The sequence below is a fragment of the Cellulophaga lytica DSM 7489 genome (genome assembly GCF_000190595.1).
Classification (GTDB): Bacteria; Bacteroidota; Bacteroidia; order Flavobacteriales; family Flavobacteriaceae; genus Cellulophaga; species Cellulophaga lytica.
In genome coordinates this window covers 1,455,858-1,513,528 of the sequence record NC_015167.1, presented here as the reverse complement: position 1 = coordinate 1,513,528, position 57,671 = coordinate 1,455,858, and the positions used below count along the sequence as shown (strand labels likewise).

At 31.9% G+C, this 57,671-nt stretch carries 36 protein-coding genes and 1 tRNA gene (2 of these 37 cut by a window edge); 18 read left to right on the top strand and 19 right to left on the bottom strand.

What is annotated here, in order from left to right; all coding sequences use genetic code 11:
* On the bottom strand, nucleotides 1-214 hold the 5' portion of the coding sequence (ybeY, locus tag CELLY_RS06680; protein ID WP_013620900.1) for an rRNA maturation RNase YbeY. Its footprint begins 206 nt before the window's first position; the window shows 214 of its 420 coding nt (coding positions 1-214); the start codon lies at nucleotides 212-214; its stop codon lies beyond the left edge, outside the window.
* Nucleotides 207-3,581 (bottom strand): DUF4175 family protein, encoded by a 3,375-nt coding sequence (locus tag CELLY_RS06675; RefSeq protein ID WP_244847085.1) that lies wholly within the window; start codon nucleotides 3,579-3,581, stop codon nucleotides 207-209. The genes ybeY and CELLY_RS06675 overlap by 8 nt, the downstream gene beginning before the upstream one ends.
* A 231-nt stretch (nucleotides 3,582-3,812) precedes the next feature.
* Here CELLY_RS06675 and gltX point away from each other — a divergent pair, with 231 nt between their 5' ends.
* Nucleotides 3,813-5,324, top strand: coding sequence for a glutamate--tRNA ligase (gene gltX, locus CELLY_RS06670; protein ID WP_013620898.1), 1,512 nt, complete (start codon nucleotides 3,813-3,815; stop codon nucleotides 5,322-5,324).
* Between the two features lie 149 nt (nucleotides 5,325-5,473).
* Entirely contained in the window at nucleotides 5,474-6,433 is a 960-nt protein-coding gene (locus CELLY_RS06665; RefSeq protein WP_013620897.1) for an SPFH domain-containing protein, read from the top strand.
* A 279-nt stretch (nucleotides 6,434-6,712) separates the two neighbouring features.
* Here CELLY_RS06665 and CELLY_RS06660 read toward each other — a convergent pair whose 3' ends face one another.
* Nucleotides 6,713-8,398 (bottom strand): glutamine--tRNA ligase/YqeY domain fusion protein, encoded by a 1,686-nt coding sequence (locus CELLY_RS06660; protein ID WP_013620896.1) that lies wholly within the window; start codon nucleotides 8,396-8,398, stop codon nucleotides 6,713-6,715.
* Between the two features lie 253 nt (nucleotides 8,399-8,651).
* Between CELLY_RS06660 and CELLY_RS06655 the strand changes: the two genes are divergently transcribed.
* From CELLY_RS06655 to CELLY_RS06625, 6 genes are all read left to right on the top strand, one after another.
* Complete coding sequence (locus tag CELLY_RS06655) at nucleotides 8,652-10,907, top strand: T9SS type B sorting domain-containing protein (protein ID WP_013620895.1); 2,256 nt, start codon at nucleotides 8,652-8,654, stop codon at nucleotides 10,905-10,907.
* A 6-nt stretch (nucleotides 10,908-10,913) separates the two neighbouring features.
* Complete coding sequence (locus CELLY_RS06650) at nucleotides 10,914-13,046, top strand: PorP/SprF family type IX secretion system membrane protein (protein ID WP_081457532.1); 2,133 nt, start codon at nucleotides 10,914-10,916, stop codon at nucleotides 13,044-13,046.
* A 174-nt stretch (nucleotides 13,047-13,220) separates the two neighbouring features.
* Entirely contained in the window at nucleotides 13,221-27,569 is a 14,349-nt protein-coding gene (locus CELLY_RS06640) for a T9SS type B sorting domain-containing protein (RefSeq protein ID WP_013620892.1), read from the top strand.
* Between the two features lie 26 nt (nucleotides 27,570-27,595).
* The gene (locus CELLY_RS06635) at nucleotides 27,596-28,549 is read left to right on the top strand and encodes a PorP/SprF family type IX secretion system membrane protein (RefSeq protein ID WP_013620891.1); all 954 of its coding nucleotides are present in this window, start codon (nucleotides 27,596-27,598) and stop codon (nucleotides 28,547-28,549) included.
* A 48-nt stretch (nucleotides 28,550-28,597) separates the two neighbouring features.
* Entirely contained in the window at nucleotides 28,598-28,954 is a 357-nt protein-coding gene (gene folB, locus CELLY_RS06630; protein WP_013620890.1) for a dihydroneopterin aldolase, read from the top strand.
* Nucleotides 28,955-29,170: 216 nt separating this feature from the next.
* Nucleotides 29,171-29,241: transfer RNA gene (locus CELLY_RS06625), tRNA-Cys, on the top strand.
* Between the two features lie 371 nt (nucleotides 29,242-29,612).
* Here CELLY_RS06625 and CELLY_RS06620 read toward each other — a convergent pair.
* From CELLY_RS06620 to rnr, 4 genes are read right to left on the bottom strand one after another with little or no spacing between them, the layout of a single operon-like run.
* Nucleotides 29,613-30,098: a Clp protease N-terminal domain-containing protein gene (locus tag CELLY_RS06620; protein WP_013620889.1), complete on the bottom strand. Its 486-nt coding sequence runs from the start codon at nucleotides 30,096-30,098 to the stop codon at nucleotides 29,613-29,615.
* A 26-nt stretch (nucleotides 30,099-30,124) separates the two neighbouring features.
* Nucleotides 30,125-30,790, bottom strand: a complete 666-nt coding sequence (locus CELLY_RS06615; RefSeq protein ID WP_013620888.1) for a LysE family translocator — start codon at nucleotides 30,788-30,790, stop codon at nucleotides 30,125-30,127.
* A 12-nt stretch (nucleotides 30,791-30,802) separates the two neighbouring features.
* Nucleotides 30,803-31,483 carry a head GIN domain-containing protein gene (locus tag CELLY_RS06610; protein WP_013620887.1) on the bottom strand — a complete coding sequence of 227 codons (681 nt, stop codon included), beginning with the start codon at nucleotides 31,481-31,483 and terminating at the stop codon, nucleotides 30,803-30,805.
* A gap of 58 nt (nucleotides 31,484-31,541) precedes the next feature.
* Nucleotides 31,542-33,692 carry a ribonuclease R gene (gene rnr, locus CELLY_RS06605; protein WP_042256744.1) on the bottom strand — a complete coding sequence of 717 codons (2,151 nt, stop codon included), beginning with the start codon at nucleotides 33,690-33,692 and terminating at the stop codon, nucleotides 31,542-31,544.
* A 664-nt stretch (nucleotides 33,693-34,356) separates the two neighbouring features.
* Here rnr and rpiB point away from each other — a divergent pair.
* A complete protein-coding gene (gene rpiB / locus CELLY_RS06600; RefSeq protein WP_013620886.1) occupies nucleotides 34,357-34,788 on the top strand; it encodes a ribose 5-phosphate isomerase B in 432 nt (143 codons plus the stop codon).
* An 8-nt stretch (nucleotides 34,789-34,796) separates the two neighbouring features.
* Entirely contained in the window at nucleotides 34,797-35,237 is a 441-nt protein-coding gene (locus CELLY_RS06595) for a GNAT family N-acetyltransferase (RefSeq protein WP_013620885.1), read from the top strand.
* On the opposite strand, the gene CELLY_RS06590 is transcribed toward CELLY_RS06595, so the two are convergent.
* On the bottom strand, nucleotides 35,234-35,608 hold the full coding sequence (locus CELLY_RS06590; RefSeq protein ID WP_034644296.1) for a hypothetical protein: 375 nt from the start codon (nucleotides 35,606-35,608) through the stop codon (nucleotides 35,234-35,236). The two genes, CELLY_RS06595 and CELLY_RS06590, sit on opposite strands and share 4 nt — an antisense overlap.
* Nucleotides 35,609-35,758: 150 nt before the next feature.
* Here CELLY_RS06590 and CELLY_RS06585 point away from each other — a divergent pair, with 150 nt between their 5' ends.
* The gene (locus CELLY_RS06585) at nucleotides 35,759-36,964 is read left to right on the top strand and encodes a C40 family peptidase (RefSeq protein ID WP_013620883.1); all 1,206 of its coding nucleotides are present in this window, start codon (nucleotides 35,759-35,761) and stop codon (nucleotides 36,962-36,964) included.
* 77 nt (nucleotides 36,965-37,041) lie between these two features.
* Here CELLY_RS06585 and CELLY_RS06580 read toward each other — a convergent pair whose 3' ends face one another.
* From CELLY_RS06580 to CELLY_RS06540, 9 genes are all read right to left on the bottom strand, one after another.
* Complete coding sequence (locus CELLY_RS06580; protein WP_042256740.1) at nucleotides 37,042-37,575, bottom strand: DUF4442 domain-containing protein; 534 nt, start codon at nucleotides 37,573-37,575, stop codon at nucleotides 37,042-37,044.
* Nucleotides 37,576-37,577: 2 nt separating this feature from the next.
* Nucleotides 37,578-38,060, bottom strand: a complete 483-nt coding sequence (locus CELLY_RS06575; RefSeq protein ID WP_013620881.1) for a hypothetical protein — start codon at nucleotides 38,058-38,060, stop codon at nucleotides 37,578-37,580.
* Nucleotides 38,061-38,072: 12 nt separating this feature from the next.
* Nucleotides 38,073-39,701 carry a S41 family peptidase gene (locus CELLY_RS06570; RefSeq protein ID WP_013620880.1) on the bottom strand — a complete coding sequence of 543 codons (1,629 nt, stop codon included), beginning with the start codon at nucleotides 39,699-39,701 and terminating at the stop codon, nucleotides 38,073-38,075.
* Nucleotides 39,685-40,095, bottom strand: a complete 411-nt coding sequence (gene rnpA, locus CELLY_RS06565) for a ribonuclease P protein component (RefSeq protein WP_013620879.1) — start codon at nucleotides 40,093-40,095, stop codon at nucleotides 39,685-39,687. Before rnpA ends, CELLY_RS06570 begins: the two co-directional genes overlap by 17 nt.
* Before the next feature lie 193 nt (nucleotides 40,096-40,288).
* The gene (locus tag CELLY_RS06560; RefSeq protein WP_013620878.1) at nucleotides 40,289-42,148 is read right to left on the bottom strand and encodes a M1 family metallopeptidase; all 1,860 of its coding nucleotides are present in this window, start codon (nucleotides 42,146-42,148) and stop codon (nucleotides 40,289-40,291) included.
* 2 nt (nucleotides 42,149-42,150) lie between these two features.
* Entirely contained in the window at nucleotides 42,151-43,791 is a 1,641-nt protein-coding gene (locus tag CELLY_RS06555; RefSeq protein WP_013620877.1) for a S8 family peptidase, read from the bottom strand.
* 84 nt (nucleotides 43,792-43,875) lie between these two features.
* Nucleotides 43,876-44,736 (bottom strand): MBL fold metallo-hydrolase, encoded by an 861-nt coding sequence (locus CELLY_RS06550; protein WP_013620876.1) that lies wholly within the window; start codon nucleotides 44,734-44,736, stop codon nucleotides 43,876-43,878.
* A gap of 54 nt (nucleotides 44,737-44,790) precedes the next feature.
* On the bottom strand, nucleotides 44,791-47,001 hold the full coding sequence (locus CELLY_RS06545) for a SulP family inorganic anion transporter (protein WP_013620875.1): 2,211 nt from the start codon (nucleotides 46,999-47,001) through the stop codon (nucleotides 44,791-44,793).
* The gene (locus CELLY_RS06540; protein WP_013620874.1) at nucleotides 46,982-47,860 is read right to left on the bottom strand and encodes a universal stress protein; all 879 of its coding nucleotides are present in this window, start codon (nucleotides 47,858-47,860) and stop codon (nucleotides 46,982-46,984) included. The genes CELLY_RS06545 and CELLY_RS06540 overlap by 20 nt, the downstream gene beginning before the upstream one ends.
* 103 nt (nucleotides 47,861-47,963) lie before the next feature.
* Here CELLY_RS06540 and CELLY_RS06535 point away from each other — a divergent pair, with 103 nt between their 5' ends.
* The 4 genes from CELLY_RS06535 (at nucleotide 47,964) to CELLY_RS06520 (ending at nucleotide 53,831) form a co-directional block, all read left to right on the top strand.
* A complete protein-coding gene (locus tag CELLY_RS06535) occupies nucleotides 47,964-49,817 on the top strand; it encodes a cation:proton antiporter (protein ID WP_013620873.1) in 1,854 nt (617 codons plus the stop codon).
* 181 nt (nucleotides 49,818-49,998) lie between these two features.
* Entirely contained in the window at nucleotides 49,999-52,353 is a 2,355-nt protein-coding gene (locus CELLY_RS06530) for a TonB-dependent receptor (protein ID WP_013620872.1), read from the top strand.
* 15 nt (nucleotides 52,354-52,368) lie between these two features.
* Complete coding sequence (locus tag CELLY_RS06525; RefSeq protein ID WP_013620871.1) at nucleotides 52,369-53,379, top strand: sensor histidine kinase; 1,011 nt, start codon at nucleotides 52,369-52,371, stop codon at nucleotides 53,377-53,379.
* A 5-nt stretch (nucleotides 53,380-53,384) separates the two neighbouring features.
* On the top strand, nucleotides 53,385-53,831 hold the full coding sequence (locus CELLY_RS06520; RefSeq protein WP_052306519.1) for a LytR/AlgR family response regulator transcription factor: 447 nt from the start codon (nucleotides 53,385-53,387) through the stop codon (nucleotides 53,829-53,831).
* On the opposite strand, the gene CELLY_RS17285 is transcribed toward CELLY_RS06520, so the two are convergent.
* Complete coding sequence (locus CELLY_RS17285) at nucleotides 53,812-53,946, bottom strand: hypothetical protein (RefSeq protein WP_280505698.1); 135 nt, start codon at nucleotides 53,944-53,946, stop codon at nucleotides 53,812-53,814. The two genes, CELLY_RS06520 and CELLY_RS17285, sit on opposite strands and share 20 nt — an antisense overlap.
* Between CELLY_RS17285 and CELLY_RS16895 the strand changes: the two genes are divergently transcribed.
* Nucleotides 53,882-54,148, top strand: coding sequence for a LytTR family DNA-binding domain-containing protein (locus tag CELLY_RS16895; protein WP_244847104.1), 267 nt, complete (start codon nucleotides 53,882-53,884; stop codon nucleotides 54,146-54,148). The genes CELLY_RS17285 and CELLY_RS16895 overlap by 65 nt on opposite strands.
* 53 nt (nucleotides 54,149-54,201) lie before the next feature.
* On the opposite strand, the gene lepA is transcribed toward CELLY_RS16895, so the two are convergent.
* Nucleotides 54,202-55,998, bottom strand: a complete 1,797-nt coding sequence (gene lepA / locus CELLY_RS06515) for a translation elongation factor 4 (protein ID WP_013620870.1) — start codon at nucleotides 55,996-55,998, stop codon at nucleotides 54,202-54,204.
* Nucleotides 55,999-56,299: 301 nt separating this feature from the next.
* Between lepA and CELLY_RS06510 the strand changes: the two genes are divergently transcribed.
* Nucleotides 56,300-57,130: an OmpA/MotB family protein gene (locus CELLY_RS06510; protein WP_013620869.1), complete on the top strand. Its 831-nt coding sequence runs from the start codon at nucleotides 56,300-56,302 to the stop codon at nucleotides 57,128-57,130.
* A gap of 189 nt (nucleotides 57,131-57,319) precedes the next feature.
* On the top strand, nucleotides 57,320-57,671 hold the start of the coding sequence (gene dusB, locus CELLY_RS06505; protein ID WP_013620868.1) for a tRNA dihydrouridine synthase DusB. The gene runs 641 nt beyond the window's last position; only the first 352 of its 993 coding nucleotides appear in the window; its start codon is at nucleotides 57,320-57,322; its stop codon lies beyond the right edge, outside the window.

Below are 57,671 nucleotides of genomic sequence, written 5' to 3'. Positions count from 1 at the left end.
CCTTCCCATCTGTATAATCAAACGTAATAATATCTGTATACGTATCGTGATTTAAATACTGCTGATTGATGTTTAACAAGTATGAATCATCACAGAAAATGTAATTGATATCACCTGTTAAATGCTCTTCAGAAGCTATAATCCTATTAATCCAATCGATATACTTGGTATTATCAATTAAACTAAAATCTGTTTCATAATGAAAATCAATCATTTGTTTTAAAATAACGTTGCACTTTATTTTGAAAAATTTGCTGCAAAGGTAGTGCTTGTCTATTTAAAATTTCTATTTCGTTACGATAATTCTGTAAAGCCTCTGGCTTAGTCGTAATAGGATTGGTAAACTTATTTTTTGCTTTATTAGCTTCTCTTGCACTCTTTTCACCTTGTTTTAAAGTTGCATTTTCTAACTTCAAGAGTTGATGTTGAATATTATTTGCTTTGGTTTGAGTTCTATTTGTTATACCATTTTCAAGTAAATCGTTCTCAAAATCTTCCATTTGTTGCAACAGTTTCTTGGCTAAATTTTTATCTTCTTTTGCAATCATATCATTTAATTGCTGTTCTAAAGCCTGTCTAATTTGCTGTTGTTCTTTGTAAATTTCATAAATTTCTTTTAGTTCTTCCTCAGATAACCCTTGTCCTGCAGCACCATTTTCACCATTTTGGTTTCCGTTTTTGCCTTTAGAATTCTTATTTTCTCCATTGCCACTAGCTCCTTTTTTGCCATTTTCACCTTTCTTTCCGCCCTCGCCTTCGCTACCTTTTTCTCCAGTTTTACCTTTTTTACCATCAGATCCCGGCTTGCTCCCACCAGGTTTATGACCTTCACCAGGCTTTTTATCTTCAGAAGATTTTGAATTTCCCTGTTTACCTAACTTATCCTTTAAGCTATTTTGAGCTTTAATAATATCTGGTAATTGAAAACCTTGCCCCTTTCCTTGTCCTTTGCCAGCACCAGATTTCATACTCTGGTTCATATTATCTAGCAAATTAGCAAGAAAATCTGCCAAACTATTAGATGAGTTAAGAACATATTTTTGATTAGCGGTGGCTAAATAAGTCCTATTTTCTGCTAATTGTTCTAATGATTTATCAATATTATAAAACACTTCAGTAATGTCTTTATTTACCTTTTCTGAAATTTCTGCCTGACGCAAAGAGAGTGCAAACAGACTATCATCTACATGCTCAAACAATGTACGTAATTCTTTTTGGCGCTTAATTGTTGTAGAAAACTTAGCAACATCATCATCTTTTGAGCTAATATCATTATACAATTGCTCCTGTTTAAAAGAGAAAATAACAAGATTTTCTAGAATTTGACGAAGCATTTCAGCATCTTCAGTAATAGATGATCCACTAGAACCAGATGAAGATTGCTGCATTTGAGAACTCATTTGTCTCATTTTATCAGCTGCAGATTTTTGTTTTTTTGCAGCTTTATTACTGGCTTTACTTTCAGATTTAGAAGAATTATCACTCCCCTGTTCCTTATTTAGCTCTTCTAAAGCATCATTTTGATCCTGTTTAACGGCGTCTTCTTTTGCTTTATTAGCCTTAATATCTAATGGTTTTTGTAATTTTTGATTGTCCTTTTCAAGCTCATCAAGTTCTTTAGTTAAATCTTCAAAGGCTTTGTTTAATTTTTCCTGCTCCTCTTTTTCAAAATTTTGGTCCTGTTTAAGCTCTGATAGTACCTCTTGTTTCTCTGCAAGTTTCTCTAAATCTTGTGCCAATTGGGCCAATTTTTCTGTAACATAATATTTTTTTGTTAGCTCTAAAAGCTGTTCTAGGTTACGCTCACTATTTTTTTGGCTCTTACCAAGTTCTTCTAAACGCTTAGTTAACTGATCTTTATTTATTTTATCTGCTACTTTATTTAGTTCTTCAAGTAATTTTTGGTTCTTTTTTGCTTGTTGTTCGTGACGTTCTAAACGTTCTTGAAGTAATTTATTCTGTTTATCGTCTGTATTACTCTTTTGTAAATTCTCTTTTAATTGCTTGCTAAACTTCTCCATCATTTGCTCTTGCTGTTGTTGCTTTTGCAAATAATCTTTAACCTCAGACTGTTCGGTATAATTTAAAGAAGTTTTTTCCTTTTGTTTGTTATTTAATTCCTTTAAAACATCCTTTTGTTCTTTAAACTTATCTAAAGAATTATCTAAATTATTTAAAAGTTGTTGCTGTTGCTGTAGACTATTATTTTTAAGTGCGTTATCATCTAATAAGACTGTACTAAACACTTGACTTTTAGTGGTTTTACCATTATGTATAGCATCATTATCTGTGGCAATAAAGTAAAAATTATAGTCAACATTAGGTTCTAAATTTAAACCAGATGGAAATGTATAATAAAATTGTGCTACATTACTATTAGGTGATGAAATATTGATTATTTGCTTATTTTCTATAGAATTACTTGGATAACAAACTAGTTTTATACTAATCAGTTTATAATCATCAGATGCAGTACCAGAATAATATAACACATTAGGGTTTAAGCTATCTTTAACTTGGTTGACTTGCAATGCAGGGCTAGCATCTTTTACAACAGTAAACTTATATTCTAATTTTTCAAAATTTGAAACATTTTTGTTAGATGTGCTAATACTATAGTGGGTACTTTGGTATATATTTTTAGTGGTTGTAAAAATGTTTTCTTTTTTATTAAAGCCAATTTTTGAATCTTTCACCTTTAAAGAAATACTATCTATATGATTGCCTTTTATAGTCCACTGAACTTTGGTTCCTTCAGGAAAAGTAGCATTACCAGTACTTTGAAGAGTTTCTGGTTGCCTGTTAGTATATGAGGGATACATTAATTTCATATTAAAATTCTCTAGAAAAGGGATCTCTAAAACAGTAAGGCTATATTGTTTAGATGTAATACCATTAGCTAAAAAATAAAAAGAAGTGCTCTTATCTGGAGATACAAAAGTATGCTCATAAAAACCATTGTTTTCTTGTAAAAAAAACTCATTACCGTTAGCAATAATAGATATATTTTCTGGCTTAATATCACCTTCAGTTGTAACCTTAAGTGTAATATCTTCACCTTTTAAAACACGTAAATTATTGTTAATCAGTTTAAAAGAAAAAGGAGCAGGTTTTTCAAAAGCCATTTTATAGTTAACAACCCTATCATAGGATCCAAAAAAAGAACTTAAATTTCCAGATAACCAAACCAATATTATTACTACTAGTGGTACTAGCAAATATTTAGCGTATTTAAAATTTTCAGAAAAATTTATTGCTTTAACGAAAGGAACAGCATCTAACTTTTTAGAGCGTTGTTCTATACTGGCCAATAAAAGCTCAGATGTTTGTTGGTTATCTGCTAAATCTAACAAATTATACAACTTATCACCTACCTCAGGAAAATGTTTACCAATTAAAATTGCTGCATCCTTATTAGAAATTCCTTTTTTAAGCTGAAATAAGTAAAAAAGAGGTGTTAAAATATAAGCATATAAAAGGTAAAAAGTAATTGCTAAAAGTGTTAAAAGCAACAACAATCTACCTGTAGAATTAAACCATAATAGGTACTCAAGCCCTAATATTACTAATAAAGTCAGCAATCCAAAACTAATAAAAAGGAGTAATCCTTTAAGTAACTTTTGGGTATAAAACCTTCTAGTAAAGGCCCTTAATTTATGTAAAATATGGTCTAAACTATTCAAAATCTGTGATATTTAATACCAAGATACCCACAGTTTAAGAAAAACATAGAAAAAAATTGTTAAAAAGTGAGTATAACACTTTAATAGGACAAATAACTAACTGTATCTTTGTAGCAATAAATATATATTATGAGTTCTAAAGTAAGAGTACGTTTTGCTCCAAGTCCTACCGGACCGTTACATATTGGTGGTGTGCGCACTGCCCTATTTAACTACCTTTTTGCAAAAAAAAATGGTGGAGATTTTATTTTGAGAATAGAAGATACAGATCAAAATAGATATGTAGAAGGTGCTGAGCAATATATAATTGACAGTTTAAACTGGTGTGGAATTGCTTTTGATGAAGGACCTGGAAAAGAAGGAAAATTTGGTCCGTACAGACAAAGTGAACGTAAACATTTATACAAAGAATATGCAGATGAGCTAATTGCAAATGGTAAAGCATATTATGCTTTTGATACTGCAGAAAGTTTAGATGAACATAGAAAAAACCACGAAGCTAATGGTAAAACTTTTATTTACAACTGGCATAATCGTTTAAAATTAAACAACTCACTAGCACTAAGTAAGGAAGAAGTAGATACCAAATTAGCTAATAATGAGCCATTTGTAATACGTTTTAAAACTCCTGAAAACGAAAAATTAGAACTTAACGATATAATACGTGGTACTATGCATATAGATACTAATGTATTAGATGATAAAGTATTGTTTAAAAGTGATGGAATGCCAACGTATCATTTAGCAAATATTGTTGATGATCATTTAATGGAAATTACTCACGTAATACGTGGTGAAGAATGGTTACCATCTTTAGCCTTACACAAACAATTGTATGATGCTTTTGGCTGGCAAGCACCAGAATTTGCTCATTTACCATTAATTATGAAGCCTGTAGGTAAAGGTAAATTAAGCAAAAGAGATGGAGAAAAGCTTGGGTTTCCTGTGTTTCCGTTATCATGGAAAGAGTCTACTGGTTATAAAGAAGAAGGCTATTTCCCAGAAGCAGTTGTAAACTTTTTAGCTTTACTTGGCTGGAATCCAGGTACTGAGCAAGAATTGTTTAGTTTAGAACAATTAATAAGTGAATTTTCTTTAGAAAGAGTAAATAAATCTGGAGCTCGTTTTGATCCAGATAAAACCAAATGGTATAATACACAATACCTACAAGCAAAAGATAATGCAGAAATTGCAACATTATTAATGCCTACTATTTTAAGTCACGTACAAGAAACTCATCCGTTAGCAAAACAAGAAACTGTTGAGCGTTTGGTTGACTTATTAAAAGAGAGAGCAACTTTTGTAAAAGATATTTGGGATTTAGCAGACTATTTTTACGTTGCACCAAAAGAATATGCACCAAAAGCAGTAAAAAAACAATGGAAAGAAGGTACTCCAGACATATTAAACCAGTTGGTATCTGTTTTGGAATCAATAACAGACTTTAGCTCAATCAATACAGAAACAATTGTAAAAGAGTGGATTACAGATAAGGAATTGTCTTTTGGTAAAGTAATGCCTCCTTTTAGATTGGTATTAGTTGGCGATATGAAAGGACCACACGTTTTTGATATTGTTGAATTATTAGGAAAAGAAGAAACTATTAAAAGAATACAAACTGCTATAGATAAATTAGCGTAAACTATATACCTTATTAAGCAAAAGCTACAAATGAATATTATCATTTGTAGCTTTTTTTTTATAAAAATGTAACATATCCCCTATTTTAATTACATATATATGTACAGTATTTGTACATTTAAAACATAAACCTAAAAACCTTAAAAATTATGGGAAGTTATTTATTAATACCACTAATAGTATTTGTAGTATTTGTAATATTTTCAGCTGCATTTGTAGTTAAACAACAAACAGCTGCTATTATTGAAACATTTGGTAAATTTAGTAGCATTAGACAATCTGGTCTGCAATTTAAAATACCTTTTATGCAACGTATTGCTGGTAGATTAAGCTTAAAAATTCAGCAATTAGATGTAATTATTGAAACAAAAACTTTAGATGATGTATTTGTAAGATTAAAAGTTTCTGTTCAATATAAAGTAATAAAGGATAAAGTATATGATGCTTTTTATAAACTAGATTATCCGCATGATCAAATAACATCTTACGTTTTTGATGTAGTACGTGCAGAAGTACCAAAAATGAAATTGGACGATGTTTTTGTTAAAAAAGATGATATTGCACTTGCAGTAAAAGCAGAACTTAATGATGCAATGTTAGATTACGGTTTTGATATTATTAAAACATTAGTAACTGATATTGACCCAGATGCACAAGTAAAACAAGCTATGAACCGTATTAATGCTTCTGAAAGAGAGAAGATTGCAGCGCAATTTGAAGGAGATGCGGCACGTATTTTAATAGTAGAAAAAGCAAAAGCTGAAGCAGAAAGTAAGCGTTTACAAGGACAAGGTATTGCAGATCAACGTAGAGAAATTGCACGTGGATTAGAAGAATCTGTAGAAGTACTTAACAAAGTTGGTATAAATTCTCAAGAAGCTTCTGCCTTAATTGTTGTTACCCAACATTATGATACATTACAATCTATAGGTGAAGAAACAAATACTAATTTAATATTATTACCAAATTCACCACAAGCTGGTAGTGATATGTTAAATAATATGGTTGCATCATTTACAGCAAGTAATATGATTGGTGAGTCTATGAAAAAAACAAATACTCCTAAAAAAGGAGATCAAAAAAAATTAGACAAACCAAAAGATGAATAGAAAAAAGTAATCTAATAAAAATTAGAAAATCCGATAGAAATTTAAATTTCTATCGGATTTTTTTATACTTATAAAATTTTACAAAAATTAAAAAGCAAAACTTGCTAAAAAAGGAACTTTTAAGACAAAAAACTATTTAAATGAGCTTACAGAGCATTATACTAAACCACCCTTACAATGGCATTAAGTTTTTTAAAAAAACGTTTAAAACTCACTAAAAAAAGCCTTTTTTAATAAGAAATGTTAATGATTTTTACATTAGCATCAATAAAACTTATACTAGCTTTTTTGCTGAATTTTTGCCCAAGAATCTCGTAATCCCACAGTTTTATTAAAAACCAAATTTTCAGGTGTACTATCAGTATCAATATTAAAGTAACCCATTCTTTGAAACTGAAAACGATCTCCAATATTTGCATCTTTTAAACTTGGCTCAACAAAACCTTTAATTACTTGTAAAGAATCTGGATTTATAAATTCCATAAAATCTTTATCTTTATGAGTATCCGGGCTTTCATCTGTAAATAACCTATCATACAATCTAATTTCAGATTCAATTGCATGTTGTACAGATACCCAATGTAAAGTTCCTTTTACTTTTCGTAAACTTTCTTCGGTACCACTACCACTTTTACTTAAAGTATCATATGTACATTGAATTTCAGTAATATTCCCATCGGTATCTTTTGTGCAAGATTCTGCCTTAATAATATATGCACCTTTTAAACGAACCTCTTTACCTAATTTTAATCTAAAGAATTTTTTATTAGCCTCTTCTCTAAAATCAGCTTTTTCAATATAAATTTCTCTAGAAAATGGTATTTTTCTACTACCAGAATCAGGATCTTCAGGGTTATTTTCTACGTCTAACCACTCTTCTTGTCCCTCTGGATAATTGGTAATTACAACTTTTACAGGGTCTAAAACACCCATTACTCTAGGTGCAATTTTATTTAAATGTTCACGAACATGAAACTCTAATAATGATACATCTATAAGGTTCTCTCTTTTTGCAATACCTATTGTATCTGCAAAATTACGAATAGACTCTGGTGTGAAACCCCTTCTACGCATACCAGAAATAGTAGGCATTCTAGGGTCATCCCAAGATTTTACAACTCCTTCTTCTACCAATTTAAGCAACTTTCTTTTACTTACAACGGTATGGCTAAGATTACGTCTTGCAAACTCTCTTTGTTTTGGTCTTGTTTTAGATTCATCATATACTTGGTCTAAAAACCAGTCATACAATTCTCTATGCATAGCAAACTCTAACGTACAAAAAGAATGAGAAACTTGTTCTAAGTAATCACTTTCTCCATGAGTCCAATCATACATAGGATAAATACACCAATCGGTATTTGTTCTGTGGTGGGCTTTGTGTAATATACGGTACATAATAGGATCTCTCATAAGCATGTTAGAGGAGGTCATATCTATTTTAGCACGTAAAACGTGTTCGCCTTCTTTAAATTCACCATTTTTCATACGTTGAAAAAGGTCTAAATTTTCTTCTACAGACCTGTTTCTAAAGGGACTAGCAACACCTGGTGTTGTAGGCGTACCTTTTTGTTCTGCCATAGCATCAGAAGATTGACTATCTACATAGGCCTTATTTTGCTTTATAAGAAAAATTGCCCAATCATACAACTTCTGAAAATAATCTGAAGCAAAGCACTCATGCTCCCATTTATAGCCTAACCAAGAGACATCTTTCTTAATTGCATCTACGTACTCTTGTTCTTCTTTTGCCGGGTTTGTATCGTCAAAACGCAGATTAACAGGTGCATTGTAACGTAAACCTAACCCAAAATTTAAACAAATAGAACTAGCGTGTCCTATATGTAAATACCCGTTAGGTTCTGGTGGAAAACGAAAACGTAAATCCTCTTTTGAGAAACCATTTTTCAGGTCTTCCTCGATAATGTGCTCTATAAAATTTAATGATTTTTCGCCTTCATTCATAGGATAAAATTAAGCTGTAAAGGTACAAAATTAGATTAATTATAGGTGCTAAAAAATCGGTCACCATACAATAAAGCCATTTTCACAACATATTTAAATACTACTACAACAATAAATTTATGAACAAGTTATAAACAACCATATTTGTTAAAGCAAATTTCGCACACGCGTTAAAATGTTTGCAAAAATTTTAAACGTTTAATCTAACTAACTATGTCCCCAGACAATAAATAGTTACAAAAAAAATCATCTCATGAGAACAACACCTACTACAGCTCTTTTGGTACTTTTATTGTTATTTAGCTACTCGCTAACAACAACAGCCCAAATTTTAAATGCTCCAGAACCCATTGCCGACCCAAGTGGTGGTGGTACAAGCGGATGGACTGCCGCATGTGCATCATCTGGATTTAACTCTTACTGGGTAAACTTTACCTGGATTAATGCTCCTGCAGTTAACAGTGACAACAAATTTATTTTAGAATTATCTGACTCTAATGGCAACTTTGGTAGCCCTGTAGTATTAGCTACATTAGATGATAAAAACTCTAATTATGACTTTAACATACAGTTTGCATTGCCTACAGACACTAGAGGCGAAAATTACAAAATACGAGTAAAAAGTACTAGTCCAGAGAAAGTGAGTCCGACTGCGGGTCCTTACTCTATGTACTATGTAGACTTTAACTCGCCAATATTAATGAGTCAAGATGGTAACGGTAATATACCATCTGGCGGTACCATAGAAGTTTGTGATGGTACAGCAATAACAATGGCTCCACATAATGTACCTAATGCTAGTAGTTACAAGTATAACTGGTATAAAAGCGGTACATTATTATCAGAAAAAGGACCATCATTAACTACAACAGAAGCAGGTATGTATTCTGTACAGATAGATTATGGTTCTATATGTTCTGGATCTGCTAGCACAGATTCTAATATTATAGAAGTTACAACGGGGACAAGTTTAGGAGTTGCCTTAAATACACCTTCTAAAACAAGTTTATGTTCTACAGAAACAGAAACACTTACTGCAAACATATCTGGCCAAGGCTTAACGTATGTTTGGTATAAGGATGATGTTGCTATTACATCACCAACTGTAGATAACCATACATATACAGTAGATGGCTCTACACCAGGTTTTGAAGGTAACTATGCAGTAGAAATAAGTGGCCCAGGAGCTTGTTTAGAGCGTTCTGCAGCTATTTCTATAACAACTGCATCTAATGTTACATTAACAAGAGATAATGAAGCTAACCTTGTTATTTTACCAACTAAAACTAAAACATTACAAGTAACTAGTAGCAGTACAGCTGTAACTTATGCTTGGTACAAAGATGGAGTAGTACTTAGTGGAGAGACTACAAATACATTAGTTGTGAATAGTGCAGGAGAATATTTTGCGCGTATAACAGACAATGGTGGCAGTTGCCCATTTACAATAGATTCTGATAAAACAACAGTAGTAAGTCCGGCTTCTTTTAACATAGCAATAGATTATACAGCTGCTTATACAGACTGCCAAAACACAACAACAACATTAGATGTAAAAACAATTGAAGCTGTTGCTGCAGATGGTACAAAAACAGATGTTACAGCAGATCTTAAAAATGAATTTACATACCAATGGAAAAAAGATGGTGTGGCAATTTCTGGCGAAACTAACAATGCTATTGCACTATCAGATATTACTGCAAATGGAGATTATACATTAAATGCAAGCATAAGTGGCTACAGCGCTACAGATTCTAACACTTTAGGCGTAACATTATTAACATCAGAAACCGTAGCTATTACAGCAAGTAGTACTACTTTTTGTAACCCAAGCAATCCGGTAGTAATAAGTACAACAACAGCATTAGCAGGTGAAACCTTTACTTGGTACAAGAATGGTGTTAGTTATAATACTACAGATGAAACTTTAACTAGTACAGAAACAGGAACATTTGTTTTAGAGGTACTAAAAAATGGCTGTCCGTTACGTTCTAACGAAGTTGTTATTTCTCCTTTAAATGAAGATTTAATAACGTTAGACAGCTCAGATCCAGTTATTCTTATAGAAGGACAAACTAAAACAATATCTGCAAGCGGTGGTACAAGTTACCAGTGGTTAGATGCAGCTAATGTAGAATTAAGCACAAGTTCATCTGTAAGTTTAACAGCAGAAGGCACATACACGCTTATAGCAAAAATAGACGACTGTGAAGTTATAAAACAATTTACAGTTTCATACAAAGATACTTTTAACGTTCCTAACGTAGTAACACCTAATGGTGATGGTAAAAACGACCTTTGGGTATTACCAAACTCTTACTCTAACAACCCTAATGCTACTGTTATTATTTACAACAGTAATGGTGAGGAAATTTTAAATGAAAAAGGTTACAAAAACAATTGGCCAACTTCATCTATGAGTTTCCCTAAGCAAAATATGGTTTTTTACTATAAGATTATTGATGACAAAGGTGGTCAAAAACAAGGGACTATAACAATTATAAGATAATTTAAAATGTTTAAGTTTAAGTACATATACTTTCTATTATTAGTGATGGTGCTAACCAATGTTAGTGCCCAAGAGGTTAATCCATACCTATCATACGATGTTCCATCGCAGAACCTTTTAAAATATAATAGGTTCTTAATAAACCCTACGTTTTCTACGGTAAGGGAAGACAAGTCGTACATAAACTTATTACACAGAAACCAATCGGTAGAATTTACAGATAACAATCAAAACTACTTTTTAAGCTATAGTGGACGTATTAATGACCGTACAGGTTTAGGTTTAAGTATATACCAACAAACAGCTGGTACACTAACAAATTACGGTGTACTTGCTAACTATGCTTACGGTGTAAAACTAAACGACAAAAGTAACTTTACTTTTGGAGCCAATATGTCTTACTATGCCAGTGGTTTAGATAAAAGTAGAGTAAACGCTGCAGATCCAGACGATCCGTTTTTAAATGGCCAAAGAGACAATTTATTACAGTTTCAGCCTGGTGTTAACTTGTCTTATGGTAAGTTTGATATTGGTTTATATGCAGAAAACTTATTTGATTATAACCTAAAAACAAGCGAATCTATTACAGAATTTGCAGATAAAACTTTCTCTGGTCACTTACAATATACACATCAGTTTGATAAAACATCTGGTATTTTAGAACAAGGTAGATTAATGCCTTTGGCTAGAGTACGTAAAGGTGGGCAAGAAGATGTTGTGCTTGGTGGTAGCCTTATATTAGATTTACCTAAACTTGGATGGGCCCAAGTTGGTTATGATGACCACTATGGTGCCGCTGCAGGTTTAGGTTTTAATCTAAACAAACGATTATCATTAGGGTATACTATGGAAAAAGGTATATCTGGTGATTTAGATAATTTTGGTGTAACTCATGAAATCTCTGTTGCATACTCATTTACTCCAAACTTAACAGAAGACAGAGTAATGTTAGAAGATGATAGTGATAATGAACTTGCATTTAATGAAGAAGATACAAACTTAGACGAAGAATTAGAATCTGAAAAATTTGAAGAACTTAAAAAACGATTGGCTGAAAATGACCAAGTTTTGGCAGAGTTAATGTACAGACAAGATTCTTTAGAAATAAACAGACAAAGAGATTTAGAAAAAAGGTTTGAAAGAGTGTTACGTATGGTACGTAGTGAAACTCAAGGTAAAAGACCAGATTTAGAAGAGAGAGCTAAAAAAATGTATTTCATTAATAATGATGAAAATGCAGTTGCAGAAAACACTACTAATAAACCAAACGGTATAGAAAAAGATGTAACAACTGTTGTTACTCCAAAGACCTCAACTTCTAACTACCAAAATGCTACTAACAACACTGTTGAAAATGCAACTGTAGCAACAGATGCAACTAAAACAAATAATGCAGTAGCAAATAATAGTACAACAAAAAAAGTAACTAAAAACGCTTCTACAATAAAAAGAAGAAAATTTAAACACTTAAACGGTGTACAAGATGGCTACTATGTAATTGCTAATGTATACAAAGGGCAAGGGTATTTAAATAAATTTATTAAAGACCTTGAAGATAATGGCTTATCTGCTGATTATATAAGAGATCCAAAAACAGATTTAAAGTATGTGTATTTAGAAAGATATGATACTTGGAAAGAAGCAGAAGCAGCACATAACTCACAACTTAATGGCGCATACGATTATGATATGTGGATTATGAATGTAGACAATGGTACAAATACAGATAGCAGGTATAACAATACTGGCTATGCAGCTACTACTACAAAAGACAAAACAAAAACAAGAGATAAGTATAGTAATGACAATCCTAAATTTAGAAACCCTGTACAGAAAGACAATGTTGCAGGTACTTATCCAACACCCAAAATTGTAAAATTTAATGGTGTAGACTCTGGTTATTATATAATTGCAAATGTTTTTGCAAGTGCTAAAAATGCAAACAACTTTGTTAAGCTACTAAACAAGCAAGGCTTAAACGCTAGCTATTTTATAAACCCAGAAAATAATTATAGATATGTGTATTTAAAAAAGCATGGTACATGGAACAATGCTTTACTGTCATACTATTCTAATATTAACAGCTCTTACCAAGACCGTATGTGGATAATGAGAGTTACTCAAAACAACATAGCGTAATGGATAAGATTTTTTCTAAAATAATACTTTTTTGTGCTCTATTGCTGACCTGTATTGCATTAGCTAACACAAAAAATACCAATAAGTATACTGTAAAATTCAATGACAGTATAACAACTAACAACTCAACTCAAATTAATTACTCACCAACAAACACTAAAAACATTCAACCTAATGAATAAGTTTTTAAAATCGCTTTTAATTATTTTTTTCTTAACTATATCTCATTTAGGGTTTAGCCAAGTTAAAAATAATTTTGAACCTAGATATGACAACAGTATCCGTGGAGACTTAACTATTATAGCTAATAATATTGTAAACCGTGAAGGTAACGAAATTACTAGGGAAAGAAGATGGGTAAATACCCGTTGGGGAGGATATTGGCAATATTATAATGTCTCTACGCCCGTAGATGCAAACGATTCATACAACCAAACAGGAAATAGCTCTACAGCTAATGATAATTGGGATATGCAATACATAGATATAGATGGTGATGCATCTACATTTAGTTCTAGTAGTGCAGAGTTAACTGTACCAGATGCCAGTTGCTCTAGAGTTAGGTATGTTGGTTTATATTGGTCTGCTGTTTATGCAAATGAAACAGACCGTAGTAACATTGGAAATATTAAGTTTAAAACACCAGGTGGTTCATATGTAGATATCTCTGCAGATGAAGTACTTTTTGATGGTTTTGGTGATACAGATTTTGGCTATTACAGTCCATATGCTTGTTATAAAGATATAACATCATTAGTTACTGGCTTAGCAGACCCTAATGGAGAATACACAATTGCTAATGTAAGAGCAAGTGTAGGTGAAACTCCTTCGGGTGGTGTATCTGGTGGATGGACAATGGTTGTTGTTTATGAAAACCCAACATACCCAGGTAAATACATTACTACTTTTGATGGTTATGCAGGTATTAAATCTGGAGAATCTGTAGATATTCCTGTATCTGGTTTTACAACATTACCAGCTCCTTTCCCTGTAAATGCGAGGTTAGGGGTAAGTACATTAGAAGGTGATAACGGTATAACTGGTGACGGTTTATCTATTAAAGCAAGCGGTAGACCAACTTATACTCCTTTAGGTACAAATAGGTTTGGAGCTGACCCTAATAAAACAAACAACTTTTTTGACAGTAATGTCACTTTTGAAAATAATATCGTAACTACTCGTAACCCCAACAGTGTAAACACATTAGGATGGGATGCAGACCTTTTTACAATACCTAATACAGGTTGGTCTACCATCCCTAATGATGAAACAAGTGCTATTTTAAGAGCCACTTCTACACAAGACAAATACGATATTTTCTTTACATCTTTTGATGTAGAAATTATAGAACCACAAATGCACTTAGCCAAAAGGGTAGAGGACATTGGTGGTACAGATATTACCGGGCAAGGTGTAAACCTAGGTCAGGTTTTAGACTACGTTTTATCATTCCAAAATGTTGGTAATGATGATGCAGATAATTACACCATTAGAGATGTATTACCTGTAAATGTAACCTTAGATGAAACTAATATTACAATGCCTGCAGGAGTATCTTATACTTATAACCCTGCTACTAGAACAGTTTTATTTACAATACCAAATGACTTAGTAGTACAAGGCGGGCCTTTAGAAAGCATACGTATGCGTGTACGTGTAGCAGAAAATTGCTTTGATTTTATAGATGCATGTTCAGATCTTATTCAAAACTTAGCATACTCTACTTACAGAGGTGTAATTAACACAAATGAAATTACAGATGACCCTAGTGTTACAGATTTTGATACTTGTGGATTTACAACACCTGGTGCAACAAACTTTTTATTAGATGATTTAGAAAACTGTGACTATAACAGAAGTGTAGAAATTTGTGGTGCAGATGCAGTTCTAGATTCAGGTGATGGTTTTGATGACTATGTTTGGTATAAAGATGAAAACGGAAACGGTGTTATAGACAGCGGAGATACTGTTATTAATGACGGTAATCCAGATGGAGATTTAAGTACAATTGTTGTAGATGATATAGGAGTATATATAGTTGATAAAATAATTGCAGATCCTTGTAAAGGTTTTCAAGAAATTATAACTGTAACACGTTTTGGAACCACACAAACTAACCCAATAATAGATTTAATAAACGATACTTCTAACACAGTTGATGGTGAAGTAACTATTTGCCCTATTGATGGTGACCCATTACCAAAAATATTTTTATGTGGTTTAAATGATGTAGAACCAATAAGTATTAATATTCCTGATGCTACAAGCATACAATGGGAAAAATTAGACGAAGGTAGTTGTACAGCTTCAGTAGAAGATTGTGCTAATAAAAACGGAACCTGTACTTGGAGCCAAGTGGCAACAGGCCAAACATTTAATGCAGAAGACGAAGGACAATATAGAGTAGTAATTAACTATTTAAATGGTTGTTTTACAAGGTTCTACTTTAATGTATTTAAAAACGATTTAGACCCTAGAGCAACAGTAGAAGATATTATTTGTACTACAGATGGTAGCATTAGTGTTACTAACGTACCAGCTAATTATGATTTTCAGTTATTAGATGCAGCTACAGGTACTATTCTTGTTCCTTATAGTGCTAATAATGGTCCTGTTTTTCCAATAACAAATAACGGAGCCTACACAGTAGAAATGCGTCAGCAAGGTGTAGTAGACGGTTGTGTGTTTAGATTAGAAGATATAGGAGTACTAAGAAGAGACTATGTAGTTAATATTACAACTAAAGATACAGATTGTAATGGTTTAGGAGAAATTAGAATTTCTGCTGAAGATGTTGAGCCTCAATACTATTTTTCTATTTCTCAAGGAGGAGTAGAGGTAGATACTTTTGGACCTACAGATGATAATGACCATACTTTTTTAGGTTTAAACGATGGTGTTTATGATGTTACCGTAAGAACTGATGATGGTTGTACATTAACTAGAGAAGTGACCATTAATGATGTATCTGACTTAGCTGCTTCTGCGTTAACAACAAAATCTATAGACTGTACAGATGGTATTATATCTGTAACAGCTACTGGTGGTGTTGCTAACCCAACGTACACATATGCAATATGGAGTAAAGATGGTGTAGACTTATACCCAGCTCCTTTTACATTAAGTGATATTCCTGCAAGTGCATACCAAACAACAGAAGACTTTTACTTTAGTGATGCAGATGCTGGTACTTACGAATTTATAGTTGTAGGAAGTAATAATTGTTATGTTATTACTAATGAAGCTACAGTAGATATAGCACCTGCAATTACATATAATCCTAACATTACAGATGAAACCTGTTTTGGTGCAGAAGATGGTAGTTTTGATATTAATATTACAAATAGTAATGGTTATACTTTATCATACAGTTTATTGTATCCAGACGGCACAACAACTAGTGTAAACAACTCTGGTAATTTTTCATCATTACCACAAGGAGATTACATACTTACGATAACACAAACAATAGGTGGTACATCATGTGATTTTGATGAACCTTTTACTATTGGTGGTCCTACAGATGGTGTTACAGGTGATGCTGTTTTAGTTGATGATTATACATGTTTACAAGAAGCAACAATACAAGCTCAAAATGTAACTGGTGGTGCAGCTCCTTATGAATATAGTATAGATGGTGTTAATTTTAACTCAGGTGCAGGTGCAGACACATTTGCAAACCTAACTAACGGTAGTTATACTATTACAATTAGAGATGCTAATATGTGTACGTTTGTAACAAATGAAATTGTTATAGATGCATTAAATCCGCCAACAGATTTAGACTTTACAGCAACAGCTCCTAACTGCCCTACACAAACATCTAATGTTACAGTAACAGTTACCAATGGTACAGCTCCTTATGTTTTTGATATTATTGCTCCAACAGCAATAGCAGCTACAAGCACAACAGGAAACACAGCAACATTTAATGGTTTAGCTCCAGACACTTATACTTTTAGAGTAACAGACGCTAAAGGTTGTGAATATGAAGAGAGTTTTACAATTAGACCAGTAGATCCTATTTCTGTAGTTGGTAATTTAGTTAGTAATATTTCTTGTTTTGATGATATAGATGGAGAAGCAAATTTTGAAGTATCAGGTTTTAATTCTACATACAATTATGTAATAACAGGACCAACAACTATACCAGGAGGTACAGGAGTAAATCTTGCTACAATTTCTTTAACAAATTTAGATAATGGTACATACACAATAACTGTTACAGATACAGAAACAAACTGTACTGCAACTGCAGATGTTATTATAAATGCACCAACTGCTGCTTTAGCACTAAATGTTAACCCAACACAACCAACTTGTACAACAGATGGTAGTGTAGTTTTAACTGCTACTGGTGGTTGGGGTAGTAACGAATTTACAATTACGTATCCAGATGGTACAACTACATTTACTAATGGTACCGGTACGTTTAATAACTTAAACCAAACAGGAACTTTTAATGTTAGTGTAGAGGATGCTAATGGTTGTATTGTTACATCAAGCTTTGATTTAGATGCTTCAATAGCTCCTACTTTAGAAATTGTTCCAAATAACGATTGCTTTACGGCAGCTGCAGGACTAGAACTTACAGCTAATGTTACAGCTGGCGGAGATGGCACTTATCAATATAGAATAAATGGAGGCGCTTACAGCACAAATAACGTGTTCTCTGGCTTAAATCCGGGTACGTATACTATAGATGTTATAGATGGTAAAAACTGTACAGGAACAGCCTCTATTACAGTAAACCCAGAATTAACTGTTACGGCAACCGCAGATAATATTACAGCTTGTGATACAGATACAGAAGTAACTATTACTCCTGCTGGTGGTAGTGGCGTAAATTATGTATATGCAATTGTTGCTGATGGTACTACTCCGGCTGCAACAGATTTTACAAATGTTAATCCTAGAACGGTAACAACTGGTGCTGGTGATTATGATGTGTATGTGCGTGATAATAACGGTACAGGAACTTTTTGTGAGGCTATGTACGATTTAAACATTGCACAAGATCCTGCATTAACAGTAACTACAACAAGTACAGACATACTTTGTAGTGGCGAAGCACAATCTACCATAACAATAACTGCTGGTGGTGGAGAAGCGCCTTACCAATATAGTATAGATGGTGGTGCAACATTTGTACCAACAAACACATTTAATAATTTACCTGCAAATAGTTATAATATTGTAGTTAGAGACGCTAATTTATGTACTGTAACAGATACACATACTATAACAGAACCTTTTACTTTATCTGCTTCTGCAGCAGTAACAGCTTTATACGAGTGTAACCCAACAACTGGTGCTGAGGTTAGAATTACAAATGCACAAGGTGGTACACCTGCATATGAATATAGTTTTGATGGTGGTGTTAACTACAGTACAAACTCAATATCTAACTTATTACCTGGTACACATACATTGTATATTAGAGATGCAAATTTATGTACTTATGAAATGACAGTAACTGTAGATGCTGCTCCTGAGGCACCTACATTTGCTCCGTCAATTTCTTATGATTGTGAAGGTTTAGGTGAAATTACAGTTACACCTAGTAGTACAGATTTTGATTATGTATACTCTATAGATGGTTCATTTAACACGCCAGATAATACAAGTAATATCTTTACAGATGTAGCAGCAGGTACACATACAATTAGAGTAGATTATACTTCTAATGCAGCTCCTACACCAAGTAATTTATTATCAGAAGATTTTGGTTTTGGTGCAAATACATCAATAACACAAATAGATCCTTTATACTGTTATGAGCCACAAGATGGTACAGTAAGAACTTGTGATCCTGGTGTACATACCAGAATTAATGATGGTGAATACTCGGTTACACAAGCCATAGCTTTACCTTTTGGTACTTGGAGAAGTCCTAACGATCATACAGGTAACGCTAACGGAAGGTTTTTAGCAATGAATGTTGGTGGTGTTGCTGGTGTTGGTGGTATTGTATATGCTAAAAGAGGTATAGAGGTTATACCAAACAGAGATATTACAATATCTACATGGGCATACAACTTATTAAGAGCCGGTACAAGTGGAGGTGATCCTACAATAGAAATAGAATTAGTAGACGCTGGTGGTGTTGTAATTACTAGTGTTGCTACTGGTAATATTCCTAAAAATAATAATGCTGATGACTGGCATAATTATACTGTAACATTAAACCCTGGTGCTAATACAAACCTTGATATTGTTATACGCACAAATTCTGCGGTTGTTGATGGAAATGATATTGCAATAGATGATATACAAGCATTTCAACTACCAGAAGTTTGTTCTTCTTCTGTAACCTTTGACGTTGTAGTTGAAGCAGGTAAAGCTTTTACAGCAAACATTACAAACCCTGTAAACATTTCTTGTTTTGGTGGTAATGATGGTGAATTTGTTATTAATGCAGCAAATTTTGGTGCTGGCGGATATGAATATTCTTTAGATGGTGGTGCAACGTATTCTGGCCCTTTTACAACTTCGCAAACCGTAACTGGTTTAACTGCACAAAACTATACTATTGAAGTTAGAGATGTTGATGATAATGCATGTAGTATTCCATTAACACAAGAATTAACTGAACCAACAGAAGTTACTGCTACTGCATCTATCACAGATGAATTTACATGTAATAATACAGGTGCTACAATTACTGCTGTTGCAAATGGTGGTACACCAACGTATAACTATCAATTAGAAATATACAATACAGTAACAACAAGTTATGCTGTTTTTAGAGGATACCAATCTTCTGCAATATTTACAGATGTGCCTGCAAATGCAGCTAATGAAAATTATATTGTAAGAGTACAAGATGATAACTTGTGTACTAATGCTATTACGCCTGCAGTAACTGTTACTACCCCAGAAGTACCAACTTTTACAGTAACGCCAACAGCGTGTTACTCTGGTGCAAATGATGGTGAAATACAAGTAGATGTTACTTCTATTCCTGGTAATGAAAACTTCCAGTTTAGTATTAATGGTGGTGCTTGGATTACACCAACTCCAGCAACTGCAACTACTTATACTTTTACTAATTTAGCAAACGGTACTTACACAATAGACGTTAAAGATGGTTATGGTTGTGTTGGCGTACAAGAAACAGTTGTTTTAAACCCTGTAATAAACGCAACAATAGATGTTGTACATGTTAGCTCTTGTGCTGATGGTAGTATTACTGTTAATGCAACTGGTGGAGATGGTAATTTAGCTTATGCTTTTGTAACTACAGGAACTCCTGTAACTGCTGCAGATTTTAGTAATGTAAATAATTATAGTGTAGCCGCTATTGATGCTGGTGACTATGATGTTTATGTATGGGATAATAACGCAGCAGATCCACATTGTGAATATATGGAGACTGTTACAGTTAACCCTGCAACTCCTTTAACTTATAATGCAGTACCTACAGATCCTACTTGCCATGATGGTACAGGAACTATAGAAATTACAGTTACCTCTGGTATATCTCCTTACACATATGAAATTATTGATTTAGATAACGGCGGAGCTTCTAATGAAACTACAACTAATGTAATAAACAATACTAAAACATTTTTCAATTTAGCACCTGGTAACTATACAATTAATGTTACAGATGCTAGCGGATGTACAATAGAAACAACTCCTGTATTAATTAATAATCCAGATGAGTTAGTAACAGATATAGAGTCTATATTATCTGGTAATTGTGACCCTGCAACAGGATTTAGATTTATCAATTATACAACAACATTAAATGGAACATTAGAATTTAGTCATGATGGTGGTACTACTTGGCAAACATCTGATGAGTTTGATGCTCCTGCATACACATTAACTTCTGGTGATGCTGTAGACCCTTCTATTAGAACTGTAGATGCTTCTGGTAACACCTTATGTAGATTAGATTTACCTAGATATATTATATCTTATCCATTAGATAATTTAGATATAACAATTTCAGCAATTATTGTTGATTGTAATGAATTACAGGTAACTGTACAAGGTAACGAGGGTACAGCTCCTTATCAATATACGTATACAGACGATCCTGTTAATTTTGATGCAACTTCACCTATTAATCCTTGGACTACTCCTGCAAAGGGACTATCAGATCCTCATACCTTTACAGGTTTAATACCAGGTAGAACGTATGTATTTCTTGTAAGAGATGCTAATGGTTGTGTTAGACAAAGTGATAGAAATGTAAACGATTTAATAACATTACCATTAGAAATTACATCTACTTCTGTACCTGCTTGTTTTGGTATGACAAATGGTAGTATTACATATACAATTACAGATAATCAAGCTCCATTTGGTACTGAATACAGATGGGAAGTTTTTAATATGACAACTGGTACTCCTGTTTCTGTAGCAAATAGTGGAGGTAATATTCCATTTTCTTCTCCACAAACAGTTACAGTATCTGGTTTAGGAGCTGGAGAATACTTTATACAAGTTACCGAAAGAGATGGTGGGGTAGATAGTTGTATATCTGCATCAGAAAATCTATTGTTAGAAGAGTTAGATGATATTACAGCAACATTAAATAAAATTCAAGATATTTCTTGTGCTACACCTGGTCTTATTCAAATAGAAAACATTAATGGTGGTGGCGGTACTTATACTTTTACTGTAACTGGTCCTGCTCCTTTTACAACTATTACAGGTACTACAGATAATCCAATAGAAATTCCTGCTAATTCTCCTGCTGGTACTTATAACGTAACTATTCAAGATCAATATAGTTGTGCTAAAGATTTAGGAGATGTTATAATGACATTAACTCCTAATCCAACAATAGATAATATAAGTGTAAATAATTGTGCAATACCAAATACTTTACAAATAGATGCAACTAGTACAGCTGCTCAAATACTATATTCTATAGATGGTGGTGTAACATATGTAGATAATGGAGGTTTATTTACTAATCTTTCTGTTGGTACATATAACATATCTATAAAAGATAGTAACGGTTGTATAGCTACAGATAGTGCTACTATTTACCCAGTATTAGAGGCTAATGTTGAGCTTACTAAACTAATGGATTGTACTCCTGGAACCGCTGAAATTACAATTGAAGCAACAAATGGTTCTGGAGATTATGATTATGAAATCACAAACGGTTTAGGAACTGTTGTTACTAGAACAGCATTACCAACAAATCCTTATGTAGCAACTGTAACAGTTGTGGAGAATTATACAGTTACTGTTTATGATAATAATACAACTGGTCCTGAATGTTTTAGAAGATTTACAATAGATGTTCCTGCTGCCGTAACTCCAATATTTACACACACATTTACAGATGTTACATGTAATAGTGCAGATGATGGTACTATAACTTTATACCAAACAGATAATGGAATAAACCCATTAACATATACAATTACACCTTTAGCTGGTACTTATGATGCTGCTACAAGCACATTCTCAGACTTACCTCCTAATACATATACAGTAACTGCAACAGGTACAAATGGCTGTACAACAGATATTACTAATATTGTAATTAGTGAACCAAACCCTATTGTCATTGCAAACGCAGATGTTGTAGAATTTGGTTGTACACCTACAAGTGGTAACACTAATAATAATGCTAGTATTAGTATAGATAATACTGCTGCTAATATTACTGGTGGTAGTAATACTTATGTTATTTATGAATTTATAAATGATAACAATACGCCTGCAACTGGTGATGATATTATTGTACAATCTGGTTCTAATAATGTTTACATAGAAACTAATACTGCTGGTGGTTCTTATACTATTAACGTATATGATGATAAAGGCTGTGTTGGTACAATAGAAGCAGATATTGCTCCTTATGATGAATTGTTAACAGCTTCTGCTGCAATTACAGGTGATATTACTTGTGATCCTGGTACAGATGGAGAAATAACTATTACTGCTACTTCAAATACAAATGATACTTCTAAATTTGAGTATAGTATTGACAACGGAACAACATGGCAAGCTTCAAATGTTTTTGGTGGTTTAGATGTTGGTACTCACAATTTCTTGGTAAGACATACAGATACTGGTTGTGTTATAACAACATCAGAAACTATAACTAGTCCAGATGTATTAGAATTAGATGCAACTGTATTAAGTAATGTAATTTGTTTTGGTGGTAATGATGGTAGTGTAGAATTTAATTTACATGATAATGCTAATGTTACCTATACAGGTGCAGTAGCATACATTCTTTACCAAGATATATTCAATACTCCTGCAAATACTGGAGATGATACACAAACTCCAGGTATTGCACCAAATGGTAATTTTGTAATTAATAATTTAGTAGCTGGTACGTACTATATAGAAGTACAACAAACTCCAGATCCTAGATGTACGTATACACAAGCATTTACTATTGCTGGTCCTAGTGCTGCAATAACTGCTGCTACAGAAGTTACACCAGTAACTTGCTTAGGTAATGACGGAGTTATAGAAGTTATTAATGCTGCTGGTGGTTGGGGAGACTATGTTTACTTTGTAGATGTAGTAACTAATCCTGCTCCAGTATATCCAACAGATTATGTTTCTAATCCTAGATTTACAGGTTTATCTGGTGCAGCAGCTCCGGCTGGTACAGATTACCAAGTTTGGATTGCAGATAAAAATGGGTGTATTGTTCAATTAGCAGATGTTAATTTAGTAACACCAGACCCTATAACTGCAACTTTACAGGTAAACCAAGAAAATTGTACAAACCTAGAAGGTGAAATTGAAGTTATTGGAACTACAGGTGGACAAGGAAGCAACTACACATACCAACTTATTAAAGATGGTACAGCAGTTGGTTCTCCACAGACTACTACAATATTCTCTGGTTTAGGTGCTGGTTCTTACACCGTATTAATTAACGATCAATGGTCTTGTGACTTTACAACACTTGCAACAGTATTGTATGAAGAAATGAATGTTTCTACTATTGTTGATAAACCAATAGATTGTAATACAGTAAATCCGGGCGGACAAATAACAGTAAATGTAACTGGTGGTTCTACAAACTTAGAGTTTACTGCTACATTACCAATAAGTGGTGCTACAATTACAAACACAACTGGTGTATTTACTGGCTTAACAGAAGTTGGTGTGTATAGCTTTAGGGTTCGTGATTTAGACACAAGTGCACCAATATGTGAAAAAACAGTTACACAAGAATTGGTTGATAAGGTAGATCCTATTTTATTAGCTTCAACTATAGAAAATGTTAGTTGTTTTGGTTTATCAGATGGTAGTATTACTGCTAATTTAGATCCTGCAACAAATGTAGATCCTATATATAACTATAATTTATATGATGCTACAGGAGTAACTCAAATAGGAGTAACTCAAACTAGTCCAACTTTTACAGGTTTAGCTGCTGCTTTTTATCAAATAGAAGTAGTATCTGCAAAAGGTTGTTCTATTAGACAAACTGTCGAGGTTACTCAGCCTACAGAATTACTAATAAGTGCAGTTGCAACAGACTTTGCTTGTGCTCCTAATAACACTGTAAATACAGCAACAATTACAGTAACTATAGAGGATGGTGCTACAACACCAGGAACTCCTTCTGGTACTAGTCCATATTTGTACAGTATAGATAATGTAAACTTCCAAACAGGAAATACATTTACTGTTACAGATACTGGAGTTACACAAACAATTACTGTTTATGTTAAAGATGATAATAGTTGTCCGCAGACAACAACAGTAACAATAGAGCCTATTAATAAGTTTACTGCTATAGTAACTAAGGATACAGACATATCATGTAATGGTCCAGAAGAAGTTACTATTACAGTAACAGATAACGGAGATGCTACAAATGTTTATACGTATGAGTTGTTACCAATTGGTAATACAAATGCTACGCAAACAACAACACCAACGTATAACACTGCAACTTTTGAGTTAACTGCAGTGGGTGGTTATGTATTTAGAGTAACAGATACAAATACTGGTTGTTACGTAGATACAGATGTATATAATATTGCTCCTTATGATTTAATTAAGGTTTCTGCTAGAGCGTCGTCTCCAGTAACTTGTTTTGGAGATACAAATGGAGAAATAGAAGTAACGGTAACAGACGCTACTGCACCATTTACATATACAGTTTTAAATGCTGATGGTACTTTAACAGGTATAAATGGTAATGCAACTACAAATACATTTACAATACCAGGTTTATCTGGTGGTAATTATTATGTAGCTGTTACAGAAGATAATGCTCCTTTCTGTACAGAAGATTCTAATGTAATAACAATAGCATCTCCAGATATGGCATTAACAGCTACAGTAAACAAAACTGCAGATGTAACTTGTGATGATAATGCTGGTGAGATAACAGTAGTACCAACTGGTGGTTACGCACCTTATGACATTGTTTTAAGAAACAATACTACTGGTGTAGAAACTACTTTTACAGATGTTAATTCTGCTAGTTTTGTAAGATTAAGTGCTGCTACATATACTGTAACAGTAACAGATAATGGTGGATGTCCGTTTACAGACACCATAACGCTAGACCCTGCAATACCTATTACTGCAGATATTACACCACTAACACAAATGTTAACTTGTTTTGGTGATAGTAATGGTAGTGTAAGTGCAGTAAACGTACTAAATGGTGAAGGTGTTTATACATATCAATTAAACGTTTATGATGATGCTGGTACAACAATACTATACTCTAGTAGTCCGCAATCTAACCCAATGTTTAACAATTTAGGTGCTGGTGTGTACACCATAACTGTTTCTGACGGATGGAATTGTGATGTAGAAACCGTACAAGCCGTTATAACAGAGCCTACAGATATCACTGGTTCTCTAGTTCAAGTATCACAATTAACGTGCGTAGATCCAGCTGAAATAAGATTAACAGCTACTGGTGGTACAGCTCCTTACGAGTTTAGTGTAGATGGTGTAAACTTTACTCCAATGAGCGGTGGAGATACACATACATTTACAGTAACACAAGGTGTATACCAATACTATATAAGAGATAATTTTAACTGTGGTAATATTATTAGTAACCAAGTAACTATTGATGCTGTACCACCATTACAAATATTGTTAGATGAAACTGCTGCAGTAATAAACTGTAACGGAGAATCTACTGCAAGTATACGTGCAACTGCAATTGGTGGTTTAGGTAACTATTCTTATGAGTTGTTAGATACCCCAACAAGTACAACTCCATTACAAGGACCACAAACTAGTGGTGATTTTAGAAACTTAGGAATTGGAACTTACTATATAAGAGCAACATCAGATGGTGGTTGTGAAGAAGTATCTACTGCAATTACAATTACAGAACCTGCACCATTAGTTGTAGAAAACGAAGAATTTACAGACGTACTTTGTTTTGGTGAAGAAAATGGTACTATAACTGTTGAGGTTAGCGGTGGAACAGGAGAAATTAAATACTCAATAACACCTAATTTAGACCAGTTTGATACTAAAAATGTATTTACAGATTTAGCTCCTGGAGTTTATGATGTAATTGCACAAGATGAAAATGGTTGTTTTATTACATTTAATTTTACAATTAGTGAACCAACTGCAATGCAATTGAGTACTACTACAACTGGTGAAACATGTACAGGTAATGAAGATGGTATGGCTACAGTTACAATAACTGGTGGTACAGCTCCTTACAGTACAAGTTTAGATTCTAATGATCCGGCAGATTATGAGCTAGACAGGGTAGACTTTACAGGTTTATCTTCTGGTACACACGTAATATTAGTAAAAGATGCCAATGGTTGTGATGCTAATATTGTTATAGATATTGCACCTGGTGTAAATTTAAAAGCCACAGCAACACCTATTTATGAGTGTAGTACAGATACACCAACAAATTATTTAGAAGTTGTTTTAGAAGACAACACAATAACAGACGTATTATACGGTTTAGATACTACAGATCCTGCTGCAATGCAATTAACACCAGACTTTACAAATATGTCTGCTGGTAATCATTATTTACACATATTGCATGCAAACGGATGTTCTGAAACTATTGACTTTACTGTAGCAGATTTTGAACCGTTAACTCTTGTATTAGAAAATAGAAATATTAACGAAATAACGGCAATTGCTGCAGGTGGTAACCCAAAATATACTTTCTATCTGGAAGGAAACAATAATGGGGAAGACAATACGTTCAGAATACGTAAGACTGATACATATACCGTTGTTGTTGTAGACGAAAATGGTTGTGAAGCTACTCAAGATATATTTATTGAGTTCATCGATATAGAAATCCCAAATTTCTTTACACCTAACGGTGACGATGTTAACAACACATGGAAGCCTAAAAACACAGAAGGGTTCCCTAATATCTTAACTATTATCTATGATAGATATGGTAGAGAATTATATAGAATGGGAGCTGATGACAAAGGATGGGACGGAACTTATGATAATAAGGAACTACCATCTGGAGATTACTGGTATACTATTAAGCTTAAAGATGAAGTAGATGACAGAGAATTTGTTGGACACTTTACATTGTACAGATAAAAAATAAAAGAACTTAACCTATAATTATGCGATTTAAATTAGCAATCTTATCATTATTTGCTGGCACAATGCTATCAAATGCACAGGAGCTAAACTCCCCACAGCTCTCACAGTATTTAGCAGATAACCCATTTGTTTTATCACCAACATACGCAGGTATTGGTGACCACGTAAAAATTAGAATGAACGGCCTTGCTCAATGGGTAGGAATAGAAGATGCACCTAGAACACAGTCTTTAGCTGCGGATGCCAGAATTGGGAATAAATCTGGTTTAGGACTATTTTTATACAACGATAAAAACGGATATACAAAACAACAAGGTGCCAGAATTTCTTTTGCTCACCACTTAACTTTAGATAGATATGAAGACGAGTTTTTATCGTTTGGTATATCTTACAACTTTAACCAGTTTAGATTAGATATACAAGAGTTTAACCTTGTTGCTAATCCTGATAATGCTGTAACAGATGATAGGTCTACTACAAACCATAACTTTGATGTTGGACTTATGTATAGAATTAATAAATTTTATGCTAGTTTAAACGTATCTAACCTTGTAAACAAAGACATATCTAACTTTAATGAAACTTTTGAGCCAAATGCTTTAAGAAACTATTACTTGTATACTGGTTACAGATACAAAAAAAGTAGAAATAGCGACTGGGAAATAGAACCTTCTGTACTTTATAAAATGTTTGAGAGTGATGGAAGATCTGAAACAGATTTAAACTTAAAGTTTAGAAAATACGATTTTGAAGATTACTACTATGCAGGTGTAAACTACAGGTTTTTAAATGACCAAATAGGTAAACCATTATACAAAGCACCTTTTGCAGGTTTAAAAAAAGATAACTATTATTTTAGTTATTCATATCAAATAATTTTAAATGATATTTTAAATTACAGTACAGGTACACACGTTATAACAATTGGTGTAGATTTATTCCAAGGATTAAGTAATTGTAGATGTACTTACTAAGTTTTTATTAATTCTATTAGTTAAGTTTGCAAATCTAAACTAAACCTAATGGGAAAAATAACAGTAAGTACTATTAAAACATATGCTTACCACGGATGCTTAAATGAAGAAGCATTAATTGGTAGTGATTATGTAGTTAATGTTAGTGTAAATGCAGATTTAAGTAAAGCATCAATATCAGATGATTTAGTAGATACTGTAGACTATGTACATATTAACCATATTGTAAAAGAAGAAATGGCCATAAGATCTAAATTATTAGAACATGTAGCCAAACGTATTATAGATCGTATTTTTTTAGAATTACCTATTGTTACAGAATCTGAAGTAACAGTTTCTAAATTAAACCCACCAATAGGAGGAGATGTAGAAATGGTTTCGATAACATTGCAATTAACTCGTTAAACTGCATATTAGTAAATTTTTTATACATATAAATATATGTACATTTGAACTCTCCCCCGCATAAATGGCATTGTGGTCGAAATGGATAGACATAATCCCGCAAGGATTAGCATAGTGGTTCGAATCCACTCGATGCCTCGAAAAAAAATGCAAAATTGATTTTAAAAAACTTATTTGCTTATGAATTTATTTTTGTAAGTTTGCAGTCCAAAAAATGGCATCGTGGCCGAGTGGCTAGGCAGAGCTCTGCAAAAGCTTGTACAGCAGTTCGAATCTGCTCGATGCCTCAAAAACCTTCACTAACGTGGAGGTTTTTTTGTTTGTAGTTATAGCTATAAAATTATCTATCTTAAAATCAAATAATTACATAATAATTTCCTATTTATTTAATAAAATGTATAGCAGTTCTCCCGAAGCTTCGGGATGCTCGATGCCTCAAAAACCTTCACTAACGTGGAGGTTTTTTTGTTTGTAGTTATAACTATAAAATTATCTGTCTTAAAATCAAACAATTACATAATAATATCCTATTATTTAATAAAATGTACAGCAGTTCTCCCGAAGCTTCGGGATACTCGATGCCTCAAAAACCTTCACTAACGTGGAGGTTTTTTTGTTTGTAGTTATAGCTATAAAATTATCTGTCTTAAAATCAATTTTATATAATAGAAAGCAATCCTAAAGAAACTAAGCGTTTATTGCTACCAAAAAATTCTAGAAATTTATTAGATTTTATGCTTCTAATTTTCTCACATTCTTTTTTAAATTTAAAATAATCCATTTCTATTTCATTTAAATAATTACCAGCATAGCTATTTTTATCAGCTAGCATAGCAAGTATTATATGTTCTGGATTAACTTTTTTATCTGAATAAATGCGAGCATAAAATGAACCATTTTTTAAAACATTATTAAACTCTTTAGTTAAATAGTACTTACTAAGTATTTTTTTATCATCTGATTTTAAGAGTTCTATTAATTTTTGAAATTTCCAATCGTTAGATTTAAATATTTTTTGAGCAACATTATTAGATTTTAAAGTAGCTATTAAAAAATGAAAAGAAGAAATATATTCGGAATTTAAATCTATAGCTACTAGTCTACTATTAGCTATTATTTTTTCTAGTTCAGAATCAAATTCCATTTTTGTACACAATAGTATTTAAAAAATTATTTTTCTAATAACTCTAATCCTTCTTGTATATTTAATTGGTCTTTAGGTAAAAACCCTTTGGTTATAAGTACTAAACCACAAATAACAAGTATAATACCTAATATTTTTTTAGTTAAAAAAATACGTTTTGGAGTTAAGTATCTTTTTAATTGTTTAGCTAATAATATTTTAATTATGTCTGTAATAAAATATGTGCCTAGCATAGCAGAAAAGAAAACTAAAATTCTGTTAGGATTGTTATCTAAACTTGGGCCTACTACTAAAATTACACCCAACCAAAATACCAAAACACCTATATTTATAAAGTTTAATAAAAAGCCTTTAATAAATAAACTTAGGTAAGCGCTTTTACTAGATTTAAGTTGAGTTGGCTTTTCTTTTACAGGTTTTTTTATAATTACAATTATGCCATAAACAAGTAATATAACACCACCAAAAATATATAATCCTGGTAAATTACTTAGGTTTTCTAATAATTGGTAACTACTAAAATAAGCAACAGTTAAAAATAAAACATCTGCTAAAATAACACCAAGGTCAAAAACCAATGCAGCTCTAAAACCTTTAACAGCACTAGTTTCTAGAAGAACAAAAAAAACAGGACCAATCATAAAACTTAAAAAAAAGCCTAATGGTATTGCTGCCTGTATATCATCTAACATGTAATAGTTTTTCTATTTTCTAATAATTTTACCACCAAAAACGGTTTTCTCATCCATTTTTGCTGGGTCTCCGTAAACCAAAACTTCACCACCGGCTTTTACAGTGGCTTGTACATAATTTGTTGCATTTATTTCTGCATTTCCACCAGCATTTACACTAATTGTTGTAAGCTCAGTTTCAAAGTTTTTACCGTAATAAATACCACCTGTATTAATTTTTATATCTTGGTTTTTAGCAAAACCGTTAGAAGTAATAACACCACCAGTAACGGATTTTACTAATAGTTGTGTTACCTGAGCATCTATAATTAACTCGCCACCTTCTTGAGATTTTAACTCTAACAAATCCTGTTTTATAGTTTCATTAGAGCTAATTCTTGCATCTTCATTTACATCTATAACAGTTAAATTATCTGTATAATATAAATCTATAAAAGTTCTATAACCACTAAAAATTTTATCCAATTCCATACGTAGTTTTAGAACACCATCATTATTAACAATTGCAACTTTTTGTGTATTAGCCCCTGTTATAACTGCTTCATTTTTAGTAGATTTTATTAGATTCACAGATAAACCGTCAAAAGCTTTAACTTCTGTAAAATTATCTAACTTTTGTGTAATTTTTTCGTTTTGCGCATTTGCTAAACTAATAGCAAAAAATAACAGCGTAAATAAGGTTAACTTATTCATTTTAATATTTTTAGGTATAATTCCTAATCTAATTTACAAATTTCGTTCCAAAAATACTTTATTCTGCCTTTCTAAGTAATGAAAAATCTAAATGTCTTTTTACTAAATCTGTGCTTTTAACCATTACTACAACTTGCTCTCCTAACTGGTAGCTGTTGTTTGTACGTTGCCCTACTATAGAATAGCTTTTTTCATCAAAAGTATAGTAATCGTCTTTAATATCTCTTATACGCACCATACCCTCGCATTTATTATCTATAATTTCTACATAAATGCCCCATTCTGTTACACCAGATATTACACCTACAAATTCTGAATCTTTATGATCATCCATAAATTTAATTTGCATGTATTTGATAGAATCTCTTTCTGCACTTGCTGCCAAACCTTCCATATCTGAAGAATGCTTACATTTTTCTTCATAAATTTCTTGTTTTGCACTTGCTCCACCATCTAAATAATGTTGTAATAAACGGTGAACCATAACATCTGGATACCTACGTATTGGAGAGGTAAAATGAGAATAGTAATTAAAAGCCAAACCGTAATGTCCTATATTATCTGTGGTATAAATAGCTTTACTCATACTACGTATAGCAAGCGTATCTACTAAGTTTTGTTCTTTTTTACCTTTTACATCTTCTAACAATTGGTTTAAAGAACTACTTATAGTTTTTTTACTTTTAAAATCTAGTTTATGACCAAACCTAGAAATGATGCCATTTAAATTGGCTAATTTTTCTTCGTTTGGCTCATCATGAACTCTATATATAAAAGTTTTTTCTGGTTTTTGTTTTCCTATAAACTCAGCTACTTTTCTGTTTGCTAGTAACATAAACTCTTCAATAAGTTTATTGGCATCTTTAGACTCTTTAAAGTAAACACCAGTTGGATTTGCGTCTTCATCTAAACTAAACCTAACTTCTACTTTATCAAAAGAAATAGCTCCAGCATTCATACGTTTACCACGCATAATTTTTGCTAATTTATCTAATGTTAGTGTAGCTTCAACAATTTCATTACTAACACTATAAGCTCCGTTTTCTCTAATAGAAATAGCCTCTGGAATGGTATTTTCTCCCGTTTCTATTATATGTTGTGCTTCTTCATAAGCAAAACGTTCATTAGAGTTTATTACAGTTCTACCAAACCATTGGTTAATAAGTTCTGCTTTTTCATTAATCTCAAAAACTGCAGAGAATGTATATTTTTCTTCATTTGGTCTTAAAGAACAAGCATTGTTAGATAAAACTTCTGGTAACATTGGTACAACACGATCTACTAAATATACAGATGTAGCCCTGTCATAGGCCTCATCATCTAAAATAGTGTCTGGTTGTAAGTAATGAGATACATCTGCAATATGAACTCCTATTTCATAATTACCATTTTCTAATTTTACAAAAGACAATGCATCATCAAAATCCTTTGCATCTTTAGGATCTATAGTAAAGGTAAGCGTATCTCGCATATCTTTACGTTTTGCAATTTCATCTGCTTTTATAGATGTATCAATTTTATTAGCATAATTTTCTACTTCTAACGGAAACTCATAAGGTAATCCGTATTCTGCTAAAATTGAATGTATTTCTGTATTATGTTCTCCTGGTTTACCAAGTACTTCTACAATTTCTCCGTAAGGTGAGTCTGCATCATCTGGCCAATCATTCATTTTTACAATGACTTTATCACCATCTTTAGCATTATTAACTTTATCCTTAGGAATAAAGAAATCTGTATACATTCTAAAATCTGTAGCTGTTACAAAAGCGTAATTCTTTTGCAATTGTACAATACCAACAAAGTTAGTTTTGTCTCTTTCTATAATTTTAGTGATTTCACCTTCTAATTTTCTTCCTTTTCTTCTAGGAAAAATATAAACTTCTACAATATCTCTATGAAAAGCTTTTTTTAATTTATTGCTAGAGATAAATACATCATCTTCTAAACCTTCTATAACTATATAGGCATTTCCTTTACTAGTAATATCTACTTTACCTGTATGGTAAGTTTTAGTATCCCTAGCTACAGCTTTATATTTGCCTCTACTTTCTTCTATAATTCTTTTTTTCTCTTTTAATTGTACTAATCTCTTTACTAGTACATTTCTCTTATTTGCATCTGTTATTCCTAATTTAGCAGCAATTTGCTTATAGTTATAACTAGCATTAGGATCTTTTTCTAATACCGTAAATATACCTTTAGTAATAAGATTACGGTCTTGGTTTTTAGGTCCTTTTTTTTCTTAGTCATTCATTTTATTTATTTCTGGTAAATTACAAATTATAATCTACTCTTATCTTAATTAAATAGTTTCTTAATTTTTTAGTAAAGAAAACGTTGTTATAAACATATATATAATATACTATTTTTCTTTTATTAAATTTTAAAAAAAAATGGTGATTATAATAGTGTGTTAATATCTACAATAAAATTATGTAATATTTCTTGTGTTGAACAGTAATGTAAATTTATTGTAAAGTTATTAAGTCTTTATATTTAACTTTTTATTTAGAAATCAATCTATTACCATAATTATTAACGGTTATTAACAACTTCTATTAACAACAAATTTTTAATAATTTATGGCTAAAAAATTGTTTACATTATTAACAATAGTCTTAATATCTTTTATCTAAAAAGTAAAAAATAGATTTGGTTGAAGAAATTCTAAGCTATAATGCAACAATTTTTACGAAAAACAAAATTTATGTTTTGTATAGTTATTAAAGTGTTGTGAACAACTTGTTAGTTGTATGTGATACTATCAAAAATGTATGTAAAAATGGGGGTTTGTATTTATTAACAATTTTAGAATAGGATATACAATGGTATTTGTACTTTTGTAATGTAAAACTACAAAAAACAATATAATGCATATAGCTATAGGTAATGACCACGCCGGTACAGAGTATAAATTTGCGGTATTAGAACTTTTAAAATCTAAAGGTATAGAAGTAACTAACTACGGTACAGATAGTAATGATAGTGTAGACTACCCAGATTTTGTGCACCCAGTTGCAGCAGATGTAGATACAAAAAAAGTAGATTTTGGTATCCTTATATGTGGTAGTGGTAATGGTGTGTCTATGACAGCCAATAAATACCAAAATGTTAGAGCTGGTTTATGCTGGACTAAAGAAATTGTTTCTTTAACACGTGAGCATAACAATGCTAATATATTAAGTATACCTGCACGTTTTGTTTCTTTACCACAAGCATTAGAAATGGTAAATACGTTTTTAGATACAGAATTTGCTGGTGGAAGACATCAAAACAGAGTAGAAAAAATAGCTTGCAAATAATACAATAAATGATTGTATGTGTTAAAAGCTTTAATGAGCTTACTACAAAAGACTTATACGCAGTTCTACAACTTAGATCAGAGATTTTTGTTGTAGAACAAAATTGCGTTTACCAAGATATAGATGGTAAAGATTTTAATGCTCTACACGTTTTAGGCTTTAAAAATGATAAATTAGTAGCTTATACACGTATTTTTAAACCAGGAGATTATTTTAAAGAGGCTAGTATTGGTAGGGTAGTAGTTAAAAAATCTGAAAGGCAACATAAATACGGTTATAGTATTATGGAAGCATCTATAGCTGCTGTAAAAGAACATTTACAACAAACTACCATAAAAATATCTGCTCAAAAATATCTTTTAAAATTCTATAACAATTTAGGCTTTAAAGAAGATGGTGAAGAATATTTGGAAGATGGTATACCACATATGGTAATGTACAAACACTAAATTTTTATAGGTGTTTTATTGGTAAGGTTTATATCTTCTAACATTGTATCTGTAAATTTAAAATGTCCCTTAGTGGTAATAATTCTAAATCTGTTAGAATTCATTCTACTTAAAGTGTCTAAAAACAGCCATTTAGATTTTAAAAGTTTAGGTTTATCAGACTTTAAACTTATTTCAAAAAAATACTTTCTTCCATTTTTCATAGCAACAATATCTGGTGTTACCTTATCGCCAGTACTTTTTCTAATGTATGACTTAGGAATTTCACAATCAGTTACATCAGCCTTAATATTAGTAAACCCTCTAGATTCTAAATAGCCAATTGATTTTTTTATAAACGCTGTATTTTCAATTTTATCTGTCTCTATCATAGTTATCAACATAATAAAATAAACTTTAATTTCCTAATTTATATACTGATTAACAGTACTTTAACGTAGTTATTAACATTACAATGTTCATTTTGTCTACATTAAAATAAAATTTTCATAATTTCACTCATCCAAATAAATACGTTTATAATGATGAAGAAAATCAATTCTAAAATACCATTTATAGCCCTTATATTATTAATGGTTTTAGGTAGTTGTAAAAATGAAGTAGTTACAGAAGCAGAAAATCCTGTTTTAGAATATGTAAACCAAGTAAAACAAGAGTATGCACCAGATAAGCGTGTAGCTCTTTTTAATATTGATTCTAAAGCTGCAGACAAACAATATGTACTAACAGGTGAAACCAACCTACCAAAAGCTGTAAACGAGCTTAAAACAAAGCTAAATGAGGCTAAAATTGAATATATAGACAGTATACAGTTACTACCAACAGCAGAATTTAAAAATAGCAATTGGGCTATTGTAAAAATTTCTGTTGCCAATTTAAGAAGTAAAGCAGGACACTCACAAGAACTTGCCACACAAGCAATTTTAGGTACACCAGTAAAAGTGTATAAAAATGATGGCGATTGGTATCTTATACAAACACCAGACAATTATTTGGCTTGGGTAGATAAAGGTGGTATAGAAATTTTAAAAAATGATGATTTTAAAACCTGGAAAGCAACTGAAAAAATAATATACACTAATATTACAGGCTTTTCTTACGCATCAACAACAGGTCAAGAAACTGTTTCAGATTTAGTAGCTGGTAGTATTTTAGAATTGGTTGCTGATAAAGGTCTATTTTACCAAGTAAAATACCCAGATGGTAGAATTGCTTTTGTTAAAAAAGATGAAGCACAAACGTATAATAGTTGGTTGGGAGCATTAAACCCAACACAAGAATCTTTAGTAGCAACATCTAAACAATTAATGGGTTTGCCGTATTTATGGGGAGGCACATCTAGTAAAGGAGTAGATTGTAGCGGTTTTACCAAAACAATATACTTTTTAAATGGTATGGTGTTACCAAGAGATGCATCACAACAAGTAAACGCAGGTACAGTAGTAGATAAAGATAAAGATTTTAGTAAGCTAGCAGTTGGTGATTTATTGTTTTTTGGAAGACCAGCAACAGATTCTACCAAACAAAGAGTAGTACATGTTGGTATGTGGATTGGTAACAACCAATTTATACATTCTTCTGGCCGTGTACATATTAGTAGTATAGATAAAAACGCTACTAATTTTGATGAGTTTAATTTAAACAGATATTTACAAAGTAACCGCATGTTACACCAAAATACAGAAGCCATTTTAGAACTTAAAAATGCAGCACTTTTTATAGAGTAAAGTGTGTAGAATACACCAAAAAAAGAGACCTAAAATAACTATATTTTAGGTCTCTTTTTTATTTATATAAACAAATGTTACGCCTTTTGTTTCTTTCTATTTTTCATTTTTTGCTTGTAAAACTCTTTGTTGGCTACATAAATGGTTTTATGTACCACGCAAAAGGTAGTAGTACCATCTTCGCTTTTTATTTCGGTAGTTTTTTTAACCTCAATTTCGTTTTCTGTGTCAATGCGGTTTTTAATATCTTGTAGTTCTTCTTCAGTATATCTAAAATCTGCATAAACATTTTGTTTGGCAGGCTTTTTAAATCGTATATCTGCAGCTTTATCCCAAACCACATAATCATCCCCAATTAAATACAACAACTGTATCATAGGTATTGGGTCTACAGCAGAAAACAAACTACCACCAAAAATAGAATTTACATAATTTCTGTTTTTCCAACTAATAGGAATTTTCACTTTAACGTGTAGCAAATCTTTAGTAATTTCAATTATTTTACCAGTACTTCTTTTGTACATAGGCGAATAATTAAATCCGTATTTAAACAAAATGTGTTTAGAAAATAGTTTTTGACCAATACTGGCCATTTTTTGGTAAATGGACATAGTTAATTAGTAGATTTTTTGTCAATTTTAGATAGGTTTGCTAGATAATCTTTCCAAAAAAGTAAAACTTTTTTTAATATAGTTTCAAAAGATAATATTTCGCCATTTTTCATTTCTACTTTTAAGTATGTTTTATCAAAAGTAAGACCAAATGTACTGTCAAAAGGTCCTATATGTTTTTCTGTATTTTCTACCTTTGGTTTATGTTTATTTAAGAAGAAATGTTTAGTTCCATTTGAAATATCGTGCATTACTTGTAATTCTCCACACATTTCTTTTAATGACTTTTGAAACTCAAAAATATTTTGAAATTCTTTATCAAACTTATATTCATTATAAATCCAATCTGATAGATGCCAAGATGTTAATGCACAATTTATTGCTAATCTTGAGGAAAGATTATTTTTAATATAATCACTATAATCTTCTTCTAATTTTTTATAAAATTGTAATGAGTTATTTATTTCAAATGATAACTTATTCATTATTGTTTTATTCTACTTTAAATAATCATTGTATTTAGTAGCGTTATTAAGCAATTCTGTTGCTGTTAAAATAGCATCGTCATGAGATAAGTAATACTCATACAAACCATCTCTGTAAAAATAACGTTTTACAATTTCGTCTTCAATATTTTTTACAATTTGTGCTTTGTACTTATCTAAAGCTTTAATTTTATTTTTATTGATATCTACTAAAAGACTTTTATATTTATCCTGAATTTCTTCACCAAAAATGGCGTTGTCATTACTATTTATAGCAGCCGTTAATGCTTTTTCTGTATCGGTTTCAAATGAAAAATTAGAGGCGTTTACGTGCTCTTTAAAATCTGCAAAATCTGCATCAGTTAAATTAAAATCTGCAATACTATTTACTTTATTATTGTAGTAGTAGTTTGTAGCAAAATCAAAAATAACATTGTTAACAATAAGTGCTTTTGTTAAAGAGTTTGTTTTAGCAGCAGCAATTTGTATTTCTGGTAAAACACCACCACCATCTTGTACTTTACGTCCGTTTTTGGTTTTAAACTCATTAAACTTAGTATTTTTTACGGCTTTACCGTTTTCATCTCTATGCCAATAATCTAATGATTGTATACATCTTCCGCTAGGAGTATAGTATCTAGAAATGGTAACTTTTAATTGCGTACCATACGTAAGCTTAAGAGGCCTTTGTACCAAACCTTTACCAAAACTACGAGCGCCAACAATTACAGCCCTGTCTAAATCTTGTAAACTACCCGAAACAATTTCACTAGCAGATGCGCTAGAACCATTTACAAGTACTACCAAAGGTATTTCTGTATCTACCGGAGCATTTCTAGTTTTGTATGTTTTATTAAACTTTTTAACCTTAGATTTTGTGGTTACAATAAGTTCTCCTCTAGGAACAAATAAATTGGTAACATTTATAGCTTCAGACAATAAACCACCTGGATTTCCTCTTAAATCTAGTATAATTTTTTTAGCACCTTCATTTTTTAGGTTTACTAAAGCTTCTTTTGTTTGTGAAGATGCCTTTTGGTTAAATTTAGTTAAAACAATGTAACCCGTAGTTTCATCTACCATTTTGTAAAATGGCACAGCATCTACTTCTATATCTTCTCTGTTAATAGTTGTAGTGTTTGTTTTACCTTGTCTTTTATAAACAACACTAACACCGGTGTTACTAGCACCTTTAAGAAGCTCTGTTGCATCATCTTTAAAAGTTGCAACATCTGTATCGCCAATTTTAATAATCTCGTCACCAGCCTTTAAACCAGCCTTATCTGCAGGTAGGTCTTTATAGGCTTCTATAATTAGCATTTTATCTTTGTAAGTACGTACGGTAGCACCAATACCAGAGTATTTACCAGCATTATTAATACGGTAAGCTTCTACATCTTGTTCATTTAAAAAACGAGTATAAGGATCTAAACCATTTAGCATATTTTTAATGGCATTATCCATTAATTCTGCAGGATTGGTTTCATCCACATAATTCATATTTAACTCTTTAAAGAGCGTAGTAAAAATTTCAATTTGTTTTGCTATTTCAAAAAAATCGCCTTTAAAACCGCTGGCTCCTATTAAAATAAAAACGGCAAAAACCGGAATTATTATTCTTTTTTTAAATACGTTCTTCATTGTTTACTTTCTTATAAAATTTGGCAAGCACCTCTGCAACAGATTTCTCTATTTCAGCGTAATCTGGCATCTTTTTACCAAGGTATAAAAATAGTAACGCAAAATCTTTATCTATGTTGTTAAAAATTACGTGTTTGTTAAGTCTGTAACCTTCTCGTAATAATCTTTTAATTCTATTACGGTCTACAGCACTTTTAAAATTACGTTTAGGTACAGAAACACCTACTTTTAAGGGTGTATTTTGTAAGCTGCAAGGCAAGTATATTAGTTTTACTGGGTAGCTAGATACACTTTTGCCGTCTGCAAACAATTCTCCTATTAACTTTCTGCTTTTTAATTTTTCCTTGGTAGGAAATTTAAAATTAGGAGTATTTTGTTGTTTTTGGGTAGACATTAAAAATGTATTAATTATTTAGTTTGATAAAAATGAGTGTTTAACGCAACTGCACATCTTTACTAAAGAGCAAAGGTATTATAAAGTTATTATTTATAAGTCTTATTGGTTTATTAATAGTTAGGTTAGAAAATAAAAATCCGTTTAAAGCAAAGCTCTAAACGGATTTTTATTGGTAGTTAAAAGGAAGATTTTACTCTGCCTGATAAACGTTATTTTCTTTATTTATATCTGCCATAAGGTTAGATGGGTCTATAACAATTGCTTTAATACTTGCTTTTGGTTTGTTAATAGTAAAGCTGTAGTTAGAGTTTGCCCAAGGCCAATCTGGTAATACAGTTCTTTTTAAATCTGTATATGGGTTTTCTTTTTCACCACGCATCATACGCAAAGGAGCATAAAATGTTTCTTTAGTACCATCTGCATAAACAACTAAAATATCTAAAGGCATTGGCATTAAACCAATTCTTTCTAAAGCTACTGTAGAGCTGTTATTAGATTCTGTAATTTCTTTAATACCATAATCTATTGTATTAGTTGTTTGTGTCCAGTCTGTTAAATACCAGTCTAGCTCCATACCAGATACCTTTTCTGCTGTTCTTTTAATATCATTAGGTGTTGGGTGCTTAAACTTAAAATCTTCATAGTATTTACGTACTGTTTTCATTAAGTTTTCTTGACCAATAATATAGCCTAATTGTGATAAAAATACAGATCCTTTACTGTAAGCAGCAATACTATAAGGCATATTTTCATGGTAACGGTCTGCGTGTGTAGTTTGTGGTTGCTCTTTTCCAGATTTTACTAGGTAGTAATAACTTCCATAAGATCTTTCAAAAGGGTTATCTTTTTTCTGATCCATTACCTCATTCATACACAATGAAGAAATAAATGTTGTAAATCCTTCATCCATCCACTCGTGTTTAGCTTCATTAGTTGCTAATACGTGCTGAAACCAAGAGTGTGCCATTTCATGAGCAGTTGTACCTGCAAGGCTACCGAATTTTTTACCACCAGCAATTAATGTACTCATAGCATACTCCATACCACCATCTCCACCTTGTATAATAGAGTATTGTTTGTATGGGTATTTACCAATATTTTTGCTAAAAAACTGCATCATTTCTGCAGCTTTAGGTTGTACTTTTTCCCAGTTTGCCTTAATTTCAGCATCATCACCTTGGTATAAAAAGTGTAATAATGGTCCGTTTTCTACTTGTAGCGTATCATGAATATAATCTGGATCTGCTGCCCACATAAAATCATGTACCATAGGTGCTTTAAAATGCCATGTTAATTTTTTACCACGTTGCTTTTTAACCTTAGTTCCAGGAGCCTCATAACCGTGTCCTATTTCATTAGCATTTTGTAAATAACCTGTACCACCAACAACGTAATCCTTATCTATTGTAAGTTTTACATCAAAATCTCCCCAAACACCATGAAATTCTCTGGCAATGTATGGGTCTGCGTGCCAACCTTCAAAATCATACTCAGCTAATTTTGGGTACCACTGCGTCATAGATAAAGACACACCGTCTTTGCTATTACGACCAGATCTACGTATTTGCACAGGAACCTGGCCTTTAAAAACCATATCAAAAGTTGTTTTAGCACCAGCAGCAATTGGCTTAGCCAATTCTACTACTAAAACAGTACCTTCTACACTGTATTTTACAGGAACACCATCTTGTTTTAATGAAGAAACCTTAATAAAGCCAATTTCATCTTCTTTTAAAGTAGCAATTCTGCTATTTTTATCTTTATCCGTCATTCTTCCATCAGGATCTGAAATGCTATGTAAACGGGCATCCATTTCACTACCTGGCTGAAAAGCGTTAAAATACAAATGGTAATACACACGTGTTAGCTCATCTGGTGAGTTGTTTGTGTATACCAATTTTTGTGTTCCATCATACTGGTAGTTTTCAACATTCATATCTATCTCCATAGAATAATCAACGTGTTGTTGCCAATACGGACTATTTTGTGCAGATAAAGGAGAAAGCAATGTTGTAAACACTGCTATCCCTGCTATTAATAATTTTTTCATAATTATAATTTTACTTTTCCTTTAGAAACGCTTTCAGCTAATAAAAGTGCGTTGTATAAGTTTACCATTTTACCCGATGTAGATATATTAGCTAATGTATTGTTGTTTGATGGATCTCCACCAATAACCACTTTAGTTTTAGTTGCAATACCAGATTGCATAATTATTTTTTTAACCTGTGCAGCAGTTAATTTAGGATACTGAGATCTAATTACAGCAGCAACACCAGCAACACCAGGTGAAGCCATAGATGTACCACCCATAAACTCATACTTGCTACCTGGTACAGTAGAATAAATTTCTGCTCCTGGTGCAAAAACATCTACATTTATTTTACCGTAGTTAGAGAAATCTGCAAGCATTGTAGATCCGTATTTGTTAGCTAAAGCACCAACTGTTATTACGTTATCTGCAAATTCTGCACCATTTTTAATTTGGTCATTAGGGTAGTTAGGGTGATTTTCATAATCGTCTAAATTAGCACCATCATTACCAGCTGCGTGTACAAAAAGTACATCATTTTCTGCAGCATATTTTAAAGCTTCATATACCCATTCTGCTTTAGGAGAGTATGCCTTGCCAAAACTAGCGTTTATAACTTTAGCTCCGTTATCTACAGCATAACGTATACCTAAGGCAATATCTTTATCATACTCATCTCCATTTGGTACAGCTCTAATGCTCATTAACTCTACATTATTAGCAACACCATTAGCACCTTTACCATTGTTACGCTCTGCAGCAATAATACCAGCAACGTGTGTACCGTGACTTTCTGTATCTACAGTGTTCATTGGGTTACCATTACCATATTTTGTATCTGTAATATCGTAAGGATTGTCTCCAACTGGTTTTCTTCCGTTAAAATCTTTATTTAAGTTGTAGTTTACTTGGTCTGTAAAGTATGTAATACCACCAGTAATACTTTTTATAGCTTCAGGAATAGAAGCACTAAAAGAATACATTTGGTTTAACACTGCTAAGTTACGTTGCATAGCTTCGTCTTTAGCAGTAATACCAGCTAAATCTTTTTTAGTATAGCTATCCTTACCTAGTTCTTTTTTAACAGCTTCATCTGCATTTTTTACAGCTTGTAAAATTTGTTCATATCTTTGTTTACCAGCTAAAGCTTCAGCATAGTCTGCTTCTACTTCTGCCTTAGCTTTTGCTTGTAATGCAGCATCACCAAGACCTAACCTTACAATTCTTGCGCTTTCTAATTGCTCATTATAAGAGTCTCCTAAAAAGTTATATCCATGAACATCATCAATAAAACCATTGTTATCATCATCAATGTTATTACCAGGAATTTCTTTTTTATTTGTCCATAAAACATTTTTAAGATCCTCGTGGTTTAAATCCATTCCAGAATCCATAACTGCTACAATAACTTTGGTTCCTTTTTTATTACCAATAAGTTCTTTGTAGGCTTTATCTACACTCATTCCAGGTATAGTGTCTGTAGCAAGATCTGCATGACCCCAGTTTTGTTTTTGTTGCTCTGTAAGTTCTGATACTTTTAAAGGCAAAGCATCTATGTTTTCTACAGGAGTAGAAACCAAGGTAGGAGCAGAGCCACAACTAGCCATTATTAGGGCTACAGCTGATAAGCTTAAAACAGATTTTGATAGTCTGATATTCATATTATGTTAATTTAATTTGTGTATTTATTATTTTGATGAATTTAGTAATTTCTTTATAAATGGTGTAGAGCGTAATTTATACGCTTAATTAAAAAGCTCATTAAAGGTAAAAGTCTCATTTAATCTTACTCCTTTTTCTGTGTGTTTTACAGTACAAACTTGGTTGTGTGCATCATGCTCTAGTACCAAGTAATAATTATTATCTGCAGCAGTGTTTAAAAATAGTTCTTTTTCAGACAATGTTAATAAAGGTCTAGTATCAAAACCCATAACATAAGGTAGTGGTATATGGCCAACTGTAGGTAATAAATCTGCCATAAAAGCTAGTGTTTTACCTTTGTATTGTATGTGTGGTATCATTTGTTTTTCTGTATGGCCATCTGCATAAAAAATACCAAAACCAAGCTCAGACTCAGCTTCAAATTGATGCTGGTTAGGTTTTAAAAATTTTAATTGCCCGCTTTGTTGCATTGGCATTATGTTTTCTTTTAAAAACGATGCTTTTTCACGTGCATTAGGTTTTGTTGCCCAGTTCCAATGGTTTTCATTAGTCCAAAATGTTGCATTTTTAAAAGCTACTTCAAAACCAGTTCTATCTTTATTCCAAACAGCACAACCACCACAATGGTCAAAATGTAAATGTGTTAAAAATACATCTGTGACATCATCTTTACTAAAACCTAATTGTTTTAAAGAGTTATCTAAAGTATGGTCTCCCCACATGTAGTAGTAGCCAAAAAATTTATCAGATTGTTTGTTACCCATACCAGTATCTATAAGTATAAGTCTGTTGCCGTCTTCTATTAATAAGCAACGGCCAGCAATATCTATCATATTATTAGCATCTGCTGGGTTTGTTCTGGTCCAAATAGATTTTGGAACAACGCCAAACATTGCACCACCATCTAACTTAAAATTGCTTGTTTCTATTGGGTAAATCTTCATACTTACAAAATTAGGTAAACTAAAATGTTTATAATGCGCTAAATTATGTTAACATTATTGTAAAATTTGATGCAATTGCTTGCCAAAATATAGCATTGCTTTTACTTCTTGTACACTTAATAATCGTTCTTTTTTAATAATTAGTAGAGCAGATCCGTTACACTCTATGTGGTAATAAGGATTACTTTCTAAAAATAGAATAAGTTCATCTGTAAATAACTGTTGTATTTGCTTTGGTTTTTCTCCACTAAGGTAAAACCTACGATTAAAATCTGGATGATTTTCTATATTTAACTCTTTAAAGCCAGCTAAGCTATACAAGTACTTTATAAGACCTTCTTTATCTAAAGTAAAAACAGGTACTTCTCTATCTAATTTTATGTGTAAAACGGTTGTTTTTATTACTTCTCTTGCTATAAATGCACCTTCAGTAAACTCTACATCCATAAGAGCAACTTTATTGTTTTTTGCTTTAAGTTGATTATAAAAATAGCGTATTTCTCTACTTTTAAAGAAAACAAAATTTGTTAAAAAATCTGCATTTTTATTTTTCTCTGGTATGTAGTCCCATTTAAAATTTGAAGCTGTATTTTTTAGTAACAACTGCCTTTTAGTAAGGTTGCCCTCTACAGGAGTTAATTTTGTAGCAAACGGAAGAATTTTACGTATTGCAAATGGGTGTGCAGAGTCGGTACCATGTTTATCTAGTCCAATAAGCTCAATGCTACCCCCTTTTTTACTAAAGGTATCTACATAGCCCTCTAAACCTTCCATAACAGTATGATCTACAAAATTACACATAGAAAAATCTAAAACCACAATATTATCTTCTGGTATGGCATCTAGTTTGTTTTTTAGTTTGTAAAAATTTAAAAAGCTACAAAAGTATTTTACACTAATATAAAAGTTACCACCGTCTGGCTCTTTATACATTAGTATGTTAGGTTTTAGTAAGTTACTAAAAAACAGCGTAAAACTTTTGTTAAGTATAATATGTATAATAAACGTTATTAAAATACCAGCGCTAATACCTGTAATTAAATTTGTAAATAGTGTTGTTAAAAGGGTAACTAAAAATATAATTATTTGCTCTTTACCAATTTTAGCAATTTTTTGAAGTGTTTTTGGTGTAGCAAGCTTATAACCTGTATAAACTAATATAGCTGCAAGTGCAGCTAAAGGTATTTTACGTAATTGCTCTTGAAAAAGAAGTACAAATGCCGTTAAAAAAAATGCCTGAAAGAAATTGGCAGACCTGTTTGTTGCCCCGTTATTAACGTTTACAGAGCTACGTGCAATTACTGTTACAACATTTATACCGCCTAAAAACCCACTTGCAATAGAGGCTACACCTAAAGCCTTTAAATCTCTATTAACATTAGAGCGCCTATTTAATGTATCTAACTTATCTACAGCTTTTATACTAAGTAAAGACTCTATACTTGCTATTAAGGTAATAGAAAAAACAGCTATAATGAAGTTAGGTTGGTATACTTTTGAAAAATCTGGGAATGCCAAATTAGAGGTAACATCTGCAGGTATTTTTACTAAAAAATCTTCGGTTAAGGGGTAATTAACACCTATACCAGCCAATACATAGCTTAAACTTACAACCAATACAATTATCCACATAGGAGCAGGTATTAATTGAAAATATTTGTTTCTTATTTTGGCATAAAAAACCATTATTAACAAACTAATTACGCCAATGGCAGCTGCGGCTAAAATACTACTATTTGTTGTTAACCATAGGTTTTGTATTGCAAACGGAAACTTTAGTACTAATGGAACAATATTACCGCTAACATTATTATTACCTAACATAATATGAAACTGTTTAGATAAAATACCAATACCAATAGCAGCTAGCATACCTTCTATAGCAGATGCAGGAAAAAAATCTGCCAATCTGCCCATTTTTAAAAAGCCAAGCAAAATCATAACAAATCCAGAAACAATAATAGCAGCAAGTGTAAATAAATATCCTTGGTATAAATTGCCTTCACCTAACGTATAAATTGCACTTAATAAAACAATTACCATACCATTACCTGGTCCAGTAATTGTAACATTAGAGCCACCTAAAATAGAAACTATAAAACCACCTACAATGGCAGCAATAACACCAGAAATTGGAGGTGCTTCACTGGCAAGTGCCAAACCTAACCCTAAGGGTAATGCTATTAATGAAACTACAAAGCCAGAAAAAATATTCTTTGGTAGTGCGCTTACAAACGTTTTTGTTTTATTTGTTTTCGGAGTCAAATCGATTACGTATTATAAATAAATCTGTTGGTAAATCAGATAAAATATATTCTATATCATGCGGAAAAATACGATCTAAAATTCCTGTTTTAGACGGAGCATTCATTACCAATAAATCTGCCCTAACAATTTCTGCATAATGGCCAATAGAGTAGCCTCTTTTGCCAAAAATACCTTGGTTTTTTACTTTTATTCCTTCTTTACAAGCATCAGGAATATCTTTTACAATTTCTCTAACCCTTTGTTCTTCTCGGTGTTTTAATCGCTCTTTAACAATATTTGCTTTTTTCAGTGTTTTATCATCCTGTACACTTACCTGAATATTTTTTTGCAAAATTTCTTCTACAATTGTTAGCTGTGGTGCACCAAGTGCGTTAGCAATATAAAAAGCAGCATTTATAGTAAGTGGCGTATCCGGCGCATCTAAGCCGTTTACAACAATGCTTTTACAGGGTATACGTTCTTTAGAAGGCTTAATAAGTAGCAGTACAGAACAGCAAACTTTACGTGTTAATTTACGCGCAATAGAACCTACATAAAATTGATATATTTTTTCTTTTTGTAAAGCTCCAATAATTAACAAATCTATGTTGCTAGTTTTACAAGCAGTAGTAATAACAGTAATAGGATCACCTTTTTCCCATTTTACTTCTATATCTAAATTTTTGTATGCTGTTTGGTTTAAGATAGTTGTAATTTTTGCTTCTTTTTCTGGTGTTTTAGCACCTACATGAAGCAATATTAATTTAGCCTTAAAAAAATGAGCAATTCTGGTAGTCTCCAAAATATTTATCTCTAATTTTGGAGAAAAAGCAAATCCAAAAAGAATCGTTTTAAAAGGACGATTTTTATATATCATAAGCTAAATTTAGCCCAAGATAGCACAATTATATAACAAAACTTATTTGCAGGTTAAAATTGCTTTTTAAAATTAAAATGCTATTTTTCAAAAAAAATAAATTATGCTGGAATTAGCCGGAATTATAATACTAGGAATACTAGCGCAGTGGTTTGCTTGGAAATTAAAATTACCTGCAATTTTACCCTTAATTTTAATAGGGTTAATAGTGGGGCCAATATCCACACTTTTTACAGAAGACAGCAGTAAAATTATAGAGCCAATTTGGAACGGAAAAACAGGACTTTTTCCTGGTGATAGTTTGTATTACTTTGTGTCTCTTGCAATTAGTATTATTTTGTTTGAAGGTGGTTTAACTTTAAAACGATCAGAGATTAAAAATATAGGTCCTGTAATCTCTAAGTTAATAACTATAGGTTCTGTGGTTACGTTTTTTGGTGCAGGTATTGCTGCTCATTATATTTTAGGGTTAAGTTGGTCTATTTCATTTTTATTTTCAGGATTAATTATAGTAACTGGTCCAACGGTTATAACTCCAATTTTAAGAAACATACCTTTAAAAAAAGATATTTCTGCAGTTCTTAAATGGGAAGGTATTTTAATAGATCCTATTGGTGCTTTAGTTGCCGTTTTGGTATATGAGTTTATTAGTGTTGGTGGTGGTGGAGACTTTACCTTTACTGCTTTAATAGAGTTTGGTAAAATACTTTTATTTGGTACTACTTTTGGTTTTACGTTTGCACACGGTTTAACAGCAGCAGTAAAACGTAATTTTATACCTCATTATTTGCTTAATGTAGTATCATTATCTGTAGTATTACTTGTATTTGTAATGTCTGATGTTTTTGCACATGAATCTGGTTTACTAGCCGTAGTGGTAATGGGGATGGTAATGGGTAACACAGACTTACCTAATATTAAGGAGTTACTTTACTTTAAAGAATCTTTAAGTGTACTACTAATATCTATTTTATTTATATTGTTATCTGCTAACATAAACATAGCAGATTTAGAACTTATTTTTAACTGGGGTACTTTAATTCTTTTTGCAGTTATTGTATTTGTTGTACGGCCGCTTGGTGTATTTTTAAGCACAAGAGGATCTAATCTTCAACTAAAAGAAAAATTATTTATAAGTTGGGTTGGTCCAAGAGGTATTGTAGCAGCTGGTATAGCATCGTTATTTGGTTCTAAATTATTTTCTAAGGGTGTCCCTGGGGCAGATTATATTACTCCTTTGGTTTTTGTTATTGTATTAGGTACGGTTTTACTTAATGCAACCACAGCAAGAATGTTTGCCAAACTTGTTGGTGTTTTCTTAAAAAGATCTGAAGGTATTTTAATTATAGGAGCCTCTAAATTGTCTAGGTTAATAGCCCAATATTTAAAAGAACACAACAGGCATGTAGTATTAATAGACAATAACCAAACTAATATTAGCAAAGCAAAAAAATTAGGTATAGATGCTATTAGTGCCAATATTTATTCAGACTCTTTAACAGATAATATAGAGTTGAGTGATATGGGTTACGTTATGGCATTAACAGCAAACTCAGACATTAACAACTTTGCAGTAAAAAAGTTTGAAAAGCAATTTGGAGAAAACGGTTCATTTAGACTGGTAAATACAGATGAAATGAACGATCCACAAAACAACCCTAAAGAAGGTTTGTTTTCTCATACAGATGATTTTATTAAGTTAATGGAGGCTGCACGTAAATATCCATCAATACATGAAATAAAACTAAAAGACCAAACCCATTATGAAGGTTTAATTGAAATTACCAAGGCAGATGAAAGTATAATACCTATATTTTTAAAATCTCCAGATGGTGAGTTGCACATTATACCATCGTTTAGTAAATCTTTTACAGATATTACAGAAGGGTATGAGCTTGTTTATTTAGGTAAAATGTTAGATGTAGATAAACACGCAGATATTACTGAAGAAGAATAAAAAGTACATATTTTTTTAAAACAAAGGCTTTCTGTTACAGAAAGCCTTTGTTGTTTATGCAAGTTACAATTGGTCACTAAAAAAATAGGGTTTAACCTTATTTTATCCCAACTTATCAGAAAATAGTTTCTGTAATATATTAGTTATTATACATTTATGGCATCAATCATAATCAACAGTCATGAAAACATTAACAAAAACTATTTTTATTTTATTACTAGGCATACTAAGTGTCCAGGCACAAAACACAATCTCTGGTACTATTACAGAGAACACAGTACCTTTAGAATATGCAAACGTAATTTTATACAACCAATCTTCTAAAGAGGTTGTAAAAGGTACAATATCAAACAAAAAAGGGATATACACGTTTAACAGTGTTAAAAATGGCAGTTATTATTTAGAGGTTTCTATGCTTGGTTTTAAAACTAAAACATCTAAAGCATTTACATTAACAGCAGACAAATTTTTTGACTTTGAACTACAAGAAGAAGCAGAATCTTTAAACGAGGTTGTTGTTAAAAGTAAAAGACCAGTTATTAGGCAAACAGCAGAAAAGCTTATTGTAGATTTAGAAAATTCAGAAATGTTAAATTCTAACTTACAAGATGTAATGAAACGTGTACCTGGTATAATTGTTAGCAATAATGGTATAAGCTACGCAGGCCAAAGCAATATTAGAATATTAATTAATGGTAAAACTACAGATTATATGGATATGAACACTTTGCTGCGCGATATGCCTGCAGATAACATAGCCAAAGTAGAAATGATAGAGCAACCTGGTGCCGAGTTTGATGCTGCTGGTTCTGGACCAATATTAAATATTATTTTAAAGAAAAATGTAAAGCTTGGTACACACGGTACTATTGTTGGCTGGGTAGGTGAAGATGAAGGTGTAGAATATGGTACAAGCGCATCTATTGGTAGTTATATAAACAAACTAAATTGGCAGGCAAGTGCAGGGTATTCTAGTCCTACCTGGAGAGAAGATTTGTTTATTAAAAGAACCGTAGAAGACGCCACATATGACCAAGCTACAATAGAACCTTATAACCCGCAAAGTTTAAGGGCTAGTGCTAGTTTAGATTATTACATTACAGATGAACACAGCATTGGTGTTGGTGTTAGAAACATTACTACAGACTCTGACCGTAACTCTAAAAGTAGCAACATAATTACTACTGCTAATACTACAGATTATTTACTATCACAAAATAGTTTTAACAGAGATCAAACAGTATTTAATGTTAATCCATATTACGAGTATAAAACAGAAACACAAAAACTAACAGCAGATTTTAATTTTGTAGACTATACTAATGATAATATTAATACAATATCTTCATTAGAGGGCAGCACTGTACCCTATACAAATCAACGTTATTTACAAGACGGAGAATATCAAATAAAAACATATAAGATAGATTATTCTAAACAGTTTACAGAAGACTTTAAACTAAGTTTAGGTAGTAAATATGCAGATGTTGACACAGATAGTGATTTAATGTCTTTTAGTGAAGATACTAATGGTGAATTTGTTTTTGATGAAGATGCTAGTAATCGGTTTTTAGTAGAAGAAAATATTTTTGCAGTGTATTCTAAACTAAATATTACAAGCGGAGATTGGTCTTTTTCTGGAGGTTTACGTTTTGAAGATAGTAACACAAAAGGAACCTCTAGCACCACAAATGAAAGTAGAGAACGTAAAATATCTAAACTGTTCCCTAGTGCATCTGTAAGTAAAAAACTAAACGAAAACTTAAGTGCTAACGTGGCTTATAGTTACCGTATTAGTAGACCAAGTTACAGTACATTAAACTCATTTGTAACGTATTATGATCCGTTATCATCAGACGTTGGTAATGAAAACTTAAAACCATCATTTACAAATAATTATCAATTTAATTTAACTTTTGATGGGCAGCCATTTTTTACCATTGCTTACAACGGTACTAAAGATGCAATGTTTCAATACATATCTCAAAACACAGAGACAGCAGAAATTAGTAGAACTACAATTAATTTAACAGAAAAAGAAAACTGGAATTTTAGGTTGTTTGGGCCTTTAAGCTTTATAAAGGGTGTAGATGGTTTTACGGGTTTTATTGTAAATTACAACAAATTAAAGTCTGCACCAGATAACCTAAATTTAGACAAATGGAGCCTTATTTGGTTTACACAAGCTAGTTATGAGCTTCCTTGGGAAATTAATGCAGAAATAAGCGGTAACTACGGTACTGGTGCATTAGATGGTGGTATGGATGTAGACTGGTTTGCTGGTTTAGATTTATCCTTAGGTAAAACTTTTTTAGATGATAGGTTAAAGGTAAATTTTGGATTAAATAAAATACTAAACAGAGGTTTTGTTGGTAAAATTAATTACAACAACCTTAATGCAGATGTAGAAAGTAACGAGTCTAGAAGAAATGTACAATTAAGAGTATCTTACAGTTTTGGATCTAGATATGGTAAGCAGAAAAATAGAGAAAACTCATCCAAAGAAGAACAAAACAGAATTGATGATAATAACTAATACACCAACTGTTTAATGAACAAGAAAATAAACAAATCAGATATACTACTTATGGTAGTTTATTTTATAGTTTCTTTTTCTTTGCAAGGACGAGAATATTATAAAAACGACTCTATGCTTAGGGAATATCTTATAGATTTTCCAGTAGATTTAATTACCATCTGTGGTATTATTTTCTTGTTTGTTTTTTGGCTAATACCAAAGTTTGTAAAAGAAAAAAAGTATGTGCTTTTTGCTTTCTTGGGTATACTTATCTTGGTTGTTTTAACGGGAATTCAAAATGTAGTTGGCTTCTGGACAGGAGATAATGATTGGAGTAAGTTTCCAAAGGGTTTAGATTTTGTTATAGAAATGATAGACAGAGGTAGTTTACAAACCGCTTTTCCTTTTGCATTATTGCTTACTAAAAAGTTCTATGAAGGGCAAAACCAATTGTTAAAGTTTGAAAAACAACAAAAAGAAAACGAGCTTAAACTATTACGTTCACAAATAGATCCTCATTTTTTATTTAACAACTTAAATACATTAGATTCTTTAATAGATAGTGATACTCAAAGAGCAAAAGAATACATAAATCGTTTGTCATTAATATACAGGTATTTAATAAAAACAAAAGATGCAGAAGTGATGGAGTTGTCTGAAGAAATTCAACTTGCAGAAAACTATATGTTTCTAATAAAAACGCGCTTTGGTAACGATTACGATTTTAAAATTGAAAAAGAAACAACTATAAACGATAAATTTATACCCACAGGAGCTATACAAGCTTTGTTAGAGAATGTTGTAAAGCATAACAAACCTAGTGCAGGTGTTAGTATAAAAACAGTAATTTGTGTGGAGGAAAACGCTTTAAAAGTAAGTAATACTAAATCTAGTATAATACCTAAAAACGAATCTTTTGGTATAGGTATAGATAATTTAAAAGCTCGATATAAATTACTATCTGATAAAGAGGTAATTATTATAAATACGGATAAAGAATTTTCGGTTTCTATTCCGGTAATTAAATTAATTGAAGATAATTAAAGTAGATGAAAATTTTAATTTTAGAAGATGAAATACCAGCTTTTCAAAAATTAGTTTCTTTTGTTAAAGACTATTTTAATGATGAGGTTGGGTATGACTGGGCAAGGTCTAATGCAGAAGGTAAACTTTTTTTAGAGAGTAATGCATATGATATTATTTTGTCTGACATTCAGCTTTTAGATGGTGTATCTTTTGATCTCTATAATGAGGTTAATATAGATGCCCCAATTATATTTTGCTCTGCGCATGACGAGTATCTTTTTCAGGCATTTAATACAAATGGTATTGCTTATATTTTAAAACCATACACGCAGTTAGATTTTAAAAAGGCGCTAGAAAAATACCAAGCATTATTTAATAAAGGAGACTATAACTCGCTATCTACCAAACACTTACAAACCTTAAAATTGCGTTACAAGAAGAACATAACAACTATAAAACAAGATTTGTAATAAAAAAAGCAAACGGTATACAGCTGTTAAGTGTTTCAGAAATTAGTACAATAGAAGCTTCAGGAGATTTTTGTGTTGCTACAGATGCAAAAGGAAAAAGGCATACTATTTCCATTAATTTGGGAACCATACACCAGCAGTTACATCCAAAAAAGTTTTTTAAAATAAACCGAAGTGAAATAATTAGTATAGACTATATAGACAATATAGAAAGTCATTTTAAAAATCGCTTACTACTAAAAATGGTTGGTGTAAAAGATAAAGTAATGACTAGCACATCTTCCACATCAGAGTTTAGAAAGTGGCTAGAGAAGTAAAACAAAAAACCTTCATTTTTTAATGAAGGTTTTTATATATAAAGTAATAGGTATTAATCGTTAAGTTTTAATACCGCCATAAACGCCTCTTGTGGTACCTCTACGTTACCAACCTGGCGCATACGTTTTTTACCTTTTTTCTGTTTTTCTAAAAGTTTACGTTTTCTAGATATATCACCACCATAACATTTTGCAGTAACATCTTTACGTAATGCTTTTGTTGTTTCTCTAGAAATAATTTTTGCTCCAATAGCCGCTTGTATAGGAATATCAAACTGTTGTCTTGGAATTAATTCTTTTAATTTTTCACACATTTTTTTACCAATATGTACAGCATTATCTGCGTGTATTAAGGCAGATAAGGCATCTACTGGTTGTGCATTTAATAAAATATCTACACGTACTAATTTAGAGGTACGCATACCAATTGGCGTATAATCAAAAGAAGCATATCCTTTAGAAACCGTTTTTAATCTATCATAAAAATCAAAAACAATTTCAGCAAGTGGCATATCAAAAGACAGCTCTACACGCTCTGGTGTTAAATACGTTTGGTTTGTAATTTGTCCACGTTTTTCTATACACAAAGACATTACATTACCCACAAAGTCTGATTTTGTAATTATGGTTGCCTTTATGTAAGGTTCCTCTACACGGTCTATGCTAGATGGGTCTGGCAAATCTGTAGGGTTATTAACAATAACCGGAGTATCTGGGTCTTTACGCGTAAATGCGTAGTAACTAACGTTAGGTACTGTAGTAATAACCGTCATGTTAAACTCGCGCTCCAAACGTTCTTGTATAATCTCCATATGTAACATTCCTAAAAATCCACAACGGAAACCAAAACCAAGAGCAGCACTACTTTCTGGTGCAAATACTAAAGAGGCATCATTTAATTGCAATTTTTCCATAGAAGAACGCAATTCTTCAAACTCATCTGTATCTACTGGGTAAATACCAGCAAATACCATAGGTTTTACATCCTCAAAACCATCAATAGGGTTTATAGTTGGGTTGGCAGAATCTGTAATAGTATCACCAACTTTAACCTCACGCGCATCTTTAATGCCCGTAATTAAGTAACCCACATCACCAGCTTTTACACTTTGTTTAATAACTTGGTTTAGTTTTAAGGTACCAACTTCATCTGCAAAGTAACTTTTATCTGTAGCTACAAATTTTATTTTTTGTCCTTTTTTAATTTCACCGTTAATAACTCTAAAATATGTTTCTACACCTCTAAAAGGGTTGTAAACAGAGTCAAAAACTAAGGCTTGTAAAGGTTCGTCTACATTACCAACTGGTGCAGGAATACGTTCTATTACAGCAGCCAAAATATTATCTACACCAAAACCAGTTTTACCACTTGCGTGTATAACATCTTCTGGAGCACAACCTAAAAGTTCTACAATATCATCTGTAACTTCTTCAGGGTTTGCACTAGGTAAATCTACTTTATTAAGAACCGGAATTATTTCTAAGTCGTTTTCTAAAGCAAGATATAAGTTAGATATGGTTTGTGCTTGTATACTTTGTGCAGCATCTACAATTAATAAAGCACCTTCACAAGCAGCAATAGATCTAGACACCTCGTAACTAAAATCTACGTGGCCAGGAGTATCTATTAAATTTAAAATAAATTTTTCTCCTTTGTATTCAAAGTCCATTTGTATGGCGTGCGATTTTATGGTAATACCACGTTCTCGCTCCAAGTCCATACTATCTAAAAGTTGATCTTGTTTTTCACGATCTGTTACAGAACCAGTATAGTCTAAAAGTCTATCTGCTAGGGTACTTTTACCGTGATCTATGTGTGCAATAATGCAAAAATTTCGAATATTCTTCATATATAGTACTAAAGTAGCTGCAAATATAGTTTATATTTTACAGGTTATAAGGGTCTAATTTTAAAGCACATCTAAAATTAATTACAATTTTTAATTATAAACCATATAAAATGTGTTAGTTCTTCTTTTTCGATGCTGATTTTACACTGTTTTAACGCAATGGTTTTAAATTTAACAGCAACTTTTGTTAAAAAATTTAGATTTTAAGTGCTTTATTATCAGTCATTAAGATAAGAATTTTTAAAATAAAAAATCTATTTTAATCTTATCTACGTATCTATTGCAGAACAAAACATAAATTATGAAGAAAATATCATTAGCATTAACTGCGGTAGTTTTATTAGGATCATGTGTTTCAAAAAAGAAATATGTAGAATTACAACAAGCTCACGGTGAAACTAAAAGTCAATTAACCAAGACTGCAGTAGAAAAAGAAGAGTTAGAAGCTAAGTTTGCTAAAATAGAAGCAAGAGTTGCTGATTATAATTCTAAAATAAATGCATTAACTGAAGATAACGATGCAAAATTAATTTCTGCAGATGGTGCAGTTATTAGTAATAACGTTAAAGCTAAAATGCGCGAGACGTTAAAAAATGTTAGTCCAGAACAATTAATGGGTGCTAAAACACTTAAAGATTCTATGAACTTGGCATTGTCTCACAACTTAAAAAAATCTATTGGTACAAATAGCTTAAATGAAGATGAAGATATTGCAATTGATATTGATGATACAGTTGTTATGATTTCTATATCTGATAAGTTATTATTTAACACTGCTAGCTACAATGTAAGCAACAAAGCAGACGCTATTTTACAAAAATTAGCAGACGTTATTAACTCTGAGCCTAGTATAGAGGTTATGGTAGAAGGGCATACAGATTCTAGATCTATAAGCACTCCTAAAGTAACAGATAACTGGGATTTAAGTGTATTAAGAGCAACATCTATTGTACGTAAGTTACAAACTAAATATAACGTAGCTCCAGAAAAATTAATTGCATCTGGTAGAAGTAGTTATGTTCCTTTAGCGTCTAACGATACTAAAGAAGATAGAGCTAAAAATAGAAGAACACGTATTGTAATCTTACCTAACATAGATAAGTTTTTTGCACTAATGGCTTCTAACGAATAAGCAATAACACTAGCTAACAACTATAATTATTAAAGCGGATTTCCTTAACTGGATTTCCGTTTTTTTTATGTTTAAAAACTACCAATGGTATATACTCCTAAGACGTAAGGTTATTAATTTCTAAAGATATAGGGTTAAGATAGAATGTTTTCTGTTTTTTAGGTAACGGATATGTTGTAAATTTGCCAAATGCCAAAAATAGGAGACATACAGTTACCAGAATTTCCGTTGTTGTTAGCACCAATGGAAGATGTAAGCGACCCACCATTTAGAGCTTTGTGCAAAGAACAGGGCGCAGATGTGGTGTATACAGAGTTTATTTCATCAGAAGGTTTAATTCGTGATGCAGCTAAAAGCGTTATGAAATTAGATATTTATGAGAAAGAACGACCTGTAGGTATACAAATTTTTGGCGCAAACTTAGATTCTATGTTACGCTCTGTAGAGATTGTAGAAAAATCTAACCCAGATATTATAGATATTAACTTTGGTTGTCCTGTAAAAAAGGTAGTAAGCAAAGGTGCTGGTGCTGGTATTTTAA

Excerpts from the sequence above, each read along its gene's own strand:
- CELLY_RS06580 (WP_042256740.1), bottom strand. The coding sequence starts at position 37,575 with ATGTCCATTTACCAAAAAATGGCCAGTATTGGTCAAAAACTATTTTCT.
- CELLY_RS06650 (WP_081457532.1), top strand. The coding sequence starts at position 10,914 with ATGTTTAAGTTTAAGTACATATACTTTCTATTATTAGTGATGGTGCTA.
- CELLY_RS17285 (WP_280505698.1), bottom strand. The coding sequence starts at position 53,946 with ATGGAAATAGTATGCCTTTTTCCTTTTGCATCTGTAGCAACACAAAAA.
- CELLY_RS06510 (WP_013620869.1), top strand. The coding sequence starts at position 56,300 with ATGAAGAAAATATCATTAGCATTAACTGCGGTAGTTTTATTAGGATCA.
- CELLY_RS06550 (WP_013620876.1), bottom strand. The coding sequence starts at position 44,736 with ATGAAGATTTACCCAATAGAAACAAGCAATTTTAAGTTAGATGGTGGT.
- CELLY_RS06615 (WP_013620888.1), bottom strand. The coding sequence starts at position 30,790 with ATGTTAGATGATATACAGGCAGCAATACCATTAGGCTTTTTTTTAAGT.
- CELLY_RS06640 (WP_013620892.1), top strand. The coding sequence starts at position 13,221 with ATGAATAAGTTTTTAAAATCGCTTTTAATTATTTTTTTCTTAACTATA.
- CELLY_RS06590 (WP_034644296.1), bottom strand. The coding sequence starts at position 35,608 with ATGATAGAGACAGATAAAATTGAAAATACAGCGTTTATAAAAAAATCA.
- rpiB (WP_013620886.1), top strand. The coding sequence starts at position 34,357 with ATGCATATAGCTATAGGTAATGACCACGCCGGTACAGAGTATAAATTT.
- gltX (WP_013620898.1), top strand. The coding sequence starts at position 3,813 with ATGAGTTCTAAAGTAAGAGTACGTTTTGCTCCAAGTCCTACCGGACCG.
- CELLY_RS06585 (WP_013620883.1), top strand. The coding sequence starts at position 35,759 with ATGATGAAGAAAATCAATTCTAAAATACCATTTATAGCCCTTATATTA.
- CELLY_RS06520 (WP_052306519.1), top strand. The coding sequence starts at position 53,385 with ATGAAAATTTTAATTTTAGAAGATGAAATACCAGCTTTTCAAAAATTA.
- CELLY_RS06655 (WP_013620895.1), top strand. The coding sequence starts at position 8,652 with ATGAGAACAACACCTACTACAGCTCTTTTGGTACTTTTATTGTTATTT.
- rnpA (WP_013620879.1), bottom strand. The coding sequence starts at position 40,095 with ATGTCTACCCAAAAACAACAAAATACTCCTAATTTTAAATTTCCTACC.
- CELLY_RS06570 (WP_013620880.1), bottom strand. The coding sequence starts at position 39,701 with ATGAAGAACGTATTTAAAAAAAGAATAATAATTCCGGTTTTTGCCGTT.
- CELLY_RS06620 (WP_013620889.1), bottom strand. The coding sequence starts at position 30,098 with ATGGAATTTGATTCTGAACTAGAAAAAATAATAGCTAATAGTAGACTA.
- CELLY_RS06635 (WP_013620891.1), top strand. The coding sequence starts at position 27,596 with ATGCGATTTAAATTAGCAATCTTATCATTATTTGCTGGCACAATGCTA.
- CELLY_RS06575 (WP_013620881.1), bottom strand. The coding sequence starts at position 38,060 with ATGAATAAGTTATCATTTGAAATAAATAACTCATTACAATTTTATAAA.
- lepA (WP_013620870.1), bottom strand. The coding sequence starts at position 55,998 with ATGAAGAATATTCGAAATTTTTGCATTATTGCACACATAGATCACGGT.
- CELLY_RS06525 (WP_013620871.1), top strand. The coding sequence starts at position 52,369 with ATGAACAAGAAAATAAACAAATCAGATATACTACTTATGGTAGTTTAT.
- CELLY_RS06595 (WP_013620885.1), top strand. The coding sequence starts at position 34,797 with ATGATTGTATGTGTTAAAAGCTTTAATGAGCTTACTACAAAAGACTTA.
- CELLY_RS06560 (WP_013620878.1), bottom strand. The coding sequence starts at position 42,148 with ATGAAAAAATTATTAATAGCAGGGATAGCAGTGTTTACAACATTGCTT.
- CELLY_RS06540 (WP_013620874.1), bottom strand. The coding sequence starts at position 47,860 with ATGATATATAAAAATCGTCCTTTTAAAACGATTCTTTTTGGATTTGCT.
- folB (WP_013620890.1), top strand. The coding sequence starts at position 28,598 with ATGGGAAAAATAACAGTAAGTACTATTAAAACATATGCTTACCACGGA.
- CELLY_RS06660 (WP_013620896.1), bottom strand. The coding sequence starts at position 8,398 with ATGAATGAAGGCGAAAAATCATTAAATTTTATAGAGCACATTATCGAG.
- CELLY_RS06530 (WP_013620872.1), top strand. The coding sequence starts at position 49,999 with ATGAAAACATTAACAAAAACTATTTTTATTTTATTACTAGGCATACTA.
- CELLY_RS06610 (WP_013620887.1), bottom strand. The coding sequence starts at position 31,483 with ATGAATAAGTTAACCTTATTTACGCTGTTATTTTTTGCTATTAGTTTA.
- CELLY_RS06665 (WP_013620897.1), top strand. The coding sequence starts at position 5,474 with ATGGGAAGTTATTTATTAATACCACTAATAGTATTTGTAGTATTTGTA.
- CELLY_RS06555 (WP_013620877.1), bottom strand. The coding sequence starts at position 43,791 with ATGAATATCAGACTATCAAAATCTGTTTTAAGCTTATCAGCTGTAGCC.
- CELLY_RS06535 (WP_013620873.1), top strand. The coding sequence starts at position 47,964 with ATGCTGGAATTAGCCGGAATTATAATACTAGGAATACTAGCGCAGTGG.